This is a genomic window from Mycobacterium sp. NGS48, assembly GCF_059812585.1.
In genome coordinates this window covers 115,344-172,479 of the sequence record NZ_JCALCY010000005.1, presented here as the reverse complement: position 1 = coordinate 172,479, position 57,136 = coordinate 115,344, and the positions used below count along the sequence as shown (strand labels likewise).

The 57,136-nt window shown below is 65.6% G+C and carries 50 protein-coding genes and 3 tRNA genes (2 of these 53 only partly in view); 24 read left to right on the top strand and 29 right to left on the bottom strand.

The annotated features are described in order from the left end of the window. A protein-coding gene (locus tag AC5Y42_RS11995) for an MPT63 family protein (RefSeq protein WP_499898656.1) crosses the window boundary here: on the bottom strand, positions 1–755 show its 5' portion. 145 nt of this gene lie to the left of the window's left edge; 755 of the gene's 900 nt are visible here — the first part of the coding sequence; its start codon is at positions 753–755; its stop codon lies beyond the left edge, outside the window. A 31-nt stretch (positions 756–786) separates the two neighbouring features. Here AC5Y42_RS11995 and AC5Y42_RS11990 point away from each other — a divergent pair, with 31 nt between their 5' ends. Next, positions 787–960 carry a hypothetical protein gene (locus AC5Y42_RS11990; protein ID WP_499898680.1) on the top strand — a complete coding sequence of 58 codons (174 nt, stop codon included), beginning with the start codon at positions 787–789 and terminating at the stop codon, positions 958–960. 140 nt (positions 961–1,100) lie between these two features. On the opposite strand, the gene AC5Y42_RS11985 is transcribed toward AC5Y42_RS11990, so the two are convergent. Beyond that, positions 1,101–2,990, bottom strand: a complete 1,890-nt coding sequence (locus AC5Y42_RS11985) for a serine/threonine-protein kinase (protein WP_499898333.1) — start codon at positions 2,988–2,990, stop codon at positions 1,101–1,103. 231 nt (positions 2,991–3,221) lie between these two features. Next, complete coding sequence (locus AC5Y42_RS11980) at positions 3,222–4,088, bottom strand: DUF8453 domain-containing protein (protein ID WP_499898331.1); 867 nt, start codon at positions 4,086–4,088, stop codon at positions 3,222–3,224. Positions 4,089–4,470: 382 nt separating this feature from the next. Between AC5Y42_RS11980 and AC5Y42_RS11975 the strand changes: the two genes are divergently transcribed. Continuing rightward, positions 4,471–5,589: a sensor domain-containing protein gene (locus tag AC5Y42_RS11975; protein ID WP_499898329.1), complete on the top strand. Its 1,119-nt coding sequence runs from the start codon at positions 4,471–4,473 to the stop codon at positions 5,587–5,589. Between the two features lie 16 nt (positions 5,590–5,605). On the opposite strand, the gene AC5Y42_RS11970 is transcribed toward AC5Y42_RS11975, so the two are convergent. From AC5Y42_RS11970 to AC5Y42_RS11960, 3 genes are all read right to left on the bottom strand, one after another. Next, positions 5,606–7,648 (bottom strand): serine/threonine-protein kinase, encoded by a 2,043-nt coding sequence (locus AC5Y42_RS11970; protein ID WP_499898328.1) that lies wholly within the window; start codon positions 7,646–7,648, stop codon positions 5,606–5,608. A gap of 9 nt (positions 7,649–7,657) precedes the next feature. After that, on the bottom strand, positions 7,658–8,872 hold the full coding sequence (locus AC5Y42_RS11965) for a DUF7373 family lipoprotein (RefSeq protein WP_499898326.1): 1,215 nt from the start codon (positions 8,870–8,872) through the stop codon (positions 7,658–7,660). A 255-nt stretch (positions 8,873–9,127) separates the two neighbouring features. Further along, entirely contained in the window at positions 9,128–9,478 is a 351-nt protein-coding gene (locus AC5Y42_RS11960) for a J domain-containing protein (RefSeq protein ID WP_499898655.1), read from the bottom strand. Between the two features lie 294 nt (positions 9,479–9,772). Here AC5Y42_RS11960 and AC5Y42_RS11955 point away from each other — a divergent pair, with 294 nt between their 5' ends. Then, entirely contained in the window at positions 9,773–9,946 is a 174-nt protein-coding gene (locus tag AC5Y42_RS11955) for a hypothetical protein (RefSeq protein ID WP_499898325.1), read from the top strand. 207 nt (positions 9,947–10,153) lie between these two features. Here the strand turns inward: AC5Y42_RS11955 and AC5Y42_RS11950 are convergent, their stop codons facing one another. Then, positions 10,154–10,576: an Hsp20/alpha crystallin family protein gene (locus tag AC5Y42_RS11950; RefSeq protein ID WP_499898654.1), complete on the bottom strand. Its 423-nt coding sequence runs from the start codon at positions 10,574–10,576 to the stop codon at positions 10,154–10,156. A 113-nt stretch (positions 10,577–10,689) separates the two neighbouring features. On the opposite strand from AC5Y42_RS11950, the gene AC5Y42_RS11945 reads away from it, so the two are divergent. Together AC5Y42_RS11945 and AC5Y42_RS11940 are read left to right on the top strand one after the other, a co-directional pair. Then, on the top strand, positions 10,690–11,136 hold the full coding sequence (locus tag AC5Y42_RS11945; protein ID WP_499898323.1) for a MerR family transcriptional regulator: 447 nt from the start codon (positions 10,690–10,692) through the stop codon (positions 11,134–11,136). Next, on the top strand, positions 11,126–11,335 hold the full coding sequence (locus AC5Y42_RS11940; RefSeq protein WP_499898321.1) for an Rv3202a family protein: 210 nt from the start codon (positions 11,126–11,128) through the stop codon (positions 11,333–11,335). Before AC5Y42_RS11945 ends, AC5Y42_RS11940 begins: the two co-directional genes overlap by 11 nt. A gap of 243 nt (positions 11,336–11,578) precedes the next feature. Here AC5Y42_RS11940 and AC5Y42_RS11935 read toward each other — a convergent pair. After that, positions 11,579–11,661: transfer RNA gene (locus tag AC5Y42_RS11935), tRNA-Leu, on the bottom strand. 259 nt (positions 11,662–11,920) lie between these two features. On the opposite strand from AC5Y42_RS11935, the gene AC5Y42_RS11930 reads away from it, so the two are divergent. The 7 genes from AC5Y42_RS11930 (at position 11,921) to pknB (ending at position 21,712) form a co-directional block, all read left to right on the top strand. Further along, positions 11,921–13,516, top strand: coding sequence for an FHA domain-containing protein (locus tag AC5Y42_RS11930; RefSeq protein ID WP_499898320.1), 1,596 nt, complete (start codon positions 11,921–11,923; stop codon positions 13,514–13,516). Between the two features lie 125 nt (positions 13,517–13,641). Beyond that, positions 13,642–14,109, top strand: coding sequence for an FHA domain-containing protein FhaB/FipA (locus AC5Y42_RS11925; protein ID WP_499898318.1), 468 nt, complete (start codon positions 13,642–13,644; stop codon positions 14,107–14,109). Next, on the top strand, positions 14,106–15,581 hold the full coding sequence (locus AC5Y42_RS11920; RefSeq protein ID WP_499898317.1) for a PP2C family protein-serine/threonine phosphatase: 1,476 nt from the start codon (positions 14,106–14,108) through the stop codon (positions 15,579–15,581). Before AC5Y42_RS11925 ends, AC5Y42_RS11920 begins: the two co-directional genes overlap by 4 nt. Before the next feature lie 71 nt (positions 15,582–15,652). Next, a complete protein-coding gene (locus AC5Y42_RS11915; protein ID WP_499898316.1) occupies positions 15,653–17,056 on the top strand; it encodes an FtsW/RodA/SpoVE family cell cycle protein in 1,404 nt (467 codons plus the stop codon). Then, a complete protein-coding gene (gene pbpA, locus AC5Y42_RS11910) occupies positions 17,053–18,528 on the top strand; it encodes a D,D-transpeptidase PbpA (protein WP_499898315.1) in 1,476 nt (491 codons plus the stop codon). Before AC5Y42_RS11915 ends, pbpA begins: the two co-directional genes overlap by 4 nt. Further along, entirely contained in the window at positions 18,525–19,835 is a 1,311-nt protein-coding gene (locus AC5Y42_RS11905) for a serine/threonine-protein kinase (protein WP_499898314.1), read from the top strand. The genes pbpA and AC5Y42_RS11905 overlap by 4 nt, the downstream gene beginning before the upstream one ends. Further along, positions 19,832–21,712, top strand: a complete 1,881-nt coding sequence (pknB, locus tag AC5Y42_RS11900) for a Stk1 family PASTA domain-containing Ser/Thr kinase (protein WP_499898313.1) — start codon at positions 19,832–19,834, stop codon at positions 21,710–21,712. The genes AC5Y42_RS11905 and pknB overlap by 4 nt, the downstream gene beginning before the upstream one ends. Here the strand turns inward: pknB and AC5Y42_RS11895 are convergent. Continuing rightward, positions 21,690–22,361, bottom strand: coding sequence for an aminodeoxychorismate/anthranilate synthase component II (locus AC5Y42_RS11895; RefSeq protein ID WP_499898312.1), 672 nt, complete (start codon positions 22,359–22,361; stop codon positions 21,690–21,692). The genes pknB and AC5Y42_RS11895 overlap by 23 nt on opposite strands. A gap of 33 nt (positions 22,362–22,394) precedes the next feature. Further along, positions 22,395–23,144 carry a DUF881 domain-containing protein gene (locus AC5Y42_RS11890; protein ID WP_499898311.1) on the bottom strand — a complete coding sequence of 250 codons (750 nt, stop codon included), beginning with the start codon at positions 23,142–23,144 and terminating at the stop codon, positions 22,395–22,397. Between the two features lie 104 nt (positions 23,145–23,248). Here AC5Y42_RS11890 and crgA point away from each other — a divergent pair, with 104 nt between their 5' ends. Then, on the top strand, positions 23,249–23,530 hold the full coding sequence (crgA, locus tag AC5Y42_RS11885) for a cell division protein CrgA (RefSeq protein WP_065014546.1): 282 nt from the start codon (positions 23,249–23,251) through the stop codon (positions 23,528–23,530). 154 nt (positions 23,531–23,684) lie between these two features. Continuing rightward, the gene (locus AC5Y42_RS11880) at positions 23,685–24,101 is read left to right on the top strand and encodes a PH domain-containing protein (RefSeq protein ID WP_499898653.1); all 417 of its coding nucleotides are present in this window, start codon (positions 23,685–23,687) and stop codon (positions 24,099–24,101) included. Positions 24,102–24,111: 10 nt separating this feature from the next. Here AC5Y42_RS11880 and AC5Y42_RS11875 read toward each other — a convergent pair whose 3' ends face one another. After that, the gene (locus AC5Y42_RS11875) at positions 24,112–24,660 is read right to left on the bottom strand and encodes a peptidylprolyl isomerase (RefSeq protein ID WP_499889880.1); all 549 of its coding nucleotides are present in this window, start codon (positions 24,658–24,660) and stop codon (positions 24,112–24,114) included. A gap of 129 nt (positions 24,661–24,789) precedes the next feature. On the opposite strand from AC5Y42_RS11875, the gene cwsA reads away from it, so the two are divergent. Continuing rightward, positions 24,790–25,215 carry a cell wall synthesis protein CwsA gene (gene cwsA / locus AC5Y42_RS11870; protein WP_499898310.1) on the top strand — a complete coding sequence of 142 codons (426 nt, stop codon included), beginning with the start codon at positions 24,790–24,792 and terminating at the stop codon, positions 25,213–25,215. Positions 25,216–25,585: 370 nt separating this feature from the next. Here the strand turns inward: cwsA and AC5Y42_RS11865 are convergent. The 10 genes from AC5Y42_RS11865 to dnaA form a co-directional block, all read right to left on the bottom strand. Then, a tRNA-Ala gene (locus AC5Y42_RS11865) sits at positions 25,586–25,656 on the bottom strand. 109 nt (positions 25,657–25,765) lie between these two features. After that, positions 25,766–27,238 (bottom strand): IS607 family element RNA-guided endonuclease TnpB, encoded by a 1,473-nt coding sequence (tnpB, locus tag AC5Y42_RS11860; protein ID WP_499898309.1) that lies wholly within the window; start codon positions 27,236–27,238, stop codon positions 25,766–25,768. A 261-nt stretch (positions 27,239–27,499) separates the two neighbouring features. Further along, positions 27,500–27,573 (bottom strand) — tRNA-Ile (locus AC5Y42_RS11855). A gap of 51 nt (positions 27,574–27,624) precedes the next feature. Continuing rightward, positions 27,625–28,509, bottom strand: coding sequence for a DUF3566 domain-containing protein (locus AC5Y42_RS11850; RefSeq protein ID WP_499898308.1), 885 nt, complete (start codon positions 28,507–28,509; stop codon positions 27,625–27,627). 74 nt (positions 28,510–28,583) lie between these two features. Then, on the bottom strand, positions 28,584–32,348 hold the full coding sequence (gene gyrA / locus AC5Y42_RS11845) for an intein-containing DNA gyrase subunit A (protein ID WP_499898307.1): 3,765 nt from the start codon (positions 32,346–32,348) through the stop codon (positions 28,584–28,586). 18 nt (positions 32,349–32,366) lie between these two features. Then, positions 32,367–34,400, bottom strand: a complete 2,034-nt coding sequence (gyrB, locus tag AC5Y42_RS11840) for a DNA topoisomerase (ATP-hydrolyzing) subunit B (RefSeq protein ID WP_499898306.1) — start codon at positions 34,398–34,400, stop codon at positions 32,367–32,369. Between the two features lie 220 nt (positions 34,401–34,620). Continuing rightward, on the bottom strand, positions 34,621–35,178 hold the full coding sequence (locus AC5Y42_RS11835) for a DUF721 family protein (protein WP_499898305.1): 558 nt from the start codon (positions 35,176–35,178) through the stop codon (positions 34,621–34,623). After that, positions 35,175–36,323 carry a DNA replication/repair protein RecF gene (recF, locus tag AC5Y42_RS11830; protein WP_499898304.1) on the bottom strand — a complete coding sequence of 383 codons (1,149 nt, stop codon included), beginning with the start codon at positions 36,321–36,323 and terminating at the stop codon, positions 35,175–35,177. Before recF ends, AC5Y42_RS11835 begins: the two co-directional genes overlap by 4 nt. Positions 36,324–36,332: 9 nt before the next feature. Further along, complete coding sequence (gene dnaN / locus AC5Y42_RS11825; RefSeq protein WP_499898302.1) at positions 36,333–37,529, bottom strand: DNA polymerase III subunit beta; 1,197 nt, start codon at positions 37,527–37,529, stop codon at positions 36,333–36,335. A gap of 464 nt (positions 37,530–37,993) precedes the next feature. Next, positions 37,994–39,484, bottom strand: coding sequence for a chromosomal replication initiator protein DnaA (gene dnaA / locus AC5Y42_RS11820; protein ID WP_499898300.1), 1,491 nt, complete (start codon positions 39,482–39,484; stop codon positions 37,994–37,996). A gap of 617 nt (positions 39,485–40,101) precedes the next feature. On the opposite strand from dnaA, the gene rpmH reads away from it, so the two are divergent. The 9 genes from rpmH (at position 40,102) to AC5Y42_RS11775 (ending at position 46,559) form a co-directional block, all read left to right on the top strand. Continuing rightward, a complete protein-coding gene (rpmH, locus tag AC5Y42_RS11815; RefSeq protein WP_081968348.1) occupies positions 40,102–40,245 on the top strand; it encodes a 50S ribosomal protein L34 in 144 nt (47 codons plus the stop codon). 21 nt (positions 40,246–40,266) lie between these two features. Further along, positions 40,267–40,620: a ribonuclease P protein component gene (gene rnpA, locus AC5Y42_RS11810; protein WP_499898298.1), complete on the top strand. Its 354-nt coding sequence runs from the start codon at positions 40,267–40,269 to the stop codon at positions 40,618–40,620. Further along, positions 40,617–40,961 (top strand): membrane protein insertion efficiency factor YidD, encoded by a 345-nt coding sequence (yidD, locus tag AC5Y42_RS11805; RefSeq protein WP_499898296.1) that lies wholly within the window; start codon positions 40,617–40,619, stop codon positions 40,959–40,961. Before rnpA ends, yidD begins: the two co-directional genes overlap by 4 nt. 43 nt (positions 40,962–41,004) lie before the next feature. Further along, entirely contained in the window at positions 41,005–42,072 is a 1,068-nt protein-coding gene (gene yidC / locus AC5Y42_RS11800; protein WP_499898651.1) for a membrane protein insertase YidC, read from the top strand. A gap of 103 nt (positions 42,073–42,175) precedes the next feature. Then, on the top strand, positions 42,176–42,736 hold the full coding sequence (locus tag AC5Y42_RS11795; protein ID WP_499898295.1) for a Jag family protein: 561 nt from the start codon (positions 42,176–42,178) through the stop codon (positions 42,734–42,736). Between the two features lie 60 nt (positions 42,737–42,796). Further along, positions 42,797–43,519: a 16S rRNA (guanine(527)-N(7))-methyltransferase RsmG gene (gene rsmG, locus AC5Y42_RS11790; protein WP_499898294.1), complete on the top strand. Its 723-nt coding sequence runs from the start codon at positions 42,797–42,799 to the stop codon at positions 43,517–43,519. Then, the gene (locus tag AC5Y42_RS11785; protein ID WP_499898293.1) at positions 43,516–44,532 is read left to right on the top strand and encodes a ParA family protein; all 1,017 of its coding nucleotides are present in this window, start codon (positions 43,516–43,518) and stop codon (positions 44,530–44,532) included. The genes rsmG and AC5Y42_RS11785 overlap by 4 nt, the downstream gene beginning before the upstream one ends. Continuing rightward, a complete protein-coding gene (locus AC5Y42_RS11780; RefSeq protein ID WP_499898291.1) occupies positions 44,529–45,518 on the top strand; it encodes a ParB/RepB/Spo0J family partition protein in 990 nt (329 codons plus the stop codon). The genes AC5Y42_RS11785 and AC5Y42_RS11780 overlap by 4 nt, the downstream gene beginning before the upstream one ends. A 309-nt stretch (positions 45,519–45,827) precedes the next feature. Continuing rightward, entirely contained in the window at positions 45,828–46,559 is a 732-nt protein-coding gene (locus AC5Y42_RS11775; RefSeq protein ID WP_499898290.1) for an acetyltransferase, read from the top strand. Here the strand turns inward: AC5Y42_RS11775 and AC5Y42_RS11770 are convergent. The 8 genes from AC5Y42_RS11770 to AC5Y42_RS11735 form a co-directional block, all read right to left on the bottom strand. Then, positions 46,546–47,766: an N-acetylmuramoyl-L-alanine amidase gene (locus AC5Y42_RS11770; protein ID WP_499898288.1), complete on the bottom strand. Its 1,221-nt coding sequence runs from the start codon at positions 47,764–47,766 to the stop codon at positions 46,546–46,548. The two genes, AC5Y42_RS11775 and AC5Y42_RS11770, sit on opposite strands and share 14 nt — an antisense overlap. A gap of 136 nt (positions 47,767–47,902) precedes the next feature. Continuing rightward, the gene (trxA, locus tag AC5Y42_RS11765) at positions 47,903–48,250 is read right to left on the bottom strand and encodes a thioredoxin (protein ID WP_499898287.1); all 348 of its coding nucleotides are present in this window, start codon (positions 48,248–48,250) and stop codon (positions 47,903–47,905) included. Beyond that, a complete protein-coding gene (gene trxB / locus AC5Y42_RS11760; RefSeq protein ID WP_499898285.1) occupies positions 48,247–49,257 on the bottom strand; it encodes a thioredoxin-disulfide reductase in 1,011 nt (336 codons plus the stop codon). Before trxB ends, trxA begins: the two co-directional genes overlap by 4 nt. A 150-nt stretch (positions 49,258–49,407) precedes the next feature. Beyond that, on the bottom strand, positions 49,408–50,142 hold the full coding sequence (locus AC5Y42_RS11755; RefSeq protein WP_499898284.1) for an RsmA family anti-sigma factor: 735 nt from the start codon (positions 50,140–50,142) through the stop codon (positions 49,408–49,410). A gap of 46 nt (positions 50,143–50,188) precedes the next feature. Continuing rightward, entirely contained in the window at positions 50,189–50,758 is a 570-nt protein-coding gene (sigM, locus tag AC5Y42_RS11750; RefSeq protein ID WP_499898283.1) for an RNA polymerase sigma factor SigM, read from the bottom strand. Between the two features lie 53 nt (positions 50,759–50,811). Further along, a complete protein-coding gene (gene murJ / locus AC5Y42_RS11745) occupies positions 50,812–54,501 on the bottom strand; it encodes a murein biosynthesis integral membrane protein MurJ (protein ID WP_499898282.1) in 3,690 nt (1,229 codons plus the stop codon). Beyond that, on the bottom strand, positions 54,498–56,879 hold the full coding sequence (locus AC5Y42_RS11740) for a hypothetical protein (RefSeq protein ID WP_499898650.1): 2,382 nt from the start codon (positions 56,877–56,879) through the stop codon (positions 54,498–54,500). Before AC5Y42_RS11740 ends, murJ begins: the two co-directional genes overlap by 4 nt. A gap of 152 nt (positions 56,880–57,031) precedes the next feature. Then, positions 57,032–57,136 carry the 3' end of an NUDIX hydrolase gene (locus AC5Y42_RS11735; RefSeq protein ID WP_499898280.1) on the bottom strand. Its footprint extends 645 nt past the window's final position, so 105 of the gene's 750 nt are visible here — the last part of the coding sequence; its start codon lies off the right edge, out of view; its stop codon occupies positions 57,032–57,034.

Below are 57,136 nucleotides of genomic sequence, written 5' to 3'. Positions count from 1 at the left end.
GTAGCGGGCGTTCCTTGGCTACCCGGGGCCTGGCCAGCCGCCGGCGCTTCAGGGCTACCGGCCGGCGCGGGCGCCTCTGGGCTGCCGGCTGTGCCGGGCGCCGCCGGGGTACCTGCTGTACCGGGCGCCGCCGGGGTACCTGCCGTGCCGGGCGCTGCTGGCGTACCTGCCGTGCCGGGCGCCGCTGGCGTACCTGCCGTCCCGGGCGCCGCCGGACTGCCGGCCGGTGTCGCCGCGCCACCAGTGGCCGGGGGCGTCCCTTGGCTTCCAGTAGGAATCGGTGTGCCTTGACTACCGCTGGCCGGCGTCGACGGGTTGCCGGCGGGGGCTGCCCCGGTATTGCCAGACTGAGCAGGCGCCGAGCTACCGGCAGCCGAAGTGGTGCCGCCACCCGTTCGGCCCTGCGGTTGCGATTGCACCCACGAAGCTAACTCCTGGCCACCACCGTCTGTGTACACCACCGAATTCGGGCTGTCCCCGGTGACGTCGAAATAGATTTTGCCGCTGGTCTTCTGCCCTTGTGCAAGTCCGGCGGGATTGACGCCCTGCGGCGTCGCAGCCTGATACAAGACTCGATAGGTCTGACCACTTGTCGAACGTGCGTTGAAGTTCGAGACAACGGGCGTCGCTCCGCCCTGAATGGCTTCATCGGTGGCCGTGGCTTCCCACAACGTACCGTTCACCGGAAAAGAAATGGCATCCGAGCTTGGCTTAAGGTCGCTGACGGTCCAGCCCTGAATGTTCGTGCCATTCACGACTTTCGCTTGGCTGCCCAGGCTTTGGGTGTTGGCGACACCCGCGGCTTCATCTGCAGAGGCAATCGATGCGCCGACGACGCCGACGGCACCTGTGGCGGCAATGGCTGCTGCTGCAATTGCGGTGGTGGTAATGATCTTCAAAGCGGTTCACTCCCCTATCGTCTTCATCGTCTTTAGCGGCAGTGCTGCGACGGATTGCTAGACAAGCACTGGCACATTATGCCCATTCTCTGGAGCCTAGGTGTCGCCCGCGCAAATTAACACCCCTGTTCTACCACCCGATCCGTAGTACTGCACCGCGATTGCATTCGGCTTCAACATTCGGAGGGGCCGTTACGCGTGTCAGGAATGGGATGTCCACCACGAATACAGCTGATCGAGAGTCGGCCCCTGCGGCTCCGTCTGCACGACGCTGACCAGCAACGCATCGTCATTGGTCCACACCACCGAAGGAAAGCCTTGGTAAGTCCCACACAACAACATGCCGCTGGGTTGGTCGGGGGTGGCGTTCCGGTGCCACGGCCCCGGGGATTGGATCCGCCCGGGGCAGTCCACGGCGGCGGACGTCCGGACGATTCTGTCGAAAGCGGCGCGGACCGCTGCTTTATTCGGAAACAGTGCATACGTTGCCGACGGTGGCCCGTCGGGGTCGGCGTTCGGGCCACAGGAAACCTTGGCAAACGCACCCTTTGGCGGAGGAGTTGGGTTGCAGCTACCGGGCGCGTAGCCCTGCGGCAACACGCTGAACAACTGAGCTTGGGTCTCGGCAGCCGGCGGGGTGGACACCGGCGGTGTTGACGGGGTCGGCGGCGAAGACGTCCGCTCGGCGGGGGACGGCGGGGGCGGAGCAGCCCCCGACGGCAGCAGCAGCCAGATGACCAGGCCGGCGATGGCCACTACGACCACCGCGGCCATGACACCGACACGCCGCCTGGGCTTCCGTTTACGGGGCATCGGCCGGCGCGGGGACACGCCCGGCGGTGGTGCGCCGAAGTGTCCGGGCCAGCCGCCGCTTGCATGCGGTGTGAACGAGGGCGCGTTTCGCGGGCCGTCCCCAGTAGGGTGCGCCGGACCCGGATGACCCCCGCCGCCACCCCAGCCGGGACCACCGGACGGCGGTGGTGGTGTGTGTCGCGGCGACTCCGCGCCGCCGGGATGGTGGTACGGCGGACTGGCCGACGGATGCGGCGTGGCGCCGGGCGGCGGTGTCGGAGACGGCGTGCGTCCGGGTGGTGGAGTAGGGGAAGGTATCGGTCCAGGTGCTGGCGTCGGAGTAGGAGTACTGGCGGGCCGATGCAAGCGCTGGGTCGGCAGGGTGGCTTGCTCGGTTTGCTGTGTCGGCAACGTGGCTTCTTCGCTGCGCTCGACGATGTCACCGGCACGGTCTTGATCCCGCGCGCTCAGTGCGTCGTTGGCCGCGTGCGCCAACTCACCGGCACTCGTGTAGCGGTCCTTGGGGTCTTTAGCCATACCGCGGGCAATCACCTCGTCAAAGGCGTTGGGAATCCCTGGCTGCAGTTGGCTGGGGTGCGGGATCGGCTCCATCAGATGCGCGGTGATGAGCATTCCGGCACTGTCGGCACGATACGGCGGTGAGCCGGTCAGACACTCGTGCAGCACACAGGCCAACGCATACACGTCGACGCTGTGGGTCACCTCGGCGTTGGTAAAACGTTCCGGCGCAGCGTATTTCCAGGTCCCCACCGCGCTGCCCGCCTGGGTCAATTTTTCGTCGGTGGTGGCGCTGGCAATTCCGAAATCGACGAGGTACGCGAAATCGTCGCGGGTGATCAAAATGTTTTCTGGCTTAATATCGCGGTGTATTACCCCGGCGGCGTGGGCCGCGTCTAATGCAGAAGCGGCCTGGCGCACAATGGCGACCGCCCGTGGCGGCGTCAATGCGCCCGACTCGTGCAACACTGCGGACAAGTCGGTGCCTTGTATCAGGCGCATGTCTAAATAAAGGAGTCCGTCGATTTCGCCGTAGTCGTGTACCGGCACCACATGTGGCTCCTGCAACCGCCCTGCGGTGCGTGCTTCTCGTTGCAAGCGCTCACGGAATACGGGGTCCTGGCATAGTGCCGGCGACAGCAGCTTCAAAGCCACTACCCGCTCTTTTACCGTGTCCTCGGCTTCGTAGACTTCGCCCATGCCGCCGCGGCCCAGCAGCCGCTTGAGGTAATAGCGCCCGAACTGTGACCCCACGCGCGAACCCTGCGCGGCGTCGCTCATCGCCGACTCCTTAAGCCAACCCGCGACCCCACCGGCAGCGGCGAGACAATCATCCGGCAGACCCACCGACTGCGCCGCCAGGGTGCGTCAACTATGACGGTAATTCCTCGCCACTTTGGTCACACGGTAACCGTAGCAGCCGTTCTTAGGTGGCCAGTCACGCTTGGTTAGCACCATAAGTGCACGCGAGTCAGAGCGGAAATCGGTGCGTGCGACGAGGCGATCGTGACGTTACGTCACCTCGTTGCGGTGGCGGCCCAGCTCGAAGTCGGGCTCCCCGTCGCGGCTCGCCTGGCGCCCGGCGTCGACCCGGCGCATTCTGACGTCGGTGGGTTCGTCGAGCTGTCTGCTGCGCCACCGATTCCGGATTTCCTGCGTCGCGTGTTTGATCCGGTCGATCTCGCTGCGGACATCGTCGGGCCTTGTCTCCTGACTCGCTACCTGGAAATAGGTCAGCACGCAGCGCAGCAACTCGAGCTTCTGCTTTTCGCGCTTGGCCAGGTCGTGCGTCGTCATCAGGTCGATCCGCTGCACCGGGGGCAGCGTGCCCCAATCCAGGACAATCTTCGTTTCGATCGGTTTGCGTCGCCGCGCTTTGAATTTGCGCCACCGCCCGCTCGGCGCCGGGCTGTCGTAGTAGGTGGCAGTGCCGGCGAACCGCGAAGCTATCGCGCCACCCAATTGATGCCGGTCGAGCGCGGAATCCCAGACGGTGCGCCATTCCTGGCCTGGGGCCAGCTCCGGCAGCTCCTCTGGCAGGTGGAGTTCGGTGATGTCGACCATGCCCTCGTAAGCGCTTTCATACTCGGCCACGGTGGGCGGGTGGCTGAATTGGAACTGGACGTCGTATGCCGTTCGCTGACCGAAATTTCGGACTACCAACTCCACCAGGTGCCAGTCGGCCGCATGGGGCTCCATGAACATGGTGACTTGCGGGCGGTTGTCTTCGAAGCTCAACCTCCGCAGGCGAGACAGGTGGTATCGCACATAGATCAGCGCAACAAGCGCGATTGCGGCCATCACCCAGAGAGCCACGCCCAGCCACGCGGTGGCCCCGAGGCTCGCCAGGTCATGCCATCGGTCGTTAACCCACCCCACCGGATCCACCTTCCGCCGACATGCCCGCTCGGCCCCCGCCCTGCTCGCTGGACGTATCGCCACCAGTACGGCGCCGGCTGCCGACTCGCTGCATCATAAGTGAATTCTACGCACCAGTTAAATTCGCATCTGCGCCGCGATTTGGTGGTTTAGCGAAAGAACCGCAGCTGCCGCCACTCCTTCGGATTCAACGTTTGTCGTCTCCCATGTCGGCGCAAAAATTGCCAAATGATCCCGTCGCCACTTCGCGTCGCGTGGTGCGGGCCGTCGCGCAACCGACGGCTAACCGCGGCCGGGCCGGCCTGAGTTGCCGCACCTGGATTCGGGCGGCGAATTCTTCTTCTTCGATGGTGTCCCCGAGGAATGAGGCAGGCTAAGCGTGATGAGCAGACACGACGAGCCCGGCGAGGGCGAGGAAACGGTGCCCCGACACGCAGGCCGGCGCCCACCGCAACCCGTTGGCGACGACGGCGAATCAACGGCGTTCATGTCGCGGCACCCCGGTGGCGCAGGTCCCCACGCGCCGGGTGGCTGGCCGGTACCGCCGTCGCCGGTGCCCCCACCTTCTGTCCCGGCACCGCCGGTGGCGGCCGGTTGGCAGGATGCCGGCCCGGTGCCGCCGCCAGCTGCACACTGGGGCAGTCCCCACATGCCGCCGGGTGGTCCCCCGCCCTGGTATCCGCCCCCCACACCGTTAGCGGGCGCAGCCGGGCCGGCGCGACCGCGAACAGGTTTGCGGTGGTGGATCGTCGGGGCTGCGGCTGCTATCGCGGCTGTCCTCGTTACCGCGGTGGTGATGACCCGTAACGGCGATGGTTCCAACTCTCCGGCTACTCACGCATCGTCTTCCTCGCGGCCGACCGCCGCGGGGACGGCGCCACCGAGGCTGCCGGCGCGGCCCTCGCCTACGAAGCGCCCGCCGTCGCCCGCCGCTCCAGTTGACGTGGCGGCGTTGCCGGGTCTGCTGTCCTCGCCGGAGGAGATCGGCCAATTGGTCGACAATGACACGATGGAGCCCAGCGCGGTCGAAAAGGCACCGGCCGCGGGACTGTCAGTGACACCGGCCCACTGCGCCGGCGCGGTCGCGCCGGTGACTGAGGCGACCTACTCAGGGTCGGGGTACTCGGGATTAGCGGGGCAAGCGTTAAATGCGACGACAGCCCGGGTGATCCAGGGCGTCGTCTCGTTCGCTGATGCGGACTTCGCGAAGTTCTTCTACGACACGCAACTCACCCTCTGGCGGGGCTGCCAGGACACCGACGTCACGGTGGCCTACTCCGGCGGTGACAAGACCGATCAGGTGCATCTTGGTGCTGTAGCCGAATCAGCGGGCATGGCCGACCTCTCGATTGTGCCGTCGGCAGCAACCACGAATCGCCAGTGCCAGCGCGCTTTGACCGTCCGCAACAATGTGGTCGTCGACGTTCGGGTCTGCTCGCCAAATCTTCGCGACGCCGGAGTGACGCTGGCCCGCAGCATCGCCCAGCGCGTCCGGGGATAGCGCCGATCGATTCCCCTTAACTGCTACTGAGGGCGGGCACGAACTTGGCGTCGAGGTACTGGGTAGCCAGATAGCCCCCGGGATCGGCCAGGGCCGCGACGGTGTCGGGGTCGTCGGCAATGACCATTCGTCCTCGGTAGGCCGCCAATTCGCGGGGTAGTCCGGCGGCTCCCCCGCCGCCGGCTGCGCGATCCGTGCGCACCACGACCAGATAGTCGGTGTTGATCAGGTAGAGCTTGCTGGGGTCGGTGACGGGCCGCTCCGAGTTGGTGTCATCGGGTTGGCGGCGCAGTGTGTCGCTGTAACGCAATCCCAGCGAGTCCAGGTAGTCGGCGGCGTTGGACGGAGTGAGTGTCTGGGTGACGCCGGAGTCTGAAATATTCACGATTGAAACGGTTTTCCCGACCAGATTCGCGTGCTGGTTTTTCAAATCAGTCTGTTGGGCGCTGACGATATTGATGAGCTGGGTGGCCTGCTCGTCGTGGCCGAGGATGCGGGCAACCCATTGCAGTTGGGTCTGCCAGTTCCACAGTTGATCATCTTGCGGCCGCGTGATCGTCGGAGCTATGGCGCTCAATCGTTGATAAGTGGCATCGTCGATGTTGCCGGTGGCGATGACGACATCGGGTTTGGCGGACTTGATCGCGTTGGTGTCGATGAATCCCAGCACCGGCGGTGAGCCGTTGACCTTGTCCTGTTCCCAGGACGGCAACGCCCCATTGGGGGTGACGATAGCTACGGGTTGCTCCCCCAACGCCAGTACGGCATCGGCGTCGCCAAACCCAACGGCAGCAACGGCTTTGGGTTGCTTGCTGATCTCGGTGCTGCCATGCGCGTGGGTAAAGGTCTGTGCCTGGTAGGTGGGCTTGGGGGCGGCGTGCGGCCACAGCAACACCGCGGCCACCGCGATAACGGCAATCAACGCACTCAGCGCCACCGGAAAAGCAAGCCGGCGCAGCCGATCTCGCCCTCTACCTCGTCTGGGTGGTGAGCCAATCGAGGGGCCGCCGAGTGGCAGCGGCGAGCCGGGAGGCATGTGGGCGGGCCCGCGGGTGGCGGGCCCTTGGGGACCGCTGAAGAAGCCGGTGGGATAACTCGCCTCGTGGTGAAATGCCGGTGGCGGTGGCGATGCGGGAGGCGATGCGGGACGTGGCTGCGGCCGAGTCGGGCCGGTTCGCGAGGTGGTCTGCCAAGCCTGGGTGGATCGCGGGATAACGGCCGTGCTGTCTTCGAGGGCCTGGGCTGCCGCCTCGGCAAGCTCGCCGGCTTTTTGATATCGCGCCGCGGGGTCTTTGGCCATCGCTTTGGCGATGACATCGTCGAGGGCAGCGGGCAGTTCGGGTATGAGATCAGTGACCTTCGGTGGTGGCTCGGAAAGGTGTGCGCCTGCCATTGCGGCTAGCCCGCCGGAGCGGCCGGCGTAGGGGTTTTTGTTAGTGAGGAGTCGGAACAAGCTGCAGCCCAACGAGTAGATATCAGCCCGGTGGTCAATGTCCATGCCGGTCAACGCTTCCGGCGAGGCGTAGGCAATCGACGCCATCACCATCCCGGTGGCGGTGAGGTGGGCTGACTCATCGAAGGCTCGCGCGATGCCGAAATCGGCGAGGAAGATGCGTTCATCGTCGGGGGCGAGTAGGAAGTTGGCCGGCTTGACGTCGCGGTGGATGATGCCGCGGCGGTGAGCATAGTCCAGGGCTTTGGCGACTTCGGCGACGATGTGGACTGCCCGCCGAGGGGTCATGGCTCCGGCGCGTAGTTCCCGGTCGGCGTCGGTGCCGGCCACGTATTGCATGGAGATCCACAATTGGCCGGCGTCGGTTTCACCGCGGGAGTAGACGGTGACGATGTTGGGATGATCAAGGGTGGCGGCCAAATCGGCCTCGCGAAGAAATCGTGCGCGAAATTGCGGGTCGCGAGAGTACTCAACGCTAAGAACTTTTAGGGCGTCGCTGCGCGGCAACACCGAGTTGGCGGCCTTGTAGACCGTACCCATCCCACCTGACCCTAGTTCCGTCTCGATCGTGTAGCCGGCGATGGTCAGCCCTTCGCTGAATACCATTGGCCGCCTCTACTTTCCGACCAGGAGGAGGTATTGGGCTGCCACCTGTTGGTGCGCGTCACGAAGTTGAGCAGAGGTGACTTCGACCGCGTAACGGCCCGCGGCCGCAGCGCAGTAGTAGGACTGGTTGCCGCCGAATTGCAGGCAGTGGCTGGCTTTCAGGTTGGGCACCGGGTCGGCGGCTTTGCCCATGGGCTGGGCTTCGGTGTAGAGCGCATTGGCCAGCGCCGTGGCGGCCGCAGGGTCACGGGTTTGATAAACCCAATCCAGGGGGCTGACGGCGGCGTCCATACCGGCGTCGGCAAATGCTTTGGCCGAACCCAGCGGGTCGTACTGTAGGTGTGCGGCCGCGCGCGGGCCCCACGTACCGTTGGACAGCACGTTGGCGTCTTTATCGGCTATGGGTAGCGCCTTCGCCAATACGCCGCTGGGATCTCTTGGCAGGTCGGCGAATTGGGCCGGATCAGTCGGCTCGAATCTGTCGATCAGCGGCCCTTGTAAGTCCAGGGCAGTACCTACTAGCGCCGCGGCGGCTTCGGCGGCGTCGGTGGTTTCGACCCGCTGGTAGAGGACATAGGGGCCGCGCGCGGTGAAAGATTTCACCGTGCTCCATTGTTGGCCATCCGAGCGGGGCGCGGTGTAGCTGGTGGCGGTGGCGTCAGGATGGACGGGGATCGGCAGCACCGCCGCTGGTGTCGGTGTCGGCAGGGCAAGCGCTGCAGCATTCATGTCAGTGGCCGCGGCACCGGCCACGTCGGGGTCGGCCATGCGGATGACCGCGTTGTAGAGGACCGTGTGGTTGGTGTCCTCACGGGCCACGACAAAACCGTTGACGTAGTTGTGTTGGCCGCAGGCCTGAGCGATCTCGTCCGGCATGATCTCGGCGAGGGCGCCGGGATCAGACTTGAGCACCATCGCCCCTGGAGAAAACCCGAATGCGTGGCCAGTGACGATGGCCGCGTCGACGTCAGAGGGGTCGATCACGAATTCGGCCATCCGCTGCGCTTCAAGGATCGCCCCGGATGAGGGGCTGCCGGCCACTCCTAATGGCGGGCGCGGGGTGGTGGGGTAGTTGCCGGGGTCGAGCAGAGAAACGTCGATCGCGCCGGGAGGCGGGCCGCCGGGAGCGCGTATGGCCGCCCCGTCCACGACGGTGGTACAGCCCCCGACCGACAGGCATACAGCGGCCGCGGCGCCGGCCCGGCGGATGATGTTGTTCGGCATTGGGCAGACCTCAACGTCCTACGGCAACCTGGCTAAGAGTCGCTGCAGGCCGGCGTTGTGTGGCTCAGGTAGCGCAGCGCCGGTCCCGGCTGTGCGGATGTCATTGGAAATAGGGTCGACGAGGTCGGCGGCATCCTCGACCGTCAATTCCGTCGGCTGTCATCGCCACATCCTAAACCGTGGTGGCGCTACAACTGGCGGCTAGATCGAACCTGGCTGAAATTGCGACCGGACGCTATGTAGTTGTCAACGCGGTCAACGGCGCCAGTGCACTGGTCCGGCCCACAGCGGGCGTTCTTCAGGATGCGTCGCGGAGCGTGTGCGGCGGTAGGTAAGCGGGATCGTCAGTGGCGGTTGGCGTTTCGGCGTCGCGACACTAGGGCGGCCGACGAGGTCGTCACCTGGGCGTTGCGGCTCGGAACGCAATAGGTGGTAAGCGGCCAGAACCTGCTGCAGCTGTCTCTCTGGGCCGGCGGTGGAAGCACCGGTGTGACGGGTGTCAGGGTGAAGCGTACGCAACTTCGCCCGAAACGCATGGACGATCTTAACTGGGGTGGCTGTGGGCGTCACACCCAGCACGGCATAGGGGTCTAAGTCTGTCGGCATACGTACCATCATGGCCAGCGCGCAAATCGGCGTCGTTGCGTCAACAAACGCTTTTGCGGTTGCGTTGGACGTGTCAAAAGGCATCACGAATGTCCCGCAGCGAGACCCGCTGCCAGGGAGAGCGCAGGTTCGGCAGCGGGCCCCGCCGGGGTATGCGATAACGCGCTCAACGGCCCACTCGCATCGGGGATGCGCCACGTCGGGTGGCGGTGCGCGCACAGGCTTAGAGCTGTGTCGGGCGCGGAGAGTTAGTGATCATTCAGCTGAGGACGGCGCGCGAGTCGTTATCCGCTCATGAGTGTTGCCCAGCGCATCACCTCCTACTGCTCAATTTGCGACGTCGGTTTCGGCTGCGGCACGGAGGAGACCGCTGCGTGGGCCGTACTCGCCGGCCGCGCCACCGTGCAGCGCGCCGGTGTCTGCGGTAGGGCTGCAGCGCCCTACCACGCCATCGAGGCTCGCCGGTGAGAAGGTCAAACCGCGGAGGGCGGGGCCGGGCAGCGGGCATTTCGGCACGATCCGTGGTGAAGTACTTGTTCGGTGCGGCGTCGAGCAGGCGCATCCATTCAGCGCGCACGATGCTCTCCGCCTCGTCCAGCACAACCTCGATCCGCGTGTCGGTAGTCATCGTTTTTACCTCCTTCACGTGAGGCAGCCGCCGCCCGGCCCCTGCGGTTAAGCGTTGATGGCCCGCTCCTCGTGACTACTCGCGATCTTGATGCGGCGAGGCTTGGCCTTCTCGGCAACTGGGACGGTCAGCCGCAACACGCCGTCTTGATAGCTGGCCTCGATCTGGTCCGCATCGAGGTTGTCACCCAAGAACAACTGGCGGCTAAATACGCCACGCGGCCGTTCCGCCGATACCATCTCCCGGTTCTGGTCCAGGCCGGCGCGTTCGGCGTGCACGGTCAGCACATTGCGTTCAACGTCGAGGTCCAGGGAGTCTTCCTTCACTCCCGGCAGGTCGAACTCGACGATGAATTTATCGCCCTCACGCCAAGCGTCCATGGGCATGACCGCCGGCCGTGCCGCGGTGCCCAAGACTTGCTGGGTCCAGCGGTCGAGATCACGGAACGGATCGGTACGCATCAACATCATCTCCACCTCCCAAATTGTGAGCAGATCACCTGTGTGATCTGGTATAGATTTGTATATAGCACCCATGGTAGGTTTGTGCAAGAGTGAGTTTTTAAGTGAGTTGGAGCGCCGCATTGACTGAGGAGACGACCGCCCGATCCGGGCGCGGGGTGTACAGCATCTCGGTAGCCGCCGAGTTGTCTGGTATCGGCGAGCAGACGCTGCGACTATACGAAAAGCGTGGACTGCTCACTCCTGCGCGAACCGCTGGCGGGACGCGTCGCTACAGCGATGACGACCTCGCGCGCCTACGGCGGATCAGCGAGTTGGTTGCAATCGGAGTTAACGTGACCGGCGTCGGCGAGATCCTCGGGCTCGAAGCAAGCAACGCTCGGCTGGAGTCCGACAAAGCTCAACTGCAATCCGACAACGCGCAGCTGGCCTCCGATAATGCTCGCCTGGAGTCCAATAACGCCCAGTTGGACTCCGACAACGCCCGACTCGCTTCGGGTCACCGCGTCGATATGGCGCCTCGATACCGACCGCAAGCACGGGAAAGGGAGGGACATGATGAAGACTGACGAATTCGCACCGACCCACGATGTGCCGGAGGCAGACCTTGCCGAGCAGCAGATTTCCGTCGATGGAACAGACGAGGCCGCGGGGTTGGATCCGGACTATTTAAAGAATGCCCTGAGCGTGGAGGCCGACCTGGCTGATCTCTTCGATCAAGCTGTCTGCGTTCCACTCCCAGAGGACGACTACGAGATCGACTCGTGACAGGTAGCTGGCTTTGGTCGAGTAGCGAAGCGTGATTGTCAGGGGCGGCGGGCGGCAATCCGAACCGGTTCTTCGAACTCGGCGCGGTGGCCGCCCAGGCCGCTTCGGCCCCGACACGCTCACCACCACCCGCGCCACTCACCAACTGTTGGCGCAACCAACAAAAACCCCGGCCGATGGCCGGGGCGATGTGTCACCGATGACGCGACTCATGTGTCACCAATGACTCGACTCATCACACGGTGGGCGAAGGGGGACTTGAACCCCCACGTCCCGAAGGACACTGGCACCTGAAGCCAGCGCGTCTGCCATTCCGCCACTCGCCCTGAACGACCGGTGGAGCCTACCACTGTAATAGTCAGCCGCCCCAACCGTCCTGATGCCCCGACAAGGCCGGTCGCTGGCGGACGGCGGCACTTAAGCGCTCGCTGACCTGCGCCGACACGATTCTCAGAGATCTGACGGTGCCGCAGCGTCGCGGTGGACCGATACCATGATTAGACGAAGACGATGATGCGATACGCGCGATGGTCATCGTCTCCTGCGGCAGCGGCATATTAAGGACAAGCGAGGCAGGCGCTGGACATGAACAGCCAAAAGGGGCTAGTTCAACGAATCGAGCGCAAACTCGAATCCACCGTCGGTGATGCGTTTGCGCGGGTATTCGGCGGGTCGATCGTCCCGCAAGAGGTTGAAGCCATGTTGCGCCGTGAAGCAGCCGACGGTATTCGCTCACTTCAGGGCAATCGCCTTTTGGCTCCGAACGAATACATCATTACCCTCGGTATGCACGACTACGAGAAAGTGGGCGCCGACCCGGATCTCACGTCGGACACCTTCGCTAAGCATTTAACGGGATACATCGGCGAACAGGGATGGCAAACGTATGGTGATGTGGTTGTCCGGTTCGAGAAATCAGCGAACCTCCACACCGGACAGTTCCGCGCCCGCGGCGCGGTCAACCCCGATGTGGAACCCCGCCCGACTGCTAGTGAGTTCGCCCCGCCACAATCAGATCATGCGTTTAGCGCAGAACCAGGAGTACCAATGACTGAGAATTCGAGCTATCGCGGCGGCCAGGGGCAGGGGCGGCCCGGTGACGACTACTACGACGACCGCTACGGCCAGCAGCAGGACGACCCCCGTGGCGGCCAGGATCCCCGTGGCCCTTATCCACCGGAATCTGGCGGCTACCCGGATCAGCGTGGCTATCCGCCCAGGCAACCTGACCAGGGCGGCTACCCCGACCAAGGCGGTCCCCAAGATCAAGGCGGCTACCAAGAACAGCGCGGCTACCAAGGCCAGGGCGGCTACCCCGACCAAGGCGGCTACCAAGGCCAGGGCGGCTACCCCGACCAAGGCGGCTACCAAGGCCAGGGCGGCTACCCCGACCAAGGCGGCTACCAAGAGCAGCGCGGCTACCAAGACCAAGGCCAGGGCTACCAAGGCCAAGGCGGCTACCCGGAGCAGGGCGGCTATCCACCCTCTTACGAACAGCGTCCGGCCGGCGGCTATGGCGGCGGCCAAGGCTACGACGCCGGTTACCGCCAGGGGGGCGGTGGCTATGGGCAGCCTGGCGGCCAAGATTACGGCGACTACGGCGATTACGGACGCGGGCCGGCTCGTCACGACGAAGGCGGCTACGGCCAGCCCGACCAGCGGGCGGCCTACCCCGATCAGGGCGGTGGCTACGAGCAGGGCTACCAGGGCGGCCCTGGATATGGCCGGCAAGACTACGGCCAGCCCGATTACGGGGGCTATGGCGACGCCGGTTCCGCCGGCGGGGGCTACGCGCCATCGGGTGGCGGATACGGTGAGCCCGCGGGCCGTGACTATGACTACGGTCAGGCGGGTAGTTACGGCGGCTACGGGCAGGGTGGCTACGGGTCCTCCGGCACCGCGGTCACACTGCAGCTCGACGATGGTAGCGGCCGCACCTACCAGCTCCGCGAAGGCGCCAACATCGTGGGCCGTGGCCAGGACGCCCAGTTCCGCCTACCCGACACCGGCGTGTCACGTCGGCATCTGGAAATTCGCTGGGATGGCCAGGTCGCATTGCTCTCGGATCTCAACTCCACCAACGGCACCACCGTCAACAACGCGCCGGTGCAGGAGTGGCAGTTGGCCGATGGCGATGTAATTCGGCTGGGCCATTCCGAGATCGTCGTCCATATCCACTGAGCGCGTAGCCCGGGCGAAGCAATCCAGCTTCGCCCACGTCGAGCGCGGTCCAAGTATCGTGACGTTGCTGATGTGCTCGGCATCGCGGCGCGAAGTGCGCGGCGCCAGGACGGAGAGGACGCCAGATGCAGGGTCTAGTACTGCAGCTGACGCGCGCCGGGTTTTTGATGCTGCTCTGGCTGTTCATCTGGTCGGTGCTGCGGATCCTGCGGACGGACATTTACGCGCCGACCGGCGCCGTCATGGTGCGACGGGGCTTGGCGCTACGCGGCACCCTGTTGCCCTCGCGACAGCGTGGGCACGCCGCCCGCTACCTGGTGGTGACCGAAGGGGCGCTGGTGGGTGCGCGTATCACGTTGAGCGGACAGCCGGTGTTGATCGGACGCGCAGACGACTCCACCCTGGTGCTCACCGATGACTACGCTTCGACGCGGCACGCGCGGCTATCGCAGCGAGGCGCGGAATGGTACGTCGAGGATTTAGGATCGACCAATGGTACTTACCTTGACAGGGTGAAGGTGACGACGGCGGTACGGGTTCCCAATGGCACGCCGGTTCGAATCGGCAAAACGGTGATCGAGTTGCGCCCGTGACCCTGTTCTTCCGCTATGCGGCTCGCAGCGATGTCGGCCTGGTGCGCTCCAACAACGAAGATTCGGTCTATGCCGGCGCGCGGCTGCTGGCACTGGCCGACGGCATGGGCGGTCACGCCGCCGGTGAAGTGGCGTCCCAGTTGGTGATCGCTGCACTGGCCCACTTGGACGACGATGAGCCCGGCGGCGATCTGCTGGCCAAGCTCGACTCAGCAGTGCGGTCCGGTAACTCGGCCATCGCCGCCCAAGTAGAAATGGAGCCCGATCTCGAGGGCATGGGCACCACGCTGACGGCAATCCTGTTCGCGGGCAACCGTCTTGGGTTAGTGCACATCGGCGATTCACGTGGTTACATGCTGCGCGACGGCGAGCTGACCCAGATCACCAAAGACGACACCTTTGTCCAGACCTTGGTCGACGAGGGGCGCATCACCCGCGAAGAGGCGCACAGCCACCCGCAGCGGTCGCTGATCATGCGCGCGTTGACCGGTCACGAGGTCGAGCCCACACTGACCATGCGCGAGGCGCGCGCAGGCGACCGCTACTTACTGTGCTCGGACGGACTCTCCGACCCAGTCAGCGAGGAGACCATTCTCGAGGCGCTGAAGATCTCCGACGTCACCGACAGCGCTGACCGCCTCATCGAACTCGCCCTGCGCGGCGGCGGCCCGGACAACGTGACTGTGGTGGTCGCCGACGTCGTCGACTCCGACTACGGCCCGACCCAGCCAATTATCGCCGGCGCGGTATCGGGAGAAGAAGACCAGCTGACGCGGCCCAACACCGCAGCAGGTCGGGCATCGGCCATCAGCCCGCGCAAAAGCGTCGTGAAACGCGTTCTGCCACAAGCGGATGCATTCATTCGTCCGCGTCGGTCGCGGCGACGGATGGCGATCGGCGTGACGTTGGTGGTGCTGCTGATCCTTTCGGCGCTGGCCATCGGCCGCCAGGTCGTCTACAGCAACTACTACGTCGCCGCCTACAACGACGAGGTGACGATCATGCGCGGCGTCCAAAGTTCGATACTCGGCTTTCCGCTGCATAAACCGTACCTGGTCGGTTGCCTCAATAGTCGCAACGAACTGTCGCAGATCAGCTACGGCCAGTCCAAAACCAATCTCAACTGCCACCCCATAAAGCTGTCCGACCTGCGCCCGTCGGAGCGCGCACAGGTCGCGGCGGGTTTACCGGCGGGGACTTTGGACAACGCCATCGCGCAGCTTCACCAATTGCAGGCGGGCTCGTTGCTACCGCCGTGCCCACCGGGGCACGCCACGTCGTCGCCGTCCCCGACATCGCAGGTCCCGCCGACCACTAGTAGTCGAACAACAGCGACGGGTGCACCGCCACACAGCACGTCGGGCCCGAACGAAACCTCGGAGGGCCCGTCGCCCTCGTCTACCGCACCCGCGGTGACCGCACTTCCGCCGCCGCCATTTGAGCCAGGAACCACGTGCCGGGCAGTTGCATGACCCGTGCCGACGATGCAGAGGGCTCGGGGAACCCCAGCTTGAGGGGGGACGATGCGGAGGAGCGGCGCAAATTGAGCACAGCGCCGCAACCGGCGGTTGCAGTGACTCCACCGCTGCCGACTCGGCGCAATGCCGAATTGGTGTTGCTGTGCTTCGCCACCGTCATCACCGCGGCGGCACTGGCCATCGTGGAAGCCAACCAGGACCGTGGATTGCGTTGGGACCTCGTCACTTACGCCGCGGCCTTCCTGGCGCTTTTCGTAGGCGCGCACGCCACCATCCGGCGCTATGCGCCCTACGCGGATCCGCTGCTGCTGCCGGTGGTGGCACTGCTCAACGGGTTGGGTCTAGTGATGATTCATCGACTGGACCTCTCCCACGTGGGCGGCGGTGCCGGCCCCAGCGCCAACCAGCAGATGTTGTGGACGTTGGTGGGCGTCGTCGCGTTCGCGGTCGTGATGGGCTGGCTGAAAGATCATCGACAGCTCGCGCGATACGGCTACATCTGCGGGCTGAGTGGCCTGGTGCTGTTAGCAATTCCCGCCCTGCTGCCACGGTCGTTTTCCGAACAGAACGGCGCCAAAATTTGGATCCGGTTGCCGGGCTTCTCGATTCAGCCGGCTGAATTCTCTAAGCTCCTGCTGCTCGTCTTCTTTTCGGCGGTGCTGGTCGCCAAGCGCGGTCTGTTCACCAGCGCCGGCAAGCATTTCGCGGGCCTGGACCTGCCGCGGCCGCGCGACCTGGCGCCACTTTTGGCGGCGTGGGTGATTTCGGTCGGTGTGATGATCTTCGAAAAGGACCTGGGGACTTCGCTGCTGCTATATGCGTCGTTTCTGGTGGTGGTTTACCTTGCCACCCAGCGGTTCAGTTGGGTGATCATCGGCCTGGCTTTGTTTTCGCTCGGAAGCGTTGCCGCGTACTTCGCTTTCGATCACGTCCGGGTGCGCGTCCAGACGTGGCTGGACCCGTTCGCCGACCCCGAAGGCAGCGGCTATCAGATGGTGCAGTCGCTGTTCAGTTTTGCCACCGGTGGCATCTTCGGCACGGGGCTGGGTAACGGCCAGCCCGACGCCGTGCCGGCGGCGTCAACCGATTTCATCGTCGCCGCCTTCGGCGAAGAGCTTGGATTGGTGGGGCTGGCGGGCATTTTGATGCTCTACACAATCGTCATCATCCGCGGAATGCGCACCGCAATCGCGGTGCGTGACAGCTTCGGAAAACTTCTGGCCGCGGGTCTGTCCTCGACCTTGGCCATCCAACTGTTCATCGTCGTCGGCGGCGTCACCAAACTCATTCCGCTGACCGGACTGACCACGCCCTGGATGTCGTATGGCGGCTCGTCACTGCTGGCCAACTACATGCTGCTGGCCATTCTGGCCCGCACATCGCATGCGGCACGGCGTCCGTTCCGCACCAGCGCGCGCAACCCGTCGCCGATCGCGGCGGCCAGCACCGAGGTGATCGAGCGGGTATGAACGCCTCCCTACGGCGAATCTCGGTAACCGTGATGGCGTTGATCGTGTTGCTGCTGGTCAACGCCACGGTCACCCAGGTGTTCACCGCCGACGGGCTGCGCGCGGACCCGCGCAACCAGCGTGTGCTTCTGGACGAGTACTCCCGCCAGCGCGGCCAAATCACCGCCGGAGGTCAACTGCTGGCCTACTCGGTGGCCACCGACAACCGCTTCCGTTTTCTGCGCGTGTACCCCGATCCCGCGGTTTACGCACCGGTGACCGGCTTCTACTCGCTGCGCTATTCCAGTACCGGGCTGGAACGGGCCGAAGACCCGCTGCTCAACGGGTCGGACCAACGGCTGTTCGGTCGTCGGTTAGCCGATTTCTTCACCGGCCGCGATCCTCGCGGCGGCAACGTCGACACCACCATCAACCCGCGCGTCCAACAGGCGGCGTGGGACGCCATGCAGCAGGGTTGCAGCGGGCCGTGTCGGGGCGCGGTCGTCGCGCTCGAACCCGCCACCGGCAAAATTTTGGCGCTGGTGTCCTCGCCGTCCTACGATCCCAACCTGCTGGCGTCGCACAACGCCGAGGAGCAATCGCGCGCCTGGCAGCGGTTGCGCGACAACCCCGACTCCCCGCTGACCAACCGCGCCATCGCCGAGACGTATCCACCGGGCTCCACATTCAAGGTGATCACCACCGCAGCCGCGCTGCAGGCCGGCACCACCGAGGACGACCAGCTGACCGCGGCACCCAAGATTCCGTTACCCGACAGCACTGCGACGCTGGAGAACTACGGCGGTGCCCCGTGCGGAGACGAACCCACGGTCTCGCTGCGCGAAGCTTTCGCCCGGTCCTGCAACACCGCGTTCGTCCAGCTGGGCATGCTCACCGGCGCCGACGCCCTGCGCAGTACCGCGCAGTCGTTCGGTCTGGACACCGCCCCCGATCCCATCCCGTTACAGGTCGCACAATCCACTGTCGGCCCGATCCCGGATACCGCCGCGCTGGGGATGTCGAGCATCGGACAGAAGGACGTTGCGCTGACCCCGCTGGAAAATGCGTTGGTGGCCGCGACCATCGCGAACGCCGGGGTCACGATGATGCCTTACCTCGTCGACAGCCTCAAGGGGCCCGATCTGGCTAATATCAGCAGCACCGCTCCCCGCGAGCAGCGCCGTGCGGTGTCGCCGCAGGTCGCGGCTAAGCTAACAGAGTTGATGGTCGGCGCCGAGCAATTCACACAGCAGAAAGGGGCCATCCCCGGCGTGCAGATCGCATCCAAGACCGGTACCGCAGAGCACGGCACCGACCCGCGCAACACTCCGCCGCACGCGTGGTACATCGCTTTCGCGCCCGCGCAGACACCGAAGGTGGCTGTTGCGGTGCTGGTGGAGGACAGCGCCGACCGGTTGTCCGCGACCGGCGGTGCGCTTGCTGCACCGATCGGGCGGGCCGTGATCGAGGCCGCGCTGCAGGGAGGACCATGAGCCCGCGAGTAGGTGTGACGCTGTCTGGCCGCTACCGGCTGCAGCGCCTCATCGCCACTGGTGGTATGGGCCAGGTGTGGGAGGCGGTGGACAGTCGGCTGGGTCGACGCGTCGCGGTCAAGGTCCTCAAGAGCGAGTTCTCGTCCGACCCGGAGTTCATCGAGCGGTTCCGCGCCGAGGCGCGCACGACGGCGATGCTCAATCACCCCGGCATCGCCAGCGTGCACGATTACGGCGAAACCCAGATGAACGGCGAAGGCCGCACCGCCTATCTGGTGATGGAGCTGGTCAACGGTGAGCCGCTCAACTCAGTCCTCAAGCGGATGGGCAAACTGTCGTTGCGCCACGCGCTGGATCTGCTCGAGCAGACCGGTCGCGCGCTTCAGATTGCGCACGCCGCCGGCCTGGTGCACCGCGACGTCAAGCCCGGAAACATCCTGATCACCCCGACCGGTCAGGTGAAGATCACCGACTTCGGTATCGCCAAGGCCGTCGATGCGGCGCCGGTGACCCAGACCGGCATGGTGATGGGCACCGCCCAATACATCGCCCCCGAGCAGGCCCTCGGCCACGACGCCACCCCGGCCAGCGACGTCTATTCGCTGGGAGTTGTTGGCTACGAATCTGTTTCGGGTAAGCGGCCATTCACCGGCGACGGCGCACTGACGGTGGCGATGAAGCACATCAAAGAGCCGCCGCCGCCGCTGCCCACCGATGTTCCGCCCAATGTGCGTGAGCTCATCGAGATCACGCTGGTCAAAAATCCCGGGATGCGTTACCGCAGCGGGGGACCGTTCGCCGACGCGGTCGCCGCGGTGCGCGCCGGCCGTCGGCCGCCGCGGCCCAACCAGGGTTCGTCCTCGGGCCGGGCCACCCCTTCCGCCATACCGTCGGGAGCCCAGGCCAGGGCGGCTGCGAATCCGACCGGTCGGGCTCCAGCGGCTCGCCGGTCGCGGCCCACCACCGGCGGTCATCGCCCGCCGCCGCAGCGACGCACCTTCTCGTCCGGCCAGCGTGCGCTGCTGTGGGCGGCCGGAGTATTAGGGGCGTTGGCGATCATCATTGCGGTACTGATCGTCATCAACTCGCACGACGACACCCAGCCGCAACCGTCAGCCCCGACCGTGACGGACACCGGCACGCCAAGCAACACCTCGACGAGCGCGGGCATGGCTGCTGTACAGCTGTCCAATTGGACGGATCATGGGGGAGCGGGTCATGCTGGACGTCAGAACGAGCAGCCCTGGGCTGTCGTGCCGACGCATCTCCAGCAGGCGTCGCCGGCCCGACACGAGACAACGGTATGACCACTCCGCAGCATTTGTCCGACCGCTACGAGCTTGGGGAAATCCTCGGCTTCGGCGGGATGTCCGAGGTGCACCATGCGCATGACACCCGGTTGCACCGTGACGTGGCGGTCAAAGTGCTGCGCGCCGACCTTGCCCGCGACCCGAGCTTCTATCTGCGTTTCCGGCGCGAAGCGCAGAACGCAGCCGCACTGAACCACCCCGCCATCGTCGCGGTATACGACACCGGCGAGGCCGAGACACCCGCCGGGCCGCTGCCCTACATCGTGATGGAGTACGTCAACGGGGTCACGCTGCGCGACATCGTGCATACTGACGGACCGATGCCGCCCAAGCGGGCCATCGAGGTCATCGCCGACGCTTGCCAGGCGCTGAACTTTTCTCACCAGCACGGCATCATCCACCGCGACGTCAAGCCGGCGAACATCATGATCAGCACCACGAACGCGGTCAAGGTGATGGATTTCGGCATCGCTCGGGCGATCGCCGACAGCGGCAATAGCGTCACCCAGACCGCGGCGGTAATCGGCACCGCACAGTACTTGTCGCCGGAACAGGCCCGGGGCGATTCGGTCGACGCTCGGTCCGACGTCTATTCGCTGGGTTGCGTGCTCTACGAAATCCTCACCGGCGAGCCACCTTTCGTCGGTGACTCACCGGTTGCGGTCGCGTACCAGCATGTCCGCGAGGATCCTGTTCCGCCGTCGCAACGGCATGATGGTGTCTCCGCCGAATTGGACGCCGTCGTGCTCAAGGCGCTGGCTAAAAACCCCGACAACCGCTACCAGACCGCCGCGGAGATGCGCGCCGACCTGGTTCGGGTGCACAACGGTGAGCAGCCCGAGGCACCGAAGGTGCTCACCGACGCCGAGCGGAATTCGTTTTTGGCATCGCCGCATCCCAGTGATCCGGTGGGCTCCCACACCGATCCGCTGCCCCGCCAGCCACTCGACTTCGGCCGGGACCGCGGTGGCGGGTCGGTGGGCCGCTGGCTCATCGCGGTCGCGGTATTGGCGGTGTTGACCGTGCTCGTCACCATCGCCATCAACACGTTCGGCAACAGCACGCGCAACGTTCAGGTGCCCGACGTGCGGGGGCAGGCGTCGGCCGATGCGATCGCCGCGTTGCAAAACAAGGGCTTCAAGACGCGCACGCAGCAGAAACCCGACTCGACCGTGCCACCTGACCACGTGATCGGCACCGACCCGGGAGCCGACTCCTCGGTGGGGGCCGGCGACGAGATCACCCTCAGTGTCTCCACCGGGCCCGAGCAGCGTGAGGTGCCCGACGTTTCGTCGCTGAGCTACGCGTCGGCGGTGAAGAAGCTGAAAGCCGCCGGGTTCGGCCGCTTCAAGCAGGTTCAGTCGGCCTCGCCTCCGGACATGAAGGACCGGGTCATCGGGACGATTCCGTCGGCCAACCAGACCTCGGCGATCACCAACGAGATCTCGATCATCGTGGGGTCCGGTCCGTCCACCAAGCAGATCCCTGCTGTCTCCGGCCAGACCGTCGAGCTCGCCCAGAAGAACCTCAACGTCTACGGCTTCACCAAGTTCGCCGAAGCGTCGGTCGACAGCCCCCGCCCGGCCGGTGAGGTAGTGGGGACGAAACCGTCCGCCGGGGAGACCGTGCCCGTGGACTCGGTGATTGAACTGCAAGTGTCGAAGGGCAACCAGTTCGTGATGCCCGATGTCCGCGGCATGTTCTGGACCGACGCCGAACCGCGGCTGCGTGCCCTGGGGTGGACGGGAATGCTCGACAAACCCGCCGACGTCGACGCCGGCGGCAACAACCACAACAAGATCGTCTACCAGAGTCCGTCAGCGGGGGAGGGGACCAATAAGGACGGCAACATCACGCTGACGTTCGGGCAGTAGCCGCACCGCGACCGAAACTGTCCAAGACCTCGTTCTCCAACCGGCGCACCAGGGCGTCGTCCCGGGGGTGCCCGCAGTAGGCCAGCCAGTTGGCCAACATTCGATGCCCGCCCTCGGTGAGGATCGACTCCGGATGGAACTGCACCCCGTGGATGGGCAGGGCCGTGTGCCGCACCCCCATGATCACGCCGCTGCGGGTGCGCGCGGTCACCTCGAGCTCGGTTGGCAAGGTTTCCGGCAGGATCGTCAATGAGTGGTATCGAGTAGCCGTGAACGGGTCTGGAAGACCCTGCAGCACACCGGTATTCGTGTGGAAAACGTTGCTGGTCTTGCCGTGCAGCAATTCGGGTGCCCGATCGACGCTGGCGCCGAACGCCACGCCGATCGCCTGGTGGCCCAGACATACCCCCAGCAGTGCGGTGTGCGCCGCGGCGCACGCGCGGACCAAGTCGATCGACGCCCCGGCACGTTCCGGTGTGCCCGGACCTGGGCTCAGCAGTACGCCGTCGAACCGATCGGCGATCGCGGTCGGGTCGGCCAGTTGCGCATCATCGTTGCGCCACACCGCAGCCTCGACGCCGAGTTGCCCGAGGTACTGCACCAGGTTGAACACGAAGCTGTCGTAGTTGTCGACGACCAAGATCCGCATCGCATCAGGCTACCGCCCGCCCGATTGCCCAGCTCAGTAGCTCACCGGACCGGCCGGCTGGGCGACGCGCATGCGGACCGGCTCACTGTGTCCGGCGATCCGCACGTCGGGCATGACCGCTTCGGTGTAGCCGAGACCGAACCGCACCACATACTGCTTGTAAAGAGTCACCAGGGGAGCGCCCGCCAGCGCGGCCTGCATGGCCGCGGCATCGCCGATGGCAGTGACGGTGTACGGCGGGCTGTAGGTACGTCCATTGAGCAGCAAGGTGTTCCCGACACAACGTGGCGCCGACGTCGCGATGATGCGCTGGTCTTGCATCTGGATCGCCTCAGCGCCCGCGCTCCACAACGCATTGAGCACGGCCTGGATGTCTTGTTGATGTACGACGAGGTCGTCGGGGGAGGCGTCGCGGGGGAACCGGCCATTGGCGTCGCGCTGCGCATCGGTGAGCGTCACCACCAGTCCTGGGCCGTGCACCGGGTCCAGACCGGCGTCACCAGCCAACTCGGCAGAGCGGCGCAGCATCGCCGCCAGCGCGCTATCGGACGACCGCCCGTGGGTGGAGTCGACGGTGGTGGCCAGCCGGTCGCGTTCGTTGCTGAGCGCGTCGACTCCGGCCTGCGCGTCGCGGACCATGTCGACCAGCCGCGGTGCGTCGCTGCGCCGGATCTCATTGCCGTTGGACACGCCGTGGGTGGCGCCGAGCAGCAATCCGGCGAGCAGGCACACCAGCGGGACGCCGACACGCCACGGCGAGCGGCGGGCGGTCTGGTTGACCATCGGCTCTCCGTTCGCTGTGCTGACGTGGGTTAGTCTCGTAGCCGAACAATGCTTGCAGCGGCCCGCCCCTATCGTTGCACCGCCCCTACTGTCCTGAGGTACCGATGCCCAAGTCCAAGGTCCGCAAGAAGAACGACTTCGCGGTCAGCGCGGTAAGCCGTACACCGGTCAAGGTCAAGGCTGGGCCGTCCAGCGTGTGGTTCGTCGCATTGTTCGTCGGCTTGATGTTGATCGGGTTGATCTGGCTGATGGTCTTTCAACTGGCAGCAACGGGTCCCAGTGCGCCGGCGATGCTCGACTGGATGGCAGAGCTCGGTCCGTGGAACTACGCGGTCGCCTTTGCTTTCATGATCACCGGATTGTTACTGACCATGCGGTGGCGGTAGCGATCCTGGCCCACATAATGAATTCAACTGCGCGATGGGTCGTTACTGGGCTAGCGACGTCGCGCTTACTCAATCACACGGATGTGATTCATCCCCATTGTTGATAGCGCTTGTGGATAACCGCATCGACAGTGGTAGGAGTGTTGGGAACCCCATGCAGCAAACTCAATGGGCGCCGCCTGTGAACGGAATCGCTGGTTGCGGGCTCGCTGGCCTCGTGATGGCTACCCTGTGTGTGACTCTGGTCACAGACCTGCCAGGCCGGATACTGACTGGTGCGGCGGCCATCGGGTTGATCGTGTTTGCGTGGATGTCGTGGCGCGCGCGGCCGAAGCTGGCAATTACGCCCGACGGTCTCCTGGTTCGTGGCTGGTGGCGAACGCAACTATTGCGACGCCCCGATATCAAGGTCGTCCGGATTACCGAGTTCCGTCGGATCGGCCGCAAGATGCGGCTGCTCGAGATCGACGGCGCCGACGACCAACTGGTGATTTTCTCGCGCTGGGACCTGGGCACCGACCCGTTGGACGTGCTCGACGCGCTTACCGCCGCCGGCTACGCCGGCTCCTGATACGGCTCGGTCAGGAAATCGTGACCGACTCGATGACGACGGCTTCGGTGGGCCGGTCGCTGTGGTCGGTGGGGGTGGTGGCGATCGCGTCGACGACCTTTTGCGACTCGGGGTCGACCACCTCGCCGAAGATGGTGTGGCGCCGGTTCAGGTGCGGGGTCTGACCCACCGTGATGAAAAACTGTGATCCGTTGGTGCCCGGGCCCGCGTTGGCCATCGCCAGCAGGTAGGGCTTGTCGAACTGTAATTCCGGGTGGAATTCGTCGGCGAACTTGTAGCCGGGCCCGCCGCGACCCGTGCCGCTCGGGTCGCCGCCCTGGATCATGAATCCGCTGATCACCCGGTGGAAGACGGCGCCGTCGTAAAACGGGCCGGAACTGCCGCCCGAGGCGTTCTCGGTCGAATAATCCTTGGTGCCCTGCGCCAGGCCCACAAAGTTGGCAACGGTTTTGGGAGCGTGGTTTCCGAACAACGCGATCTTGATATCGCCGCGGTTGGTGTGCAGTGTGGCAGTGGCGGTCTGAATTGGGCTGGTAGTCACGGCATCACAGTCTGCCATCATCGGTACCGGTGTCCGTCATCCGGTCTCGCTATCGCGCAGGCCTGCGCGCATCGGGCCCGCTGCGCTCCCGATAGTGGCAGGGTGGGAGGTCGGTGCGTTCGGCAACGGTCGGCGGAAAGGTGGCAGATGAGCGCGAAGACGAAGGCCCGGTTGACCCCGCGGCAGCGACTGAACCGGGGTCTGACGTACTCGGCGGTGGGTCCCGTGGACGTTACGCGCGGCCTCGTCGGGTTGGGTGTTCACTCCGCGCAGGCAGGCGCGTCCAGCTTGCGCCGGCGGTACCAGGAGGGCCGGCTGGCCCACGACCTGCAGTCGGCGCAGGAGACGATCGCGCAAGAGCTGGCCGCCGCCCAAGAGGTCGTCAGCGGGTTACCGCAGGCGTTGCAGGAGGCCCGCCGGGCCCAGCGCCGCAGCAGGCGCCCGTGGGTGGTTGCCGGAGTCGCAGTGCTGGCCCTCGCGGGCGGTGCGGTCGCATTCTCGGTCGTGCGCCGTTCGTCGCGTCCGGAACCATCGCCGCTGCCGCCCAGCGTCGACGTGCAACCACGGCCGTAAATGCTGTGGAGCCTGGCCGAGGCCGCTCGTTGGATTGAGCGATTTAGACATCTGTAGAGCTCCATGACTGGCTGATCAGAAGCCGTCGGTGACGTTCCACCGTCTACCTATTCCGGGCCGGGGAGGATGCTCGAAAGCGCGTTATTATTCAATCCGCGACGTTAGTAAGTCGGGCGGGCCGACGCTCGACGTCGCCTATCCCAACGGGACGAAGCAGAGGGTCCACTTACCGGTGTCGATTATCAGCCCGCCACCGGAATTGCCGTCGGTGCTAGATCATCCAGCGGTCGCGATACCGCCAACGATCCTTGACCATCCTCCTGTCGCGATGCTGTCGCCCGCGGCGGCGCGCCCTCATCCGCACGAAACGTGGAGCGACGGGGAATCGAACCCCGATCTGAGCCTTGCAAAGGCCCGGTTCTACCGTTGAACTACCGCCCCGTGGCCGACATGACCACGACAGCAATACTGTAGATCATGACAATCCTTCGCTACCAACTGAGCTAAGGCCGTTACCCGGAATGTGAGCGTTGTTGTGACAGTCCACATTTCAGGCAGCTTCTCCTTTCGGAGTCGCCGTCCCCGTCTTACTGGTGTGCGGGGTTGACGCTTCATCGCCTCCTGCCGGTCCTACCGCAGGGGCGGTGAGGTTGGTCTTCTGGTTGGCTCCACGTCCGTCTCCAACCCGGGGGTTGGCGGCCGGGCTACTCCCGGTACCGGTCCTCATTCCATCACCGATCACGGTGGTGTCGCTGAGGCGGGCGAGGTTGATAGCCGCATTCAGATCCCGATCGATCGGCGGGCATCCGTTGCGGCAGCGGTAGATGCGATCGCGCAGGCGCAGCTTGGTTTTCGCTCCGCAACGTGTACACACTTGGGTCGACGGGAAGAACTTGGGTGCCACAACCAAGGTGGTGCCGTACCAAGTGGTCTTGTACTCCAATTGGGTTCGGATTCGTCCGAGCGCGGCATCCCTCACCGAGCGGTTAAGTCCACGTTTGCGGGTCCCGCCATGCCGGCTCATTGCGGCGGCGTTGAGCTGTTCGCACACCACCTGGTCGTGACGGCTGGCTAAAGCGGTTGTCGCGGCGTGGAGTTCATTCGCGCGGACGTTGACCACTCGGGCGTGCGCCTTGGCGATCCGGCGCTGAGTACGCCGCCACCGATTCGACGGATCACGCCGACTCTGGGTGACCGGATCATAGGGGCCGCGCCGGCGGGCGGCCTGCCGCTGCAGGGCCCGCAACTTGGCCTGGGCGGCGGTCAGTGGTTTGGGTGCCTGGATGCGGTCCACCTCCAACCCCTCCGGGGTGCCAACCACCACCACATCCCGCACTCCGACGTCGACACCGACCACCGGATGCTCGGACCGGATGGCATGCGCCGGCCGCGTCTTGCTGGCCACCATCACCTGAAAAGCGCAAAACCAGCGTCCCGCGTGAAACGAGACGGTGGCCGACAGGATCCGTGCGGTTCCAGCCTCCAGCCGCCGCGTCAGTTTACGGGTCGATTCATGGGTATGGATGCGCCCTAGCCGGGGCAACACCACATGATGCCGATCTGGCTCGACACGGATCGCCCCTGTCGTGAACCGCACTGAACGGCCAGCACTACGTATTGCCTTAAAGCGCGGGAAGCCGACGCACCCTCCGGTCCGCTCGCCAGCGCGAGACTTGTTCCAACCGTCTAAAGCCCGTGCAAGCCCGTCGAGACCCGAGTTGTAGGCCTCTTTGCTATTGGCAGGCCACCACGGCGCCGCCGTGTTCTTGCGTTGATTCCAAGTCTTCCGCAGCTGCGCCAGCGACCACCCCTGAGACGGGGTCAATTCCGAGTCCGGAATACCGTAGCTCCGCTCGGCGGCCCGCTGATCGAGGTTCTTCTTCACCACATCGAGCATGTGGTTGAACGCGAACCGGGCTGCTCCGCAATGCGACTGCAACATCCGAGCCTGAGATGGCGAGGGATCCAGGGCGAACCGATACGCCTGCATCGTCCACCCCTGCGAGATCTCAGTCCGCGCCATCACGCGCTCCATTGGGAAACTCCGGTCGGGCGTGCACGTCATCACCCTGACATACCCCTCCGACAAGACCGGGGCATCCGCTACGCTGCGCAGTCCCGTGGCGTCGAGCGGTTCACAACCCCTCGCCCCGACCCGCGGCCTGGTCGGCGGCCACATGCCAGACCTCGACGCTTCGTCGCGACCGAATCACTACCGCCAGGACGGCGATCACCGCCAGCGGCAGTATCAGTCGCGCGGAGCGTCTTGGCGAACACATGGTTGTGGGCCTAGGAGGACTCGAACCTCCGACCTCTTCGTTATCAGCGAAGCGCTCTAACCGCCTGAGCTATAGGCCCGCACTCGCGTACGGCCGAGCGACGAGATTACCGCACCCGACGCCTTCGGCACTAATCCCGGTCGGCGAGCGTGACTTCCACGCCGCCGATGAGATCGGTCGTCAGGTTGTAGACGAACGCGCCGATGGTAGCCATCGCCGTGAGCAGCACGATGTTCACCAGGCCGATCAGCACCGCGCCACCGAAAATCGTGCCGCTGGAGACGAGGTCGGCGCCGCCGCCGCTGGTGTTGTTCAGCAGGTCACCGACGTTGCTGTTGAGCTTGCTCCATACCCCCATCCCGCCGAGCACCAGATACAGGAAAGCGACGGCGATCATCCAGACGAAGAACAGTGCCACCGACAGCACTAGCGACACCTTCAGCGTGCTCCACGGGTCGATGTGGCGGATCTGCATGCTGGCCCGTACCGGCCCACGCGACCGCGCCCCCACCTGAAGCCGGCTTGTGGGCCTACTCGGCTCCGAGGCCCTCGCGGTGTCTGGTGCCCGATCGGGCGTGGGTTTGCGCGGCGCCGACCGCGGCGGAGCTCCGGACAGATCGGGCAGCTCACTGGCATACGCCTCGTTGTGCCGACTGTCACCACGAGCGGGCGGGGCATCAGCGTCATGCGCCGGCGCCTTCGGATGACCGGACTGTGTGGGAGAGCCGGCACCCGGTGCGGCTGTCCCTGAGATGAACCGAGTCACCCGGGCTTCGACACCGGGGGAGTGCCCCGAGGATCGCGGCTCATGGTGGCCCGGCGATTCCGATGGCGGCCGATGCTGCGGCTGCGACGGTCGCGCCCCGCCGCGCTGCCACGGCGGCACATCCCCGCCCTCGGATCCCCGCCCCGCGGGGCGCGCTTCCGACCGGTGTGAGCCCCCGCGGTCAGCCGAGCCATCCCCGTTGGGGTTGTCGCCCGATTCGGGGTGACCCGGCTCGTTCGATGAACTCACCCTGGCTCCTTTGGTATGCGCGCCCTGAGTCGCGTCGGACAGACCCCGATGCCCGGCTCCTTGTCGGAACCAGGTTAGGTGCCCGCCTCCTCCGCATCGTCGGTTATTGCGGCTTCTTCAGCGTTGCGTGCGATGGCTAACAGTGTGTCGCCCTCGCCCAAGTTCATCAACCGAACGCCCTTGGTCTGCCGACCGGCCTTGCGGACTTGCCGCGCCGCCGTGCGGATCACCCCGCCGCCGGAGGTGATGGCATACACCTCGCTGTCGTCATCGACGATCAACGCCCCAACCAGCCTGCCACGCCGGGAGTCGTACTGGATGGTGAGGATGCCTTTGCCGCCGCGGCCCTGAGCCGTGTACTCCTCGATCGCGGTGCGCTTGGCGTAACCGCCGGACGTCGCCACCAGTAGATATGTGCCTTCCCGGACCACATTCAGCGAGAGCAGATAGTCATCGGCGTTGAACCGCATGCCCTGCACGCCCGAAGTGGCGCGGCCCATCGGCCGCAGTGCGTCGTCGGTGGCGGAGAACCGGATCGACTGACCGTTGGCCGAGACCAGCAGCAGATCCTCATCGGACGAACACAGCACGGCCCCGACCAGTTCATCGCCATCCCGCAGATTCACCGCGACGATTCCGCCGGATCGGTTGGAATCGAAATCGGTCAGCTTGGTCTTCTTGACCAGGCCTTTGCGGGTAGCCAGCACCAGATACGGCGCGTCCTCGTAGCTGCGAATCTGGATGACCTGTGCGATGCGCTCCTCCGGCTGGAAGGCCAACAGGTTCGCGACGTGCTGTCCGCGCGCCGTCCGGGAGGCCTCCGGCAGGTCGTACGCCTTGGCCCGGTAGACCCGGCCCTGGGTGGTGAAGAACAGGATCCAGTCGTGGGTTGAGCACACGAAGAAGTGCCGGACGATGTCGTCCTGTTTGAGACCCGCCCCCTGGACGCCCTTGCCGCCGCGCTTCTGGCTGCGGTACAGGTCGGTCTTGGTGCGCTTGGCGTATCCGGTCTCGGTGATCGTGACGACGACGTCCTCGCGGGCGATCAGATCCTCGTCGCTGACATCTCCGTCGGCGGCCACGATCCGGGTGCGGCGGTCGTCGCCGTGCTTGTCGACGATCTCGGCGAGTTCGTCGTGCACGATGCGGCGCTGCCGCTCCGGCTTGGCCAAAATGTCTTCCAGGTCGGCGATCTCGGCCTCGATCTTGGCCAGATCGTCGATGATGCGCTGGCGCTCCAGCGCGGCCAGGCGGCGCAGCTGCATGTCCAGGATCGCCTGCGCCTGGATCTCGTCGACGTCGAGCAAATCGATCAGGCCCTGTCGGGCGATATCGACTGTTTGCGAGGCCCGGATCAGTGCGATCACTTCGTCGAGGGCGTCGAGCGCCTTGACCAGACCGCGCAAGATATGGGCGCGTTCGTTGGCCTTGCGCAACCGGTAGGTGGTGCGACGCACAATGACGTCCAGCTGGTGGTTGACGTAGTGCCGGATCAGCTGGTCGAGCCGCAACGTGCGCGGCACACCATCGACGATCGCCAGCATGTTGGCGCCGAAGCTGGTCTGCAGCTGGGTGTGCTTGTAGAGGTTGTTCAGCACCACCTTGGCCACCGCGTCGCGCTTGAGCTCGATGACGATGCGCAGCCCAACCCGATCGCTGCTCTGGTCCTCGATGTTGGCGATGCCGGCGAGTTTGCCGTCACGAACCTGCTCGGCGATCGAGGTGATGAAGTTGTCGTGGTTGACCTGATAGGGCAACTCGGTGATCACCAACGAGGTTCGGCCGCGCGAATCTTCTTCGATCTCAGCAACTCCGCGCATCCGGATCGAGCCGCGGCCGGTCGCGTAGGCGTCGGAGATGCCTTGCGAGCCGACGATCAATCCGGACGTGGGGAAGTCGGGGCCCTTGACCTTTTTGGTGACCGCCTTCAACGTCGCCTCTTCGTCAGCGTCGAAGTTCTCCAGGCACCAGAACACCGCCTCCGCCAGCTCGCGCAGGTTGTGCGGCGGGATGTTGGTGGCCATACCAACCGCGATACCGCCCGACCCATTGGCCAGCAGGTTGGGGAACCGGCTCGGCAGTACCGTCGGCTCCTGCACCCGGCCGTCATAGTTCGGCGCGAAATCGACTGTCTCCTCGTCGATTTCGCGCAGCATCTCCATCGCCAGCGGGGTGAGCCGCGCTTCGGTGTTGTGGCTGACGAAACCGTTGGTGATAAAAGCGTGGTCGTCGGTGTCGACTCGCAGGCTGTAGACCGGCTGCACGCCGGCGTCGGTGACGCTGGCGACCTTGGCGTAGTAAAAGCGGCCGTCGGTCAGGTCGCTCGCGATCGCTCGGACGTCAGGATCGGCGATGCGGGACAGGATCTCTGCGCCGTCGCGTCGCCATCTGGATAGCCGGTCGATGTTGTGACGATTCAGCCAATCTTTGTCGACCCAGCGGCTGCCGCAGTGCGTACGGATAAACCGGGCCAGCCCGGGTACGTGATCACTGTCCCTGCCGGCGCAGGGCGGTAGCGACGACAGGATGCCGACCAGCTTCTCTTGCTTGGCGCCGCCGAAGCCTATCTGGCTGGCGAAGAGCTCGGCTTGAGCGCGGTTGGTGATAACGACCTTGTATTCGCCGACCGCGTGCCGGTAGCGGCGCGAGATGACACCGAACTCCAGCAGCATCTGCTGCACGTCTTTAGCCAGCCGGTCGCTGATCGTATTGTAGGAAATCTGAATCGTGTTGCGCGGCAAGGCGGAGCAGGACCCATCGCCCTCGAACAGCGCCTGCAGGAACACCCGCTTCACGGCGGCGGGGGAGTGCCATAGCCACTCCGGAATCCGCTTGTCCGCCGATCGCTGCCCGCACAAGTCGCCGAGGCGTGACGTCATCAGCGCGGTGAGGTTCTGGACATCCAGCTCATGAAGGATCGCGCCGGAGCGGATGGTCCTCGAGGACACATAGCGCTGACCGCCGACGACCGCGTCGTATGCCGCAACGACCCTGTCGAAGTAGCTACGGTCGAGGTTGTTGAAACCCGCGCGCCTCTCCGAGACAAAGCCCTCGCTAATGAACGCGCCGAGCAATAGCGCTTCCGTGGTCGCGTGCCAGTCGGCTGGACCGAACTCGACTGGCGGGGTCCGCTGGAGCACGACGTAGTCGTCGGGGCGGATTTCCTCGATCAGCTTCCACAGCAGGGTTGGCACGCCGCCAACGTCGACTAGGCACAGCAGCGGATGGTTGCCGGTGCCCGTGACTTCGTAGCCTTCTGCGGCCCGCACGGTGTAGGTCTGATGCTCGCCAGAGTGGAACAAGCAATCAGCCACAACCGGGTCGCCGTGCCGGTCGGTAACCTTCAATTCAATCGCGTTATCGGAGTTGGGGCATGCACCTGCAACGACGTCGCCGATCCGCACTGATTGCCCAAATGGCAACCGCACCAATGCATCTCCGCTAGTGCAGTACCGCATCGCCGCTGGTGGATCGTTGCCGGGCGAGCCGAAGTTGCCCTGCCCGTCGACCAAGGGATAACGCAGCGACCACGGTTGGGCCATCCGCACCAGGGTGTCGTAGATCGACGCGTCGCCGTGCGGATGGTAGTTGCCCATCGTCTCGGCAACGGAGCGGGCAGATTTGGCGTGACTACGGTCGGGGCGGAACCCGGAGTCGAACATCGCGTAGAGAACCCGGCGGTGTACGGGCTTGAGTCCGTCGCGCACCTCGGGCAGCGCGCGACCGACGATGACGCTCATGGCGTAGTCGATGTAGCTGCGCTGCATCTCCTGCTGGATGTCGACCGGTTCGACGCGGTCTCCGGCTTCACCGCCCGGTGGCAGCGTGGTGTCTGTCATCTATATCCCTTGTACGTCTTAAACATCCAGGAAGCGCACGTCTTTGGCGTTACGCGTGATGAAGCTACGCCGCGCTTCGACGTCTTCGCCCATCAGGACAGAGAACAATTCGTCGGCGGCGGCCGCGTCGTCGAGAGTCACCTGGCGCAGCACCCGAACCGATGGATCCATGGTGGTTTCCCACAGCTCCTTGGCGTCCATTTCCCCGAGACCCTTGTAGCGCTGGATGCCGTCGTCCATGTTGATCTTCTTGCCTGCAGCCTTACCCGCCTCCAGCAGACCGTCGCGTTCCCGGTCGGAGTAAGCGAACTCGGGATCAGTTCCGCGCTGCCACTTCAACTTGTACAACGGCGGCTGCGCCAAGAACACGTGTCCGTTCTCGATCAGCGGACGCATGAAGCGGAAGAGCAGTGTCAGTAGCAAAGTGGAGATGTGCTGACCGTCGACGTCGGCGTCGGCCATCAGGACGATCTTGTGATAGCGCAGCTTGGTGATGTCGAATTCGTCGTGAATTCCGGTGCCCAGCGCGGTGATGATCGCCTGGACCTCGGTGTTCTTCAGCACCCGGTCGATACGGGCCTTCTCGACGTTGATGATCTTGCCGCGCAACGGAAGGATCGCCTGGAACATCGAATCGCGACCGCTCTTGGCGGAGCCGCCCGCCGAGTCACCCTCCACCACATACAGTTCCGACTTACGCGGATCGGTGGAACGACAGTCCGCGAGCTTGCCGGGCAGCCCGCCCAGATCGGTAGCGCTCTTGCGGCGCACCAATTCTCGGGCTTTACGGGCAGCGATACGGGCTTGCGCCGACGACACCGCCTTGTTCACCACAGTCTTGGCGTCACTCGGGTTGGCCTCGAACCAGTGGGTGAGCTGCTCGTTGCACACCTTCTGCACAAACGACTTGACTTCGGTGTTACCCAGCTTTGTTTTGGTTTGGCCCTCGAACTGCGGTTCGCTGACCTTCACCGAAATCACCGCGGCCAAACCCTCGCGGATGTCGTCCCCGGTGAGGTTGGGGTCTTTGTCTTTGAGCAGTTTTTTGTCTTTGGCGTATTTGTTCACCACGGAGGTCAGCGCCGCTCGGAAGCCCTCCTCGTGGGTACCGCCCTCGTGCGTGTTGATCGTGTTGGCGAATGTGTGCACCGACTCCGAGTAGCCCGCGTTCCACTGCATGGCGATCTCGACCTCGTGGCCCGGGCCCTTGCCGGAGAAGTCGACGATGCTGCTGTGGATCGAATTCTTAGTGCGGTTGATGTGTTTCACGAAGTCGACCAGGCCGCCCGGGTAATGGAAGGTGCGGTGCTTGACCTTCTGCGGAGCATTGCGCTCGTCGGCCTGCTCACGCGCTGACTTCGGCGCTTCGGCAGTGTCGCTGACGACCTCGTCCACCACTTCCTCGGCGGCGACGCGCTCGTCGACCAGGTCGATGGTCAAACCCTTGTTGAGGAAGGCCATCTCTTGCAGCCGCCGCGCCACCGTCTCGAAGTCGTATTCGGTGGTCTCGAAGATGTCCGGGTCGGCCCAGAAGCGCACCGTCGTTCCGGTCTTCTTGGTCTTCTCGCCCTGCTTGATCGTGCCGGGCACCGAATGGTCATAGAACTGCGCCCATTCGTAGCCGTCGCGGGAGATTTCGACCTCGAGCCGAGTCGACAACGCATTGACCACCGATACGCCTACCCCGTGCAAGCCGCCCGAGACCGCGTATGCGCCGTCGTCGCCGCCGAACTTGCCGCCGGCGTGCAGCTGGGTCATCACGACGTCGACGGTCGGCATGCCCGTCGAATGCATCGATACCGGGATACCGCGACCGTCGTCGGTCACCTGGACGCCACCGTCGTCGAGGATCTTCACGTCCACTGCGGAGGCAAAACCGGCCATGGCTTCGTCCACCGCGTTGTCGACGACCTCCCAGATAAGATGGTGCAGACCCCGCTCACCGGTAGACCCGATATACATGCCCGGGCGTTTGCGAACGGCTTCCAGCCCTTCAAGAACCTGGATGTCCCCGGCGTCGTACGAATTGCGGGCCTTCTTCTGGGCAGCCACGGTCGGACAGCTCTCCTTGGGGTTGCGTGGACGCGGTTGCAGTTACCGCGCGCTGGTTCTCGGCCAGTCTACCGGTAAGGGCCGACAGCACCGACTCTGCGAGGGCGTTTCTACACAGCTATCCGGCTCGTGTACAGAATTTTTCAGTCTCGCCTGCGTCCTGACGCTTGCCAGACGAACTCGCTTCCTTGTGACGGCCGTGAGCCGATCGTTGCAATTGTCAGCCATAGGTGTCGCGCGGGCCCCTTCCCGCGATGTGCAGTCGGCCCTTCCGCCACGACGGTGCAGTCGGTCCGGTGATTTTCAGCGAGGTCACCACACCGTTTCCGACCTCCGCCGCGATTTTTGCTATCAGCTGGGCCTGCATGATCCGCAACTGGGTCGCCCAGGCCGTGGATTCGGCCGACACGCACAGCACCCCGTCGCGCAGCGCAGTCGGTGTGGCGTGTTCGGCAATCTGCTGACCCACCACCGAGGACCATTGCCCGAACACGGCTCCTTCGGCGACCCGTGCAGACCACCCCCGCTTCTTGGCGAGATCACGCGCCGCCCTGCCCAGCGGTTGCGGGTCTCGAGTATCGGGACCCGGCCCGGACCAGCGTCGGCGGCTCGAGCTACCGGCTACGCGACGGGCGGCTGGACGCACTGGCCGGCCGCGTCCGACGTCTTTGCCCTGGCTGCGGGCAACGCCGCGGGCCTCCTCCAGGGTGCGCCTGACCAGGTCCATACCGGGTAGGCCGCGGAGGTGTTCGGGGGGACCTGCCTCAGGGCCGGTCATGGTTGAACCACCGAGATGCGTCCGTCGTCACCGTCGTGCAATGCGATAGTCACCCGGGTGGCATCCCAGTCGCGGGGTATGTCGTCGGCGACCGCCGCGGTCACCAGTACTTGCTCCGCTGATGCCGCCGCAGCGGCCAAGGCCCGCCGGCGGCCCACGTCTAGTTCGGCGAACACGTCGTCGAGCAACAACACCGGCTCACCTCCGTCGGCGCGCAGTAATTCGTAGGCCGCCAGGCGCAGCGCCAACGCCATCGACCACGATTCCCCGTGGCTGGCAAAGCCTTTCGCGGGCTGATCACCAAGCCGCAACTCCAGATCGTCGCGGTGCGGACCAACCAGGGACACCCCGCGTTCCAGTTCGGCATCGCGGCGCCGGGACATCTCGGCCAATAATGCGGTTTCGAGGAACTTCATGTCGATGCCGACGTCGTGGGAGGTTTCGACGCTGGCGCGGTAACCAATCGAGGCCTGCCGCGAGCCAGGAGCCAGCAACTCGTAGGCTTTCTGGACTTCGGGGGCCAATTCGTTCACCAGCTCCATCCGGGCCGCCATCAATTCGGCGCCGCGGGCGGCCAGGTGACCGTCCCAAACGTCGAGCGTGTCCAGCACACCGCGCTCATCGCGGTATCGCGCGCCGGCCGCAGACTTGAGCAACGCTGTGCGTTGACGCAGGACTTTGTCGTAGTCGGCCCGTACCGCCGCGATCCGCGGCCGCCGTACGGTGGCCAAGTCATCGAGATAGCGGCGGCGCTCGGCAGGGTCACCCCGGACCAGCGCCAAATCCTCTGGGGCGAACAACACCGCACGTAGCACGCCCACCACTTCACGGGCACTGCGTACCGGCGTGCGGTTGAGCCGCGCCTTGTTGGCGCGTCCGGCGGTGATTTCCAGGTCGACCGCGCATTCTCGGCCGTCGTTGACCACGATCGTCGACACCACCGCGCGCGACGCCCCCACCCGAATCAGCGGTGCATCCGTGGCCACCCGATGGGAATTCAGTGTCGACGAATACCACAGCGCTTCAACAAGGTTCGTCTTCCCGTAGCCGTTGGGACCGACAAGGACCGTACGTCCAGGTCCCAATTCGAGGTCGGCATTTGCCCACGACCGGAAGTCGCGCAGGCCGAGACGACGCACGTACACGCAACCCCGCTAACCGGGCAAACGGACCGGCATCAACAAGTAGACGTAGTCGGTCGGCACGGCAGGGAAGGGCCCGTTATCGCTTGGCGCAACGTCATCGGATGCGGGCCGTAACACGGCGGGCCGGCTAGGCGTGGTAAAGCCGAACGAAACGCGTTCCGAATGCAGCGACCCCAGTCCGTCGGTCAGGTAGGTCGGGTTGAACGCAATCGTCAGGGGCTCACCGGCGAACTCCACCGGCAGGTCCTCTTCGGCGCGGCCGACGTCATCTGCCCCGGCCGAAAGCCGCAGCGCATCCTCGCCGAATTCCATCCGGACCTGCGCACCCCGGTCGGCGACCAGCGCGACACGTTTGATGGCCTCGGTCAACTCGCTCACCCCGACCGTTGCCACCGCCGTATGTTCGGTCGGCAACAACTGGCGGAACTTCGGGAACTCGGCATCCAGCAACCGGGTGGTACTGCGCTTGCCATTACCGCTGATCCCGAGCAAGCCGTCTTGACCCACGGCGGATCCAGCGCCCAACGACAACCGCACATCCGAGCCGTCGGTGCCGGTCTTGGCGGCCTCGGCCAACGTCTTCGCCGGTACCAGCACCGCGGCTTCGATATCGGGCGTGATCGCTGACCAGGACAGCTCGCGAACCGCCAGTCGGAACCGGTCGGTGGCGGCGAGCACCACCGTGTCACCGGAAATCTCAACACGGATCCCGGTCAGCATCGGCAACGTGTCATCGCGGCCCGCTGCGACGGCAACCTGGCCGATAGCTTCGGCGAACAGATCCGCTGACAACGCGCCAGTCTCTTCGGGTAGCGCCGGCAGCGTCGGGTAATCCTCGACGGCCATCGTCGGCAGCGAAAACCTGGCGCTTCCGCACGTCAACGACACCCGCGTCCCGTCGACGTGGACATCCACAGGTTTGTTCGGCAACGCCCGGGTGATATCCGATAGCAGCCGACCGGATACCAAAACTGTTCCAGGCGAGGCGATTTCGGCTGCAAGTCGGACTTCGGCGGAAACCTCGTAGTCGAATCCGGAAATGGTCAGCCCGTCGTCCGAGCCGGTCAGCAGTACGCCGGCAAGCACTGGCACCGTCGGCCTGGAGGGCAGGTTCCTCGCCACCCACGCCACCGCGTCGGCGAAGTCTTCCCGCACCAGGCGGAACTTCAAGTCGGTGCCGACTCTGGTCGTCGTCGCCACGTCCATAGCGTCCCTTCATCACCTCGAACAAGGTTCATACTCAGCGGCTACTCCCGGTGACGAACGCCTGTATGTGTAATCCGCCGCGACGGCCGTAACGGCAGTCGAACAACAACCGTAGAGCTTCCAGCGCCATCTTGAAAGCTAATCGATCGCAATGACACTCGATGACGGCGCCTCGCCGTCCCAGGTGTGGAGCGGTGCTTCCCCAGGGCTGTTTTCGAAGAACAAACTACGGAGAGATACCAGTAACAGTATTAAGTCCTGTGCAAACTGGGGACCGCGCGGTGTCCGTGCTGCTGGGGGAGCCGACGGGCTGTGGATGATGTCGCGGACCGCTGTGGGGTTTGTGTGTGGCTGCTGGGGATCGCGCGGGTTCTGCATCAGATACCGCAACGCGGCCGGCTCGTGTCGACCGATTGCTCACAGCTGTATACACAGCATCGGAGGCCAAAAAAATTTTGGGAAAGTCAGCGCTTGGAGCGCTGCCGGATGCGTGTGGTGAGTTCTTTGACGTGATCGAAGACCTCGCGTCGCTCGGCCATCTCGCCACGAACCTTGCGTTCGGCGTACATGACCGTGGTGTGGTCGCGGCCGAATGCCTGGCCGATCTTGGGCAGCGACAGGTCGGTGAGTTCGCGGCATAGGTACATCGCGATTTGGCGGGACTGGGCCAGCGCGCGAGTCTTGCCCGGGCCGCGCAGTTCCTCAACGGTGGTATCGAAGTATTCGGCAGTGGCGGCCATGATGGTGGCCGCGCTGATCTGCATCGTGCTGGCATCGGCGATCAGGTCACGCAGCACGATCTCGGCGAGCGCCTTATCGATCGGCGTCTTGTTCAGCGACGCGAATGCTGTGACTCGGATCAGCGCGCCTTCGAGCTCACGGATGTTGCGTTCGATGCTGCTGGCGATCAGCTCAAGTACGTCGTCAGGAACAGCCAAGCGTTCCATCTGCGCCTTTTTGCGCAGGATGGCGATTCGGGTTTCGAGCTCGGGCGGCTGCACATCGGTGATCAGCCCCCACTCGAACCGGGTCCGCAAGCGGTCTTCCAGGGTTGCCAGTTGTTTGGGTGGGCGGTCGGAAGAGATGACGATCTGCTTGTTGGCGTTGTGCAGCGTGTTGAACGTATGGAAGAACTCTTCCTGGATGCCTTCTTTGCCCTCGATGAACTGAATGTCGTCGACGAGCAACACGTCCACGTCGCGGTAACTGCGTTTGAAGGCCACCTTGCGGTCGTCGCGCAGTGAGTTGATGAAGTCGTTGGTGAACTCTTCGGTGGAGACGTACTTGACGCGCATGCCAGGGAACAGTCGCTGGGAGTAGTTGCCGGCCGCATGCAAAAGGTGCGTTTTGCCCAGTCCGGACTCGCCCCAGATGAACAACGGGTTGTAGGCGCGGGCCGGTGCTTCAGCAATCGCCAAAGCGGCCGCGTGAGCGAACCGATTAGAGGCTCCGATGACGAAAGTCTCAAACGTGTAGCGACGGTTGAGGCTGGTGCCGCCGCCGGCCGCCGCGTCGTTGCCGTTGGGCCGTTCGGTGAAGTAGGTCGGCCAATTTGCGTGCGCGGCCGCGAGCGCTTCGCGATCGTCATCAACTTCGTCGGAGTCGTCCGGGAGCGCTATCGCGCTGGACTCGGGCTCGTCCTCGGGCGGCGGGGCGATACGCACGCCGAGCTCGACCTGTTGTCCGAGTCGTCGGCTCAGCGCCTCGGTGATCTGACTGCGTAGATGACGCTCGATTTCGTTCTGCACGAAGCCGCTGGGCACCGACAGCAGAGCAAAGCCTTCGACGATCGTGAGCGGCTGCACCAGGTTCAACCAGGCTTTTTGCTGAGGTGTCAGCGGTGTGAGGAAGGGTTCACCGTTGCTGGGGGCGTCATCCGGATGGAGTTCACCGTTGAGCTCGGAGACAACCGCGTTCCAGACGGAAGCAAAACCTACACCGGGATCATCGCTCAACGACGGATCCCCCTGCTTCGAACTCGAGGTACGACCATTAACCGTGCCGACGAACTGTCCACATAGTTATCCACAGGTGTGGACAGGAGGGACGTCATCACGGCACTATCTGTCGGCGACGGCATGCGAGATCGGCGCTTCCGACAGCCAGCATAGGTTGTCTGGGCAGTGGGCCGAACCGCCATCCTCGCTACGTTGTCGGGGTCCGTTCCGATCTGGAACGGCTTGAAAACTGCACCGCCCGAAGCTAACAGTTTTCCGTGGGAGTGCCAACAATTCCGCAACATTCGCCGTCGCCTCGATGAGGTTGCGACGAGACGCCGTGACGGGTGTGAAAACAGTTAAGAATGGAACCCGGTTCCGGCCACGCGCGAGGAATCGCGCGCTGTCCGGCGGCCTTCTGGCGAGAGCAGGTTTGACCCGGAGAGGCCTCGTCAGTACCCTCGAACAGTCGCCCGAAAGTCGGCGATACGGCAGCGATCCGGGCGATCCGTCCGGTGCCCGCGCCGGTTACCACCGAGACACAGAGCCTACCGAGGGCTTCGTGCGGGCGATCGCGTCCGACCCACATAGCTAAGTGGCCGGAATGCGATGCCAGATGCGACGAGGAGAGAGCCGTGGCGAAGGGCAAGCGGACCTTCCAGCCGAACAACCGGCGCCGAGCCCGCGTGCATGGCTTCCGGCTGCGGATGCGCACCAGGGCCGGGCGCGCGATCGTTTCCAGTCGGCGTCGCAAGGGGCGCCGCTCACTCACTGCCTGACCCTTCCCAGGTGTCAGAGCGGTGCTTCCCGCGCAAAACCGCATGACGCGGTCCGTAGATTTCGACGCGACGGTTAAGCACGGACGACGAGCCGTGCAACCCGACGTCGTGATCCATGCGCGGCAGGGCCCGCGCGCGACCTCGCCGAAGATCGGGTTGATCATCGCGAAATCGGTTGGCTCGGCAGTGGACCGCCACCGCGTGGCGCGGCGACTACGACATGTGGCACGCGCGGTATTGCCCGACATGGACAATGTCGACCAGGTGGTGATTCGCGCACTGCCCAGCAGTCGGGAGGCGATCTCGCCGCGATTGGAGCAACAACTGCGGACTGGCTTAGCGCGGATACGTCAAGCGACGGGACCGCGGCAGTGAACGCGGTGACCGCCGGGCGTACTGGTCGTATCGGCAGGGCGGGGACGGTGGCAGCACGGGGGTTGATCTTCTTGATCCAGTTGTACCGGCACATGGTGTCGCCGCTGCGGCCGGCGACATGCCGGTTTATCCCGACCTGTAGTCAGTACGCGGTGGATGCGCTGGCCGAATACGGCCTGCTGCGCGGGAGTTGGCTGGCCGCAGCCAGGCTGGTCAAGTGCGGACCGTGGCATCGGGGAGGATGGGATCCGATACCTGAGCGCCGGACAGTTCCGGCCCAGATGGGGCATGCCGGCGGCACCCCAGTGAAGCAAGGGGAGAGTGCGTCCGTTGTCGTTTGATCTGGTCAGCCTGGACATCTTCTACTACCCGGTGTCCGCGATTATGTGGGTCTGGTACAAGGCGTTTGCCGCGGTGCTGGGTCCCTCGAACTTTTTCGCGTGGGCGTTGTCGGTGATGTTCCTGGTGTTCACCCTGCGTGCAATCCTCTATAAGCCGTTCGTCCGGCAGATCCGCACTACCCGCCAGATGCAGGAGTTGCAGCCGCAGATCAAGGCGCTGCAGAAGAAGTACGGCAAGGATCGCCAGCGGATGGCGATGGAGATGCAGAAGCTGCAGCGCGAGCACGGCTTCAACCCGATCCTGGGTTGCCTACCGATGTTGGCCCAGCTGCCGGTGTTTCTCGGGCTCTATCACGTGCTGCGTTCGTTCAACCGTACGACGGGCGGCTTCGGGCAGCCGCACTTGTCGGTGGCCGCGAACCGCGCCACCGGCAACTACGTGTTCAGCCCGACCGATGTAGCGCACTTCCTGGACGCCAACCTCTTCGGCGCGCCGATCGGCGCGTTTATGTCCCAGCGCACCGGGTTGGATGCGTTCACCGAATTCAGCCGCCCAGCCGTCATTGCGGTGGGGTTGCCGGTGATGATCCTGGCCGGGGTGGCGACATACTTCAACAGCCGCGCATCGGTGGCCCGGCAGAGCCCCGAGGCCGCCGCCAATCCGCAGACCGCGATGATGAACAAGCTTGCGCTGTATGTCTTTCCGCTCGGTGTGGTGGTCGGTGGACCGTTCCTGCCGCTGGCGATCATTCTGTACTGGTTTGCCAACAACATCTGGACCTTTGGTCAGCAGCACTATGTGTTCGGGATGATCGAAAAAGAGGATGAGGCGAAGAAGCGCGAGGCGTTGGAGCGGCGCGCGGCGAACGCACCGGCGCCCGGAGCTAAGCCGAAGCGTTCCGCGAGGTCTGGGCCGGGCGGTGGGGGAGAGGCGCCGACGGCCGCGACCGAGGAAGTGGCGGAGGCGTCAACCGCCGAACCCAACGGTGAGGCAACCGATTCCAAGCGGTCGGCGGCCAAAGCGGGTAAGCCCAATCAACCGACGCGCGACGGCAATTCGCCCAGTCGGACACCGCGCCCCGGGGCCAGACCGAAAAAGCGCAAACGGTGACCGCTCGCGACGATTGACGGAAACGAGCAAAAGCACCGCAGGACTTGAGAACTAGCCGGGTGAAGAAGCAACCCCCGGCGCACCGGAAGAGAAAGAGGCAGGCATGACCGACGCCGACACGACCGAACGCGAAGCCAAAGACGAACTCCTGCAGGACGACACGGCGACCGCTGAGGGCGCGCCCGAAGCGGACGCCGATCTGGAGGAGAGGCTAGTTGCCGAGGGCGAGATCGCGGGCGACTATCTCGAAGAGCTGCTGGACTTGCTGGATTTCGACGGCGACATCGACCTGGATGTCGAGGGCAGCCGCGCCGTCGTCAGCATCGACGGCAGCGACGACTTGAACAAGCTGGTCGGCCGAAAGGGCGAAGTCCTCGATGCGCTACAGGAGCTGACCCGGCTGGCGGTGCATCAGAAAACCGGCGTGCGCAGCCGTCTGATGCTCGACGTCGCCAGTTGGCGCCGGCGTCGTCGCGACGAGTTGGCGACGCTCGGCGATAAGGTTGCCCGCCGCGTGCTCGAGGGCGGGGAGCGAGAAGAGCTTGCACCGATGACCCCGTTCGAGCGAAAGATCGTCCACGACGCCGTGGCGGCAGTCGACGGCGTTCGCAGCGAAAGCGAGGGCGTCGAGCCTTCGCGACGGGTTGTCGTCCTGCCCGACTGACCCAGCCGGAAAGTTACAGGCGTGTAGTTCGCGGCTCGGCAAGGTCCACAAACCGGAGGAATGTTTCACGTGAAACATGTCGAAGTGGCCGCACCGCCGCCGGCCGCTGCGACAGTCTTCGGTCCCCGCTTGGCCGTCGCCCAACGCTACGCCGAACTGCTGGCCGGGGCCGGGATCGAATGGGGGATCGTCGGGCCGCACGAGGTCGACCGAATCTGGGAGCGCCACCTCCTCAACAGCGTCGCGGTCGCGGAGCTACTGGAGCCGGGGGAGCGCGTGGTCGACATCGGCAGCGGCGCCGGCCTACCGGGACTGCCGGTCGCGATCGCCCGCCCCGACCTCCGGGTGCTGCTCGTCGAGTCACTGCTACGCCGAGCCGATTTTCTGCGGACGGTCGTCGCCGAGCTCGAGCTCGATGTCGAGGTGGTACGCGGTCGAGCGGAAGAGCCGGCCGTGCGCGACCGTATCGGCACCAACGACGCCACGGTTTCTCGGGCCGTCGCGTCCCTGGACAAGCTGGCGCGGTGGAGCCTGCCCTTCCTGCGACCCGACGGCCGGATGTTGGCAATCAAGGGAGAGCGGGCGGCCGACGAAGTCTCGCGATACCGGCGTGTGATGAGCGGGTTAGGCGCCGTGAATGTCAGGGTGGTGAAATGTGGCGTGAACTACTTGACTCCGCCCGCAACCGTGGTGGTGGCGGAGCGCGGGATACCGACGCCGGCGAAGCGCCGGCCACGCCCGTCGTCCCACCGGTCCAACCGGGACAAGAGGGAGGCGTTATGACTGCGCCACGCGGACCGGCCGCACGCGACTCCGGGTCGTCCCGGGCGGCGGCGTCGAATGTTTCACGTGAAACATCGCCGGAATTCGACACCCCGATCGGGGCCGCCGCCGAGCGCGCGATGCGCGTGCTGCACACCACGCACACGCGGTTACCACGGCCCGTCAACCGGCGACTGTTCACCATCGCCAACCAGAAGGGTGGAGTCGGGAAGACCACGACGGCGGTCAACGTCGCAGCAGCCCTGGCGGTCCAAGGCCTCAAGACGCTCGTCATCGACCTCGACCCGCAGGGCAACGCCAGCACCGCGTTGGGTATTGCCGAGCGCCATTCCGGCACCCCGTCGTCCTACGAGGTGCTGCTCGGCGAAATACCGTTGCGCGACGCGCTGCGCCGAAGCCCGCACAGCGATAGGTTGTACTGCGTACCCGCCACCATCGACTTGGCCGGCGCCGAGATCGAGTTGGTCAGCATGGTGGCCCGGGAGAACAGATTGCGGACCGCGCTGACCGAGTTGGATAACACCGACTTCGACTACGTCTTCATCGATTGCCCGCCATCGCTTGGGCTGCTGACCATCAATGCACTCGTCGCTGCTCCTGAAGTATTGATTCCGATCCAGTGCGAGTACTACGCGCTGGAAGGCGTGTCGCAGCTGATGAACAACATCGAGATGGTGAAGGCGCATCTGAACCCTCGCCTCGAGGTAACCACCGTCGTCCTCACCATGTACGACGGTCGAACCAAGCTCGCCGATCAGGTCGCCGACGAAGTACGGCGCTACTTCGGCAGCAAGGTCTTGCGCACGGTGATCCCGCGGAGCGTCAAGGTGTCCGAAGCGCCCGGCTACAGCATGACCATCATCGATTACGATCCCGGTTCGCGGGGGGCGATGAGCTATCTCGACGCCAGCCGCGAACTTGCCGAGCGCGACCGACCATCATCCGTGGAGGGACAACCACGACCCGCCGGCGACGATGCAGAACGAAGTGATGAGGAGGAGCGGCGCACATGAGCCAGCCGTCACGGAGGAAAGGCGGCCTGGGCCGCGGCCTGGCCTCGCTGATCCCGACCGGACCATCGGAAGGCCAGACCGGGACGACCGACCTGGGACCGCGGATGGGTGCGGCGGCTGCCGATGTGGTGCTGGGCGGCGGCCCGGCCGGGGCGGCGCCGGCCGGCATGGGTGCGGTGTACCGCGAGATCGACCCGGCGCTCATCGAGCCGAATCCGCGCCAACCGCGACAGGTTTTCGACGACGAGGCCCTCGCCGAACTGGTGCACTCAATCCGCGAATTCGGTCTCATGCAGCCGATCGTGGTTCGGGCGCTGGACGGGGCGCCGGATGGCCGGCGGTATCAGCTGGTGATGGGGGAGCGGCGTTGGCGCGCCGCCCAGGAGGCCGGAATGACGGCCATCCCGGCGATCGTGCGGGAAACCGGCGACGACAATCTGTTGCGCGACGCCCTGTTGGAGAACATCCACCGCGTGCAGTTGAACCCGCTGGAAGAGGCGGCCGCCTACCAGCAGCTGCTCGATGAGTTCGGTGTCACCCACGACGAACTTGCCGCCCGCATCGGGCGATCCCGTCCGCTGATCACCAACATGATCCGGCTGCTGCGGTTGCCGATCGCCGTCCAGCGACGCGTCGCGGCCGGCGTGTTGTCGGCAGGCCACGCCAGGGCGTTGCTGTCGCTGGAGGGCGGGTCGGAAGCTCAAGAAGAACTTGCCGCACGGATCGTCGCCGAAGGCCTCTCGGTGCGAGCCACGGAGGAAGCGGTCACTCTGGCCAATCGCGACGACGTCGGCAAGCCCACACCGCCGCGGCGCAAGCCGATTCAGATGCCGGGACTCCAGGATGTTGCGGAACGGCTGTCGAGTGCCTTCGACACCCGGGTCACGGTCAGCCTCGGCAAACGCAAGGGCAAGATCGTCGTCGAGTTCGGGTCCGTGGACGATCTGCAGCGAATTGTGGACTTGATGAACTCGTCGAACCCGTGAACCACCACCCGCAGTAGTTACGTCACTGTGACATTGCCGTGACCCGGGCGGCCGGTCGGAGCGGTGATCGAGTCAATCATGGTGCGTGCCAGCGCTTTTCATTTCCGTGCCGGCGGATACGGCGTGTCTGGGCCGATACCGGGCCGGCGGCGGCCGATTCTCTTATTCTGGGTAAGTCAATTGCGTCTGTCAGCCCCGCAACGATGCGGGCCTGCCCGGGGTACTCTCGCCTGCGAGGGGGCGGGGTACTACCCGATCGCGAGGAAGCCCGATCACCATGGCGGCGCCGCACCAAGGTCCAGGAGTCTAGTGTCAGCTCGAATCACGCCGCTGCAGCTCGAGGCGTTCGAGCAGCTTCCCAAGCATGCGCGCCGGTGCGTCTTCTGGGAGGTGGACCCGGCGACCCTAGGCAAAGAGGAGCATCTCGCCGACCCGGAGTTCGAGAAAGAAGCCTGGTTGTCGATGGTGATGCTGGAATGGGGTTCGTGCGGCCAGGTCGCCATGGCAATTCCGTCGGAGGGTGGTCCGAGTGAACCGCCGTGTATGGGCTACGTGCTCTATGCGCCGCCGCGGGCGGTGCCCAGGGCGGCCCGGTTTCCCACCGCCCCCGTGTCGGCTGACGCGGTGTTGCTCACGTCGATGGGTGTGGAGCCGGGGCGCAATGCCGATGACTTGCCGTACAGCCTCATCGCGCAAGTCGTCGACGAATTGGTGCGCCGCGGAGTCCGGGCGCTGGAGGCCTTCGGGCGCACACCCGAAGTCGCCGAGTTGCTCAACCCGCAGGCCGCCGACCCCGAGCTGCGCCCGGTACTGGAGGCGCTCGGCGACTGTTCGGTCGACCACTGCGTGATCGGCGCCGACTTTCTGCGCGGTGCGGGATTTGTCGTGGTGGCACCGCACCGCTACTTTCCGCGGCTGCGCCTCGAGCTGGACAAGGGTTTGGGCTGGAAGGCCGAAGTTGAAGCGGCCCTTGAACGACTACTCGAAAATGCCCAGCTGCAGCAACCGGTGGCGGCCGGCTCGTCGACTATGAGCCGCTGAGCCTGCTGGCCTGTTCCACCGACAACTCGTGAGCCAGTAGCTCAGCGAAGGTGAAAGTGCCGGTGGGCCGGTCGTTTTTGCCCAGCAGATACAACCGCTTGACTGCGGCGAGAACCCCTTCGGCGATCGCGTCGCGGGTCTGCGTGGTGACCAGCATGCCGCGGTCATGCGGGTTGGTGATGTAGCCGACGTCGACCTGAACCGTCGGCATCCTGGTCAGGCGCAGCAGATCCCACGTGCGTCCGTGGGTGCGGCAGTCGCGTAAACCGGTACGCGCCACTACTTCTCGTTGAATGAAGTCGGCGAGGTTGCGACCGATCGTGGATACCGAACCATGCGAATTACCGAAGTGAAACGAAGCCACGCCGTTGGCCGACGGGCTGACCTGGGTGGCGCAACGCAGGCTGATCATCAGGTCGGCGCCCACGGCGTTGGCAGTCGCGGCGCGTTCGGCGTCCGACGGGCTGCCGTTGGTCGGCCGCGACAAAAACGTCTCCATGCCGATGGCCGTCATCCGGCCTTCAAGGCGACTTGCCAAGTCCCACAAGATATCCGCTTCGCTGGTCGGGCCGGCGGCGTCATGCGTGAGCAGCCCGTGGTCGGCACCGCCGCCCCCAGGGTCGATGATGATCCGCTTACCGGACAGCTTCGGGCCGGAGCTGCGCACCAGCTCCTCCTCGCGGATGGCGTGAGGAGACCCGCCGCTAACCCGGGCGGAGAGAAAGTACAAAGAGCGCAATGTTTCTGGGCCGCAGATGCCATCGGCGTACAGGCCGTACTCGCGTTGGTATGACATCAACGCGTTGTGGGTCTGCAGCCCGAAGTAGCCGTCGACCAAGCCGGTGTAGAAGCCAAGGTCCTGCAACCGGGATTGCAGGGTGGCGACGTCGTCACCGTACATCGGTGCGCCGAACTGATGATGCAGCGTGCGGGCGCCCAGCCGATAGGACGCTTCTTTCAGCGCACGGTAGGTAGCCTCGCCGACGACGCCGTCCACCAGCAGGCCTCGGTGCTGCTGGAACGCCCGAACTGCCTGATCGAGCTCCTCGTCGAACAGGTCGAGGGCGACATGTCTTCCGGTGGTGATGTCCTCGTCAGGACTGTGTAGATGCCCCAGCGCCGCTAGCGCTGCCCGGATCTCGGTGACCGCTGCACTGCGGTCACCACAGCGCAGCGCTTCGCCGGCACCGCGGTGCGGAGTCGACATGCCAGGGGGCCTCCGGTAAGCCAGTGTGAATGACCCTGCCAGTGCTAGACAGGCTTGGCGGTATTGTCGCAGACGCTCGGCGAATTCGGGAAAACACCAGGCAAACCGTTATGAGGCGTGGCGAGCAGGACTTTCGTTACCGGGAGTCAGGCACCACGTCGGAAAGTTCACGCAGCAGCGCCGCTTTGCCCTTGGCGCCGACGATCCTTTTGACCGGCTGGCCGCCCTGGAACAAGATCAGCGTCGGGATCGACACCACCTGGAAATCACGCGCGGTTTCCGGGTTGGCGTCCACGTCAAGTTTGGCGACGGTGAGCTGCCCGGCCTTTTCTGCCGCGATCTCCTCGAGCACCGGCGCAACCATCTTGCACGGACCGCACCACGTAGCCCAAAAGTCAACCAGCACAGGGTTATCGCTAGATAACACGTCCGTAGAGAACGTCGCGTCCGATACCTCCACGGGGGTGCCGGTGTTCTGGGTCATCGGGGTGCTCCAATCATCTCGCTGCTGCCGGCGGCTCCGGTGGCCGTGGTCTGTACAGGCTGGTCAGGGTCATCGTGGTCGGCCAGCCAACGTTCGGCGTCGATCGCTGCGGAGCAGCCGGTGCCGGCGGCGGTGACGGCCTGGCGGTAGGTGCGGTCCACCAGGTCGCCGGCCGCGAACACGCCGTCGAGCGAGGTGTGGGTGGTATTGCCCCGCACCAGCACGTAGCCGTCGGTGTCGAGGTCGACGGCGCCGCGCACCAGCTCGGAGCGCGGGTCGTGGCCGATCGCGACAAAAACGCCGGTGACAGCCAGCGCGGATTCCGCGCCGGTAGCGGTGTCGCGCAGCCGTAGCCCGGTCACCGTGCTGTCTCCCTCGACGGCGACCACCACGCTGTTGGTCAGGAAGCGGATCTTGTCGTTACCCCGGGCCCGGTTGAGCATGATCTTGGAGGCACGGAACTCGTCGCGCCGGTGCACGATCGTGACGCTGCGCGCGAAGCGGGTCAAGAAGGTGGCTTCTTCCATCGCCGAGTCGCCGCCGCCGATGACCGCGATGTCTTGGTCCCGGAAGAAGAACCCGTCGCAGGTTGCACACGAGCTCACACCACGGCCCAGCAGCTCTTGCTCGCCGGGCACGTGCATGTAGCGGGCGGCCGCGCCCATTGCCAGGATGACGGCGCGCGCCTGATGGGTCTGGCCGTCGGCGGTGACGACGGATTTGACCGGACCGTCCAACGACACCGATTCGACGTCTTCCATCCGCAGGTCAGCGCCAAACCGCAGCGCCTGCTCGCGCATCTGGTCCATCAGCTCCGGGCCGGTGATCCCGTCACGAAAGCCCGGATAGTTCTCCACCTCGGTCGTCGTCATCAACGCTCCGCCGAACGAGGTGCCTTCGAATACCAGCGGCGCCAGTTGTGCGCGCGCGGTGTACAGAGCGGCGGTGTATCCGGCCGGCCCCGAACCGATGATGATCACGTCGTGAAGAGGGGTGGTCTCAGTCATGGGAGCCTTTCGAGGACGTCAAGCCGGGTTCAGACACTCGAACGCCAGGGTAGGCGGCGGTGTTCCCCGACCTTCCGTGGCGATCGCCAGCGCGGCGTACGGGGGCGCCGGGGGCACCTCCCGCTTGCGGGGGACGGGTCGCCACGCATCCTACCGAGGCCGTGGGACAACCCGGTCAGCCAGCAACCCGGTGTTGGCTGAGCTGCAGCTCGGAGCCACCGCCAGCGCCAGCACCGCGTCGGGCGTGTCGCCCGCTAGTACCAGTAGCACGCCGGGGTGCCCGGTTATCTGGACCGGCTGAGCACCCAACACCCTGGCCGACGTCGGGTAGCCCAGACCGCTCAGGCAGGTGGCCCGGCGACCAGGATCGGCTAATGGACCGTAGTCCGGCGTGGAGTCCAGCAGCGCGAGGATTTGGGCGTCCGCCAAGGGAATCACCGCGGGGGGCCGTGACACGGTGATGTGTTGGGCAGTGGTCGGGCTGCTCGGGGCGGGTGCCGGCGCGGCGATCAGAGCGGCGGTGCCGAGCCCGATCGCGGCGGCCGCGGCTGCCAGGCCGGCGACGGTCGCGGCCACCCGCGCCGGACGAGCGCCCGGCCTGGCGGCGTGAGCCGGGCGGTCGGCGAGGTCCGCGCGGCGCAGCGCGTCGCCGATGCCGGCCACCACGGCGGACGGAACGTCTCCGGCGGCGGACGAATCAGCACCCAGCGTCACGATGTCGCGACGCACCCGGTTCAGCGCATCCAACGTCTGCCTGGCGGCCGGATCGGTCCGGAGGCGGCCACGCACCTGCGCGGCGGTGTCGTCATCGAGCAAGCCTGCCTGCAGGTCGGCGAGTAACTCCGCCGTCAGCGGAAGTTCGGTAGCAGCATCGTCGTCACCCATCGGCCTTAGTGTCCGCCATGTGCCCGCCGACTGGCACGGGCGGTGGTTAGCCTGCCGAGTGCTCGGGGGCTGGATCCAGATAGCCGAGGGCTGCGGCAAGGCGGGCCCGGGCACGGGCGCATCGGCTTTTGACGGTGCCGGTGGCCACCCCGAGCAGTTGGGCGGTGTCGGCAACGGAGTAGCCGTGCATGTCGACGGCGACCACCGCTGCCCGTTGCTCGACGGGCAGTCTCATCAGCGCGCGCTGCACCGCGATGGCGGTCTCCACCTGCGTGGTGCGATCAGCCACCGGGTAGATGTCCTCCAGGGGCGTAGTGGGATGAGACTTGTTGCGGCGCAGTCGGTCCAGGCATGCGTTGACTACGATGCGGTGCAGCCAGCTACTGACTGCGGCGTCGTGCCGGAAAGCTGCGGCGCCGCGGTGAGCGGAAAGCATCGCGTCCTGTAACGCGTCGGCGGCGTCTTCGGGATTGTGACTGGTGAAGCGGGCAAGCTGATACAGCTGCCGGTGATGGCGATAGAAGAGCTCTTCGAAGGCGTGGCGGTCGCCGGCGACGTGATCGGCCAGCAGTTCGGCGTCACTGCGTTCGCGCCGCACCCGGTAGCCGAAACCCACCGCCGGACAGTAACTTATCGGCCGGTGCGCGGCACTTCACCCGACCGCTACGGTCAGGAGGCTGCCTGCACGGTGATCTCGGAGATCACCGCTTCGCTCTTGCCGTCAGTGGTTCCCAGTGTGGAGATCCACACCAATAGGTTCGACGTCGGCGACGACGCATTGACCTTGATGGAGTTGTGGCCCGGGTGCAGCGAGGTCGGTTCAGTCAGCGCGGTGGTGTCCTCCAGCTTGGCAGGCGTCGATGTCGATGACGATCGGATCTGCACCTTGGTACCCGTGGAGGTGAGGTCGACGGTCACCGTGCCCACGGTGGTGGGTTTGGGTAGCTGTAGCAGGAGTCCGACACCGTTCTTGAAGCTGGGGAATGGCGCAGCGTCGGTATAGATATCGGTTGCCCAAGAAGTGGACGGGTTTCCGTCGACGGCCTGCCCCGCCTGGCTCGGGTTATCGGCTTCGCCTCCCGGAGAGAAGACGGTGGCCCGGGACGGTTTGACCATGCTGCCGGACGCCGCAGAACCACTCGAGGAGGTGGAGGACGACGACGGCGCGTTGAGGCCGAGTTGGTCTTTATCCAGACCGCCGCCGAGATCGCCGAAGATCCGGCCCAGCACCGACGCCAGTACCAGCAGCGCCACCACGATAATGGCGACACCGGCACCGACACCGATCATCACGTTGCGGCGGCGGCGGAGCTGGGCCTCTTGGTCTTCCTGCTCGCGCGGCCGCCCGCGGCCCGGCCGCGCAGTTCCGGGCACCGGTTCGTCGATCGGTGTCAGCAAGTCGGTACGGTCGGCCACCGCGGTCGCCTGTTGCAGTAGGTTCAAAAGTGTTGCCGCCCCGCGTATTCCGCCGTCACCTTGGATCGAGTGGGTGGCTGCCGCGGAGATCTGGAACGGGATGTCGCGGTTGATCAACCGCGGTTCGATCGGCTGGCCCGCCCGGTCCCGTTCGGCCGGAGGCAGCCCGCTGCGCATCCCGGATTCCGACAGCGGCCACCGGTTGACCAGCAGGGCATATAGTGCCGCGCCGATTCCGCGGATGTCGGCCTCCGGGGTGGCCGTGGGCATGGTCGCCGGAAACGCCAGCACCACATCGCCTTCGATGCTGACCCGCACTCGGCTGGGGTGGTCGACCGATAACGCGACTCCGGCATGGTGGGCGGCCTCAGCGGCGCCGGCCAGCGTCTGCATCGCGCGCGCAGCACCAACCGGAGACGGTGACGTGTTGGCCACCTCCTGCAACGAACCACCCCGGATCCACTCGGCGACCACCAGGCCGCCGCTACCGGAATCGACGACGTCGAGCACCCGCGCGACACCGGGGTTGTCGATCCGGCTGAGCCGCAGCGTGCGGGACAGGATTTCGCGTAGTTCGCCGTCGGGCAGCACCCCGTCGGGGTCGACGAACGTCAGAGCCACCTGTCGGTCCAACGCGGTGTCGAGTGCTTGCCAAAACTGCAGGCCGGGTGCGCCGCCGTGGAACACCAATAGGCGGTAGCGGCCGCCGCTGATACTGGCCCCCGGCACCAGGTGGACGTCGTCTTGAGCCGCCGGTCGTTCGGTCGCCCGCTCCCGGGGCGCGTCGAACTCGACCGGTTCATCGTCGGCGGGTTTACGGGTTGAATCTGACGAGAAGTCGCCGTTAGATCCCTTCGGTGAGACCGGTGCGGAAACGACATCGACATGAAGATCGGGCGGAATGTCCGGCTGGAAATCGTCGGCGGATGCGGGCCGCGGAGTAGTGCCAGAAGGAGTCGGACCGTCAGATCCGGACGGCCACGGCCGGTCCGGCTCTGAGCCGGCGTTGGATGCCGTGCTATCCGATGGGCCGTCGGTCACCTCCGGTCCTTTCCGCATGCCCGTCTCGGTTACCCGCTCCGGAGGCCCGCGCCGGATGGGTTCCCGAACCGGATGCCCCCCCGCCCTGGACGAATTCTTCTGCTCAGAGTACGTGACCGTGCCCTGACCGGACAGCTCATCGCGACGCGTAGGTTGGGCCGCCTTGCCGCCGGCGCCGAGCCACCCACGGACCCTGGCCAACGCAGCCTGTGCCTCGGGGACCTGCGCGCGCAGCATGACGACGGCGATGATCGGGGCCATGATCACCGCGAGCACGAACAGCCGGAGCAGCGATCCGGCGCCGCCACCGTGGACCGTCAGGGTTTCCAGCCCAAGCAGTCGATCAGCCGCATGAGCCAGTAACCCGGACAGCAACGACGCCGCGATCGTCACCAGAATTGTGCGCGCCTCGGCGGCACCGATCAGATGCCCGCCGGGCGGCCGCAAGGCGTTCCGCAGCAGGAAATATCCGACGATCGCGCCGGCCAGAAACCCCAGACCGTTGGCCAGCCCCAGGTAGCCCGCAACCAGTTCACGGTTGTCGGTGAGGTGCGGCGCGAGCAGCGAGCCGACGATCTTGACGGTCGTGATGACGACAATGACCGCGATCGGTGTCCAGGGCTGCTCTCGTGCGTAGAAGACCCGTAGCTGCAACAGCACCAGCGCGTAGGGGATCAGGGTGAACGCCGACAACGCGATCGCCGCGCCCAAATAGCCGGCATCGACTTCACCGAAACGCCCGTAGGCGAACAGCGCGCTACCGATCGCCGGGCCGCCGACCGTCATGAACGCCACCGCGGGAATCAGCGTGATCATCGTCAGCCGGGTGGCCAGCGATAGGTCGGCCAGCACCGCCGGAGTGTTGTCGGCGGCCGCGTTGCGGCTCAGCCGCGGCATCACCACGGTCAGCACCGTTACCCCGATCATGCCGAACGGCAGCATCAACACCAGCCAGGTGTAGTTGTAGATCGCCGGGCCGGAAGCGGCTGCGGTACTGGCGATCTGGTTGCCGACCACCAGGCCGAGCTGGCTGATCAGCACGTAGAACACCATCGCGGCGGCCATCGCGCCGAAACGCTTGAGCCGCTGGTCGATTCCCCACAACGGACGCAGGCTGATGCGCTGGCGCCGGATCGCCGCCAGCAGCACCGCCGTCTGCGCGAACACCCCCAACGTCGTGCCGATGCCCAGAACCAGCAGCTTGGCGTTGCCCATCCGTACCGGGTCGACCGACAACTGGCCAGGCACCGCCAGGTAGACGCCTAACGTGACGATCGCGACGAGGTTGTTGACGACGGGTGCCCACGCGGGTGGCCCAAATATGTTGCGGGTGTTCAGGATCGCCATGAACACCGACGACAGGCCGTAGAAGATCACCTGCGGTAACAGCAGGTAGGCGAATGCGGTGGTGAGCGCCTCGTTGACCTGGGGGTCGTGGCCGAGCATCAATCGCACCAGCACCGGGGCCCCGGCTACCGAGAGCAGCGTGGTCACCAGCAGCAGGGTTGTGGCCAGCGTGACCAGGCGGCGGACGAACGCCCGTCCGCCATCGGCGTCGTCCTGTTCCGCACGGGCCAGCACCGGAACGAAGATGGCGGTGAAGGTGGCTTCCAACACCAGCGCCGCGACGAGGTTGGGCAGCTGATTGGCCACCGAGAATGCGCTCGATAACGCCGCGCCGAGGATCGCGGCCAGCAGCACGATCCGGGCGAAGCCGGTGACGCGGCTGATCAGCGTCGCCAGCGCCATACCCCAGGACCGCGATACCAGCGCCGCGTCGGAGAGTTCGGCCCGCTGCTGTCGCGGTGGCTGCGCCGAGGGCGGCAGCCCCGGTGGCGGAGGGGCGGACCCGCGCGTCGGTGGCTGTGCCAGTGGCGGCACCCGCCGGCCGGCGGGCCTCATACCCGGCGCTTTTCGTCGACGAGGTCTTTGGCCGGACCGCCTTTCGCGGTCGGCAGTGCGTCCACGGGGTCGGGCGGGTCCTGCGGCCGGTCTAGGTCGGCACGATCGGGCTGGCCGCGGAAGCGGTGCCACAGTCGTCGTCCCGCCAGCGCCACCAGCACCGCCGCGGCGGTCAACGTAATCGCGAAAAGCACTTTGCCGTAGGCGTTGGAGTGCACCGAAAGCCGCACCGGTTCGCCCAGCGAAACCCCTTGGGGGGTGTGCAGCGAGACATCGATCGCGACGCGCTGGGTGAAGTTGACTTCGATGGGCACCCGCAGCGGCAGATACCCGGGCGGGAGTTCGATCTCACCGGGGTCGGTCACCGTCATTCCCGGTGGTGCGTCCACCTGAAGCCGCACCCGGATAGGCACCGCCAGGCCGTTGTGCAGCGCCAGCGGCAACGGGCTGTGCTCGGTGGCCAGCGTGTAGGACCCGCCCGGGTTGACGATCGTGACGGCGCCGAACAGGTCGTCGATGGAATTGCCGACGGTGTCCAAGCGGTGATGGGCCAGCCCGTTGCGGGTGTCGGGTCGCTCCGATTGACTGACCGCGCGCAGCATGTCTTCGCGCAGGGGTGCGGTGTAGCCGGTCCCGCTTAGCCCGGTGCGGGCATCAATCGTCAACGCCGAGGTCAGATCGCGCAGCCGACCCAGTTCGCGAGAGATCTGGGTGATCACCTGGTCGTCGAATCGGCCACGTTGAGCGGCGTCGGCAGTTGGCGGCTTCGGCGCAGCGGTGTTGGCGGCAGCGTCGGCGATCAGCGCCGGCAGCGGTCGGGGCGCGGCCAGGCCGGAGCGAACCGCGGTAGCCAGAGTGGTCAGGATGGCGGCCGCGTCATCAGATTGCAGAGTCCAGGTCGTCGGCGGCAACAAAATCTCGGTGCGCTGCTCAACGGCAGGCATCAGCCCCCGCCACAGCATCGACCCCAGCGCGTCCTGGCGGCGGGCGGTGGTGGAGTCGTGACGAAGCCGGACCGCCAGCGCCGGGTCGAGGTAGGTCGGTGCGATCGGGTCGGTGCCGGCGGCTGCCAGCGCTGCGCCGACGGTCGGGTCGAACGGCGCGGTGACCACGTGCGGCGAGACCCGGTATGCGACGGTATCTGCCGTCGCGGGCGCGCCGGTGGCCGAGTCCGCTGCAGAGAAGTCCGCGGCGGCAACCGCCACGGTGTCGGTGTCGTCACCCAGCAGGTCCACGGTGCGGCGAGTCAGCGGACCGTCGGCGATCAGCGTGGCACCGCGAATCGACATGACTCCCAGGATCTGGTCGACGATGTCGCTGCTCGTGGTGGTGGCGATGACGCCGAGGCTGTCGTCGCCGACGCGTTGCAGGGCGTCGAGATCCGCCTGGGCATAGGGGATCGCTGTGACACACGCCCGGCGGGCCAACGCGCGCAGTCTGTCCAACCACCCCGCCGCTGCGGCCTGGCCGGTGCCTGGATGCGCCGGAGTGCCCGGGCCGGCTTTGTCCGGGGCGTCGGAGACGACATAGCCGCTGGTCATCGCATTGACAGTGACCAGCAGATCCGGGTCGACGGCCAGGCACAGCGAACGGCCGACCGCACCGTCGGGATCGACGTCGCGGCTGGTTGCAAACTCGGCGGCGGATAGCAGGATATCCAGCCGCCCACCGGTGGCCAGGGCGGTCGCCAGCTCGTCGTCCATCAACCGAACCGGAACTGCGCCGCCGGGTACGCCGGGGGACAACCGCGGCCGGTCAGCCAGTGGCCACAGCATCGTGATCTGCACCGGTTTAGAAGTGTCCGGCGCGACGACCGAGCTCAACGCGTCCGCGGACTTGTCCGTCGGGTCGGCCGGCACCCCTACTACCGGCAGCAGAAACCGGGCGTTGTCGAGGCGGGCGGGCTCACCGTAGTCCGGCGTTCCATTGACATTGACCAGCAGGGGGTACACGCCGGGCTTGTCGATCGCCAACGACGTTGCGCTCACCGAGCGCAGCGGTGCGGACAACGTAAAACCGGCGCCCTGCCCGCGCTTCAGTTCGCCGGCCACCGTCAGGAAGTCGGCCACCGGCTGGTACTGGTCGGTGCTTCCGTCGAGGTTGGTGCGCAGGCCGGCCGACGAGCTCACTGCGTCCGCGCGCTCGAGGCGGACCATCACATCGCGCACCGGCCGGTCGCCGACATTGGTGACGTTTCCGCTGACGGTGACGACGGGTTCACTGGTGGTGGTGACCACGTCGGGGGTCACCTGATCGACTCGGATCTGGAGGAACGGGGTCGTGCCAGGCTCGCCCGCGACGGCGCGCGGTGCGGCGGTCGGTAGCGTGAGCACGGCTCCTAGACCAGCCAGGATGCCCGCCGCTACGGCGAGGCGCAGTAGGGCGGCCCGCCCGTGGCGATCGCAAGCGCGGCGAAGGGCGCCGGGGGCACCTCCCGCTTGCGGGGGACGGGTCGCCACTTGAACGTGGCGATCGCAAGCGCGGCGAAGCCGGGCGCAGCGGGTCGCCACTTGGATCAGCCGTGGGCCGGTCACGGTCCTCGACCGCGGCCGTTCTTCCGAGGGGGCGCAGGTTGCCGGTGGTGGGCGCGGGAGTGCGTCTGTGGCCGGCGGCGCGGCGAAGTGGGCGGCAGTGG

Excerpts from the sequence above, each read along its gene's own strand:
- AC5Y42_RS11985 (WP_499898333.1), bottom strand. The coding sequence starts at position 2,990 with ATGAGCGACGCCGCGCAGGGTTCGCGCGTGGGGTCACAGTTCGGGCGC.
- AC5Y42_RS11975 (WP_499898329.1), top strand. The coding sequence starts at position 4,471 with ATGAGCAGACACGACGAGCCCGGCGAGGGCGAGGAAACGGTGCCCCGA.
- AC5Y42_RS11970 (WP_499898328.1), bottom strand. The coding sequence starts at position 7,648 with ATGGTATTCAGCGAAGGGCTGACCATCGCCGGCTACACGATCGAGACG.
- AC5Y42_RS11965 (WP_499898326.1), bottom strand. The coding sequence starts at position 8,872 with ATGCCGAACAACATCATCCGCCGGGCCGGCGCCGCGGCCGCTGTATGC.
- AC5Y42_RS11960 (WP_499898655.1), bottom strand. The coding sequence starts at position 9,478 with ATGCCGACAGACTTAGACCCCTATGCCGTGCTGGGTGTGACGCCCACA.
- AC5Y42_RS11955 (WP_499898325.1), top strand. The coding sequence starts at position 9,773 with ATGAGTGTTGCCCAGCGCATCACCTCCTACTGCTCAATTTGCGACGTC.
- AC5Y42_RS11950 (WP_499898654.1), bottom strand. The coding sequence starts at position 10,576 with ATGATGTTGATGCGTACCGATCCGTTCCGTGATCTCGACCGCTGGACC.
- AC5Y42_RS11940 (WP_499898321.1), top strand. The coding sequence starts at position 11,126 with ATGAAGACTGACGAATTCGCACCGACCCACGATGTGCCGGAGGCAGAC.
- AC5Y42_RS11930 (WP_499898320.1), top strand. The coding sequence starts at position 11,921 with ATGAACAGCCAAAAGGGGCTAGTTCAACGAATCGAGCGCAAACTCGAA.
- AC5Y42_RS11925 (WP_499898318.1), top strand. The coding sequence starts at position 13,642 with ATGCAGGGTCTAGTACTGCAGCTGACGCGCGCCGGGTTTTTGATGCTG.
- pbpA (WP_499898315.1), top strand. The coding sequence starts at position 17,053 with ATGAACGCCTCCCTACGGCGAATCTCGGTAACCGTGATGGCGTTGATC.
- AC5Y42_RS11905 (WP_499898314.1), top strand. The coding sequence starts at position 18,525 with ATGAGCCCGCGAGTAGGTGTGACGCTGTCTGGCCGCTACCGGCTGCAG.
- pknB (WP_499898313.1), top strand. The coding sequence starts at position 19,832 with ATGACCACTCCGCAGCATTTGTCCGACCGCTACGAGCTTGGGGAAATC.
- AC5Y42_RS11895 (WP_499898312.1), bottom strand. The coding sequence starts at position 22,361 with ATGCGGATCTTGGTCGTCGACAACTACGACAGCTTCGTGTTCAACCTG.
- AC5Y42_RS11890 (WP_499898311.1), bottom strand. The coding sequence starts at position 23,144 with ATGGTCAACCAGACCGCCCGCCGCTCGCCGTGGCGTGTCGGCGTCCCG.
- crgA (WP_065014546.1), top strand. The coding sequence starts at position 23,249 with ATGCCCAAGTCCAAGGTCCGCAAGAAGAACGACTTCGCGGTCAGCGCG.
- AC5Y42_RS11880 (WP_499898653.1), top strand. The coding sequence starts at position 23,685 with ATGCAGCAAACTCAATGGGCGCCGCCTGTGAACGGAATCGCTGGTTGC.
- AC5Y42_RS11875 (WP_499889880.1), bottom strand. The coding sequence starts at position 24,660 with ATGGCAGACTGTGATGCCGTGACTACCAGCCCAATTCAGACCGCCACT.
- cwsA (WP_499898310.1), top strand. The coding sequence starts at position 24,790 with ATGAGCGCGAAGACGAAGGCCCGGTTGACCCCGCGGCAGCGACTGAAC.
- tnpB (WP_499898309.1), bottom strand. The coding sequence starts at position 27,238 with ATGGCGCGGACTGAGATCTCGCAGGGGTGGACGATGCAGGCGTATCGG.
- gyrA (WP_499898307.1), bottom strand. The coding sequence starts at position 32,348 with ATGACAGACACCACGCTGCCACCGGGCGGTGAAGCCGGAGACCGCGTC.
- AC5Y42_RS11835 (WP_499898305.1), bottom strand. The coding sequence starts at position 35,178 with ATGACCGGCCCTGAGGCAGGTCCCCCCGAACACCTCCGCGGCCTACCC.
- dnaN (WP_499898302.1), bottom strand. The coding sequence starts at position 37,529 with ATGGACGTGGCGACGACGACCAGAGTCGGCACCGACTTGAAGTTCCGC.
- yidC (WP_499898651.1), top strand. The coding sequence starts at position 41,005 with ATGTGGGTCTGGTACAAGGCGTTTGCCGCGGTGCTGGGTCCCTCGAAC.
- AC5Y42_RS11795 (WP_499898295.1), top strand. The coding sequence starts at position 42,176 with ATGACCGACGCCGACACGACCGAACGCGAAGCCAAAGACGAACTCCTG.
- rsmG (WP_499898294.1), top strand. The coding sequence starts at position 42,797 with ATGTTTCACGTGAAACATGTCGAAGTGGCCGCACCGCCGCCGGCCGCT.
- AC5Y42_RS11785 (WP_499898293.1), top strand. The coding sequence starts at position 43,516 with ATGACTGCGCCACGCGGACCGGCCGCACGCGACTCCGGGTCGTCCCGG.
- AC5Y42_RS11780 (WP_499898291.1), top strand. The coding sequence starts at position 44,529 with ATGAGCCAGCCGTCACGGAGGAAAGGCGGCCTGGGCCGCGGCCTGGCC.
- AC5Y42_RS11770 (WP_499898288.1), bottom strand. The coding sequence starts at position 47,766 with ATGTCGACTCCGCACCGCGGTGCCGGCGAAGCGCTGCGCTGTGGTGAC.
- trxA (WP_499898287.1), bottom strand. The coding sequence starts at position 48,250 with ATGACCCAGAACACCGGCACCCCCGTGGAGGTATCGGACGCGACGTTC.
- trxB (WP_499898285.1), bottom strand. The coding sequence starts at position 49,257 with ATGACTGAGACCACCCCTCTTCACGACGTGATCATCATCGGTTCGGGG.
- AC5Y42_RS11755 (WP_499898284.1), bottom strand. The coding sequence starts at position 50,142 with ATGGGTGACGACGATGCTGCTACCGAACTTCCGCTGACGGCGGAGTTA.
- murJ (WP_499898282.1), bottom strand. The coding sequence starts at position 54,501 with ATGAGGCCCGCCGGCCGGCGGGTGCCGCCACTGGCACAGCCACCGACG.